This window comes from Streptomyces sp. NPDC001714, from assembly GCF_042892755.1.
Lineage (GTDB): Bacteria > Actinomycetota > Actinomycetes > Streptomycetales > Streptomycetaceae > Streptomyces.
The window spans coordinates 1-57671 of sequence record NZ_JBIAUL010000033.1 but is presented as its reverse complement, the minus strand read 5'-3'; the positions used below and the strand labels follow the sequence as shown (position 1 = coordinate 57671).

General features: G+C 70.8%; 47 protein-coding genes and 7 pseudogenes (1 of these 54 running past the window's edge). 29 read left to right on the top strand and 25 right to left on the bottom strand.

The annotated features are described in order from the left end of the window. On the bottom strand, positions 1-2099 hold the start of the coding sequence (locus ACFY0P_RS47570; RefSeq protein WP_388928744.1) for a polymorphic toxin-type HINT domain-containing protein. The gene continues 4795 nt to the left of window position 1, outside the view; 2099 of the gene's 6894 nt are visible here — the first part of the coding sequence; the start codon lies at positions 2097-2099; its stop codon lies off the left edge, out of view. Positions 2100-2963: 864 nt separating this feature from the next. Here ACFY0P_RS47570 and ACFY0P_RS47565 point away from each other — a divergent pair. Further along, the gene (locus ACFY0P_RS47565; protein ID WP_388928743.1) at positions 2964-8891 is read left to right on the top strand and encodes a LamG-like jellyroll fold domain-containing protein; all 5928 of its coding nucleotides are present in this window, start codon (positions 2964-2966) and stop codon (positions 8889-8891) included. Between the two features lie 470 nt (positions 8892-9361). Here the strand turns inward: ACFY0P_RS47565 and ACFY0P_RS47560 are convergent. From ACFY0P_RS47560 to ACFY0P_RS47540, 5 genes and pseudogenes are all read right to left on the bottom strand, one after another. Then, positions 9362-9499: pseudogene (locus ACFY0P_RS47560) on the bottom strand (3-oxoadipate enol-lactonase); the annotation flags it as partial. Between the two features lie 28 nt (positions 9500-9527). Next, a complete protein-coding gene (locus ACFY0P_RS47555; RefSeq protein ID WP_388928742.1) occupies positions 9528-10067 on the bottom strand; it encodes a transposase in 540 nt (179 codons plus the stop codon). Positions 10068-10095: 28 nt separating this feature from the next. Continuing rightward, positions 10096-10245, bottom strand: a pseudogene (locus tag ACFY0P_RS47550) (transposase); the annotation flags it as partial. 584 nt (positions 10246-10829) lie between these two features. Next, entirely contained in the window at positions 10830-11660 is an 831-nt protein-coding gene (locus ACFY0P_RS47545; protein ID WP_181803710.1) for an alpha/beta fold hydrolase, read from the bottom strand. Positions 11661-11781: 121 nt separating this feature from the next. Next, on the bottom strand, positions 11782-12495 hold the full coding sequence (locus tag ACFY0P_RS47540; protein ID WP_388928741.1) for an alpha/beta hydrolase: 714 nt from the start codon (positions 12493-12495) through the stop codon (positions 11782-11784). A 444-nt stretch (positions 12496-12939) separates the two neighbouring features. Here ACFY0P_RS47540 and ACFY0P_RS47535 point away from each other — a divergent pair, with 444 nt between their 5' ends. Then, positions 12940-13137, top strand: coding sequence for a hypothetical protein (locus ACFY0P_RS47535; protein ID WP_388928740.1), 198 nt, complete (start codon positions 12940-12942; stop codon positions 13135-13137). A gap of 444 nt (positions 13138-13581) precedes the next feature. Here the strand turns inward: ACFY0P_RS47535 and ACFY0P_RS47530 are convergent, their stop codons facing one another. Further along, the gene (locus ACFY0P_RS47530; RefSeq protein WP_388928739.1) at positions 13582-14301 is read right to left on the bottom strand and encodes a S1 family peptidase; all 720 of its coding nucleotides are present in this window, start codon (positions 14299-14301) and stop codon (positions 13582-13584) included. Between the two features lie 1019 nt (positions 14302-15320). Continuing rightward, positions 15321-15524, bottom strand: a pseudogene (locus tag ACFY0P_RS47525) (esterase); the annotation flags it as partial. A gap of 356 nt (positions 15525-15880) precedes the next feature. Here ACFY0P_RS47525 and ACFY0P_RS47520 point away from each other — a divergent pair. From ACFY0P_RS47520 to ACFY0P_RS47500, 5 genes are all read left to right on the top strand, one after another. After that, entirely contained in the window at positions 15881-17752 is a 1872-nt protein-coding gene (locus tag ACFY0P_RS47520; RefSeq protein WP_388928758.1) for an amidohydrolase, read from the top strand. A 141-nt stretch (positions 17753-17893) separates the two neighbouring features. Continuing rightward, a complete protein-coding gene (locus ACFY0P_RS47515) occupies positions 17894-18556 on the top strand; it encodes a hydrolase (protein ID WP_388928738.1) in 663 nt (220 codons plus the stop codon). Between the two features lie 39 nt (positions 18557-18595). Next, positions 18596-19120 carry a DoxX family protein gene (locus tag ACFY0P_RS47510; RefSeq protein ID WP_388928737.1) on the top strand — a complete coding sequence of 175 codons (525 nt, stop codon included), beginning with the start codon at positions 18596-18598 and terminating at the stop codon, positions 19118-19120. Next, the gene (locus ACFY0P_RS47505; protein WP_388928736.1) at positions 19101-19841 is read left to right on the top strand and encodes a YoaK family protein; all 741 of its coding nucleotides are present in this window, start codon (positions 19101-19103) and stop codon (positions 19839-19841) included. The genes ACFY0P_RS47510 and ACFY0P_RS47505 overlap by 20 nt, the downstream gene beginning before the upstream one ends. Beyond that, positions 19838-21442 carry an MFS transporter gene (locus ACFY0P_RS47500; protein ID WP_388928735.1) on the top strand — a complete coding sequence of 535 codons (1605 nt, stop codon included), beginning with the start codon at positions 19838-19840 and terminating at the stop codon, positions 21440-21442. Before ACFY0P_RS47505 ends, ACFY0P_RS47500 begins: the two co-directional genes overlap by 4 nt. 32 nt (positions 21443-21474) lie before the next feature. Here the strand turns inward: ACFY0P_RS47500 and ACFY0P_RS47495 are convergent. The 3 genes and pseudogenes from ACFY0P_RS47495 to ACFY0P_RS47485 all read right to left on the bottom strand — a co-directional run. Continuing rightward, a pseudogene (locus tag ACFY0P_RS47495) lies at positions 21475-22002 on the bottom strand (allantoicase); the annotation flags it as partial. A gap of 384 nt (positions 22003-22386) precedes the next feature. Continuing rightward, positions 22387-24129, bottom strand: a complete 1743-nt coding sequence (locus ACFY0P_RS47490; protein WP_388928734.1) for a pyruvate dehydrogenase — start codon at positions 24127-24129, stop codon at positions 22387-22389. Positions 24130-24251: 122 nt separating this feature from the next. Continuing rightward, entirely contained in the window at positions 24252-24590 is a 339-nt protein-coding gene (locus tag ACFY0P_RS47485) for a GNAT family N-acetyltransferase (protein ID WP_388928733.1), read from the bottom strand. A 234-nt stretch (positions 24591-24824) separates the two neighbouring features. Here ACFY0P_RS47485 and ACFY0P_RS47480 point away from each other — a divergent pair, with 234 nt between their 5' ends. Beyond that, positions 24825-25991 (top strand): MFS transporter, encoded by a 1167-nt coding sequence (locus ACFY0P_RS47480; RefSeq protein ID WP_388928757.1) that lies wholly within the window; start codon positions 24825-24827, stop codon positions 25989-25991. On the opposite strand, the gene ACFY0P_RS47475 is transcribed toward ACFY0P_RS47480, so the two are convergent. Then, positions 25983-27344: a dihydrolipoyl dehydrogenase family protein gene (locus ACFY0P_RS47475; RefSeq protein ID WP_388928732.1), complete on the bottom strand. Its 1362-nt coding sequence runs from the start codon at positions 27342-27344 to the stop codon at positions 25983-25985. The two genes, ACFY0P_RS47480 and ACFY0P_RS47475, sit on opposite strands and share 9 nt — an antisense overlap. A gap of 601 nt (positions 27345-27945) precedes the next feature. Beyond that, complete coding sequence (locus tag ACFY0P_RS47470; protein ID WP_388928731.1) at positions 27946-28839, bottom strand: LysR family transcriptional regulator; 894 nt, start codon at positions 28837-28839, stop codon at positions 27946-27948. 108 nt (positions 28840-28947) lie between these two features. On the opposite strand from ACFY0P_RS47470, the gene ACFY0P_RS47465 reads away from it, so the two are divergent. Further along, positions 28948-29928 (top strand): FAD-dependent oxidoreductase, encoded by a 981-nt coding sequence (locus ACFY0P_RS47465; protein ID WP_388928730.1) that lies wholly within the window; start codon positions 28948-28950, stop codon positions 29926-29928. Between the two features lie 212 nt (positions 29929-30140). Further along, positions 30141-30776, top strand: coding sequence for a hypothetical protein (locus ACFY0P_RS47460; protein WP_388928729.1), 636 nt, complete (start codon positions 30141-30143; stop codon positions 30774-30776). 116 nt (positions 30777-30892) lie between these two features. Here ACFY0P_RS47460 and ACFY0P_RS47455 read toward each other — a convergent pair whose 3' ends face one another. Beyond that, positions 30893-31201 (bottom strand): hypothetical protein, encoded by a 309-nt coding sequence (locus tag ACFY0P_RS47455; RefSeq protein ID WP_388928728.1) that lies wholly within the window; start codon positions 31199-31201, stop codon positions 30893-30895. 7 nt (positions 31202-31208) lie between these two features. On the opposite strand from ACFY0P_RS47455, the gene ACFY0P_RS47450 reads away from it, so the two are divergent. After that, positions 31209-31457 carry a hypothetical protein gene (locus tag ACFY0P_RS47450; RefSeq protein ID WP_388928727.1) on the top strand — a complete coding sequence of 83 codons (249 nt, stop codon included), beginning with the start codon at positions 31209-31211 and terminating at the stop codon, positions 31455-31457. A gap of 478 nt (positions 31458-31935) precedes the next feature. Here the strand turns inward: ACFY0P_RS47450 and sigJ are convergent, their stop codons facing one another. Genes sigJ through ACFY0P_RS47435 form a run of 3 tightly spaced genes read right to left on the bottom strand, consistent with a single transcriptional unit; the run spans position 31936 to position 34279 of the window. Then, a complete protein-coding gene (gene sigJ, locus ACFY0P_RS47445) occupies positions 31936-32814 on the bottom strand; it encodes an RNA polymerase sigma factor SigJ (protein ID WP_388928726.1) in 879 nt (292 codons plus the stop codon). Positions 32815-32870: 56 nt separating this feature from the next. Then, a complete protein-coding gene (locus ACFY0P_RS47440) occupies positions 32871-33545 on the bottom strand; it encodes a hemerythrin domain-containing protein (RefSeq protein ID WP_388928725.1) in 675 nt (224 codons plus the stop codon). Positions 33546-33583: 38 nt separating this feature from the next. Next, on the bottom strand, positions 33584-34279 hold the full coding sequence (locus tag ACFY0P_RS47435; protein WP_388928724.1) for an NAD(P)-dependent oxidoreductase: 696 nt from the start codon (positions 34277-34279) through the stop codon (positions 33584-33586). Positions 34280-34739: 460 nt separating this feature from the next. On the opposite strand from ACFY0P_RS47435, the gene ACFY0P_RS47430 reads away from it, so the two are divergent. Continuing rightward, positions 34740-35612 carry a helix-turn-helix domain-containing protein gene (locus ACFY0P_RS47430; protein ID WP_388928723.1) on the top strand — a complete coding sequence of 291 codons (873 nt, stop codon included), beginning with the start codon at positions 34740-34742 and terminating at the stop codon, positions 35610-35612. A gap of 169 nt (positions 35613-35781) precedes the next feature. On the opposite strand, the gene ACFY0P_RS47425 is transcribed toward ACFY0P_RS47430, so the two are convergent. Together ACFY0P_RS47425 and ACFY0P_RS47420 are read right to left on the bottom strand one after the other, a co-directional pair. Next, positions 35782-36195 carry a cupin domain-containing protein gene (locus ACFY0P_RS47425; protein WP_388928722.1) on the bottom strand — a complete coding sequence of 138 codons (414 nt, stop codon included), beginning with the start codon at positions 36193-36195 and terminating at the stop codon, positions 35782-35784. 65 nt (positions 36196-36260) lie between these two features. After that, on the bottom strand, positions 36261-37142 hold the full coding sequence (locus ACFY0P_RS47420; protein ID WP_388928721.1) for a helix-turn-helix domain-containing protein: 882 nt from the start codon (positions 37140-37142) through the stop codon (positions 36261-36263). Positions 37143-37312: 170 nt separating this feature from the next. On the opposite strand from ACFY0P_RS47420, the gene ACFY0P_RS47415 reads away from it, so the two are divergent. Together ACFY0P_RS47415 and ACFY0P_RS47410 are read left to right on the top strand one after the other, a co-directional pair. Next, complete coding sequence (locus ACFY0P_RS47415; RefSeq protein ID WP_388928720.1) at positions 37313-38329, top strand: zinc-dependent alcohol dehydrogenase family protein; 1017 nt, start codon at positions 37313-37315, stop codon at positions 38327-38329. A 563-nt stretch (positions 38330-38892) separates the two neighbouring features. Then, positions 38893-40161 (top strand): MFS transporter, encoded by a 1269-nt coding sequence (locus ACFY0P_RS47410; protein ID WP_388928719.1) that lies wholly within the window; start codon positions 38893-38895, stop codon positions 40159-40161. 17 nt (positions 40162-40178) lie between these two features. On the opposite strand, the gene ACFY0P_RS47405 is transcribed toward ACFY0P_RS47410, so the two are convergent. Beyond that, the gene (locus ACFY0P_RS47405) at positions 40179-41087 is read right to left on the bottom strand and encodes a LysR family transcriptional regulator (protein ID WP_388928718.1); all 909 of its coding nucleotides are present in this window, start codon (positions 41085-41087) and stop codon (positions 40179-40181) included. A gap of 120 nt (positions 41088-41207) precedes the next feature. Here ACFY0P_RS47405 and ACFY0P_RS47400 point away from each other — a divergent pair, with 120 nt between their 5' ends. From ACFY0P_RS47400 to ACFY0P_RS47365, 8 genes and pseudogenes are all read left to right on the top strand, one after another. Next, positions 41208-42188 (top strand): fumarylacetoacetate hydrolase family protein, encoded by a 981-nt coding sequence (locus tag ACFY0P_RS47400; RefSeq protein WP_388928717.1) that lies wholly within the window; start codon positions 41208-41210, stop codon positions 42186-42188. Next, entirely contained in the window at positions 42185-43141 is a 957-nt protein-coding gene (locus tag ACFY0P_RS47395) for a cyclase family protein (RefSeq protein ID WP_388928716.1), read from the top strand. Before ACFY0P_RS47400 ends, ACFY0P_RS47395 begins: the two co-directional genes overlap by 4 nt. Positions 43142-43512: 371 nt before the next feature. Beyond that, positions 43513-44685: an FAD-dependent oxidoreductase gene (locus ACFY0P_RS47390; protein WP_388928715.1), complete on the top strand. Its 1173-nt coding sequence runs from the start codon at positions 43513-43515 to the stop codon at positions 44683-44685. Continuing rightward, a complete protein-coding gene (locus tag ACFY0P_RS47385; RefSeq protein WP_388928714.1) occupies positions 44682-45689 on the top strand; it encodes an amidohydrolase family protein in 1008 nt (335 codons plus the stop codon). The genes ACFY0P_RS47390 and ACFY0P_RS47385 overlap by 4 nt, the downstream gene beginning before the upstream one ends. Positions 45690-45699: 10 nt before the next feature. Further along, the gene (locus tag ACFY0P_RS47380; protein ID WP_388928712.1) at positions 45700-46638 is read left to right on the top strand and encodes a VOC family protein; all 939 of its coding nucleotides are present in this window, start codon (positions 45700-45702) and stop codon (positions 46636-46638) included. 97 nt (positions 46639-46735) lie between these two features. Then, positions 46736-47707: a fumarylacetoacetate hydrolase family protein gene (locus ACFY0P_RS47375; protein ID WP_388928710.1), complete on the top strand. Its 972-nt coding sequence runs from the start codon at positions 46736-46738 to the stop codon at positions 47705-47707. Then, positions 47704-48456: an SDR family NAD(P)-dependent oxidoreductase gene (locus ACFY0P_RS47370; protein WP_388928708.1), complete on the top strand. Its 753-nt coding sequence runs from the start codon at positions 47704-47706 to the stop codon at positions 48454-48456. Before ACFY0P_RS47375 ends, ACFY0P_RS47370 begins: the two co-directional genes overlap by 4 nt. A 17-nt stretch (positions 48457-48473) precedes the next feature. Continuing rightward, positions 48474-48872: pseudogene (locus tag ACFY0P_RS47365) on the top strand (CoA transferase subunit A); the annotation flags it as partial. A gap of 35 nt (positions 48873-48907) precedes the next feature. Here the strand turns inward: ACFY0P_RS47365 and ACFY0P_RS47360 are convergent. Beyond that, entirely contained in the window at positions 48908-49438 is a 531-nt protein-coding gene (locus ACFY0P_RS47360) for a hypothetical protein (protein ID WP_388928706.1), read from the bottom strand. Between the two features lie 212 nt (positions 49439-49650). Then, positions 49651-50211, bottom strand: coding sequence for a hemerythrin domain-containing protein (locus ACFY0P_RS47355; RefSeq protein ID WP_388928756.1), 561 nt, complete (start codon positions 50209-50211; stop codon positions 49651-49653). A gap of 446 nt (positions 50212-50657) precedes the next feature. On the opposite strand from ACFY0P_RS47355, the gene ACFY0P_RS47350 reads away from it, so the two are divergent. From ACFY0P_RS47350 to ACFY0P_RS47320, 7 genes and pseudogenes are all read left to right on the top strand, one after another. Then, a complete protein-coding gene (locus tag ACFY0P_RS47350; RefSeq protein WP_388928704.1) occupies positions 50658-50789 on the top strand; it encodes a hypothetical protein in 132 nt (43 codons plus the stop codon). A gap of 9 nt (positions 50790-50798) precedes the next feature. Next, positions 50799-51491 carry a HemK2/MTQ2 family protein methyltransferase gene (locus ACFY0P_RS47345; RefSeq protein ID WP_388928702.1) on the top strand — a complete coding sequence of 231 codons (693 nt, stop codon included), beginning with the start codon at positions 50799-50801 and terminating at the stop codon, positions 51489-51491. Continuing rightward, the gene (locus ACFY0P_RS47340) at positions 51475-51699 is read left to right on the top strand and encodes a CDGSH iron-sulfur domain-containing protein (RefSeq protein ID WP_388928700.1); all 225 of its coding nucleotides are present in this window, start codon (positions 51475-51477) and stop codon (positions 51697-51699) included. The genes ACFY0P_RS47345 and ACFY0P_RS47340 overlap by 17 nt, the downstream gene beginning before the upstream one ends. Further along, positions 51696-52697, top strand: coding sequence for an iron-containing redox enzyme family protein (locus tag ACFY0P_RS47335; protein WP_388928698.1), 1002 nt, complete (start codon positions 51696-51698; stop codon positions 52695-52697). The genes ACFY0P_RS47340 and ACFY0P_RS47335 overlap by 4 nt, the downstream gene beginning before the upstream one ends. A gap of 366 nt (positions 52698-53063) precedes the next feature. Beyond that, a pseudogene (locus ACFY0P_RS47330) lies at positions 53064-53384 on the top strand (sigma-70 family RNA polymerase sigma factor); the annotation flags it as partial. A 78-nt stretch (positions 53385-53462) separates the two neighbouring features. Then, complete coding sequence (locus ACFY0P_RS47325; protein ID WP_388928696.1) at positions 53463-54479, top strand: SDR family NAD(P)-dependent oxidoreductase; 1017 nt, start codon at positions 53463-53465, stop codon at positions 54477-54479. Between the two features lie 228 nt (positions 54480-54707). After that, a complete protein-coding gene (locus tag ACFY0P_RS47320; RefSeq protein WP_388928694.1) occupies positions 54708-55028 on the top strand; it encodes a DUF3040 domain-containing protein in 321 nt (106 codons plus the stop codon). 91 nt (positions 55029-55119) lie between these two features. Here the strand turns inward: ACFY0P_RS47320 and ACFY0P_RS47315 are convergent, their stop codons facing one another. The 3 genes and pseudogenes from ACFY0P_RS47315 to ACFY0P_RS47305 form a co-directional block, all read right to left on the bottom strand. Continuing rightward, a complete protein-coding gene (locus ACFY0P_RS47315) occupies positions 55120-55593 on the bottom strand; it encodes an SRPBCC domain-containing protein (protein WP_388928692.1) in 474 nt (157 codons plus the stop codon). A 65-nt stretch (positions 55594-55658) separates the two neighbouring features. Next, complete coding sequence (locus ACFY0P_RS47310; RefSeq protein WP_388928690.1) at positions 55659-56978, bottom strand: RNA polymerase subunit sigma-70; 1320 nt, start codon at positions 56976-56978, stop codon at positions 55659-55661. 259 nt (positions 56979-57237) lie between these two features. After that, positions 57238-57426, bottom strand: a pseudogene (locus tag ACFY0P_RS47305) (alcohol dehydrogenase catalytic domain-containing protein); the annotation flags it as partial. Between the last annotated feature and the right edge of the window lie 245 nt (positions 57427-57671).

Sequence of the window (57671 nt, the reverse complement as noted above, 5' to 3'; positions counted from 1 at the left end):
CAGCCGGGGTTGCCCTTGTAGGCGTAGTCCGTTTCCAGCTTGGGCTGGGTGCCGTCCTGGTAGGAGTTGTGCGGATCGATCGTGACGGCCGAGGTGACCTTGTACTTGTAGAACCAGTCCATCCACGGCGCGGGCTGTCCGTCAGGGGTCCAGTACACCGGGAAACACGACAAGGTATTGGTGGAGGCGAAGGTCTTGGCGGCCGCGTCTGTCGGGTCGTTGGGGTCGCTCGCCGGTGCTTTGGAGCAGTTGGGTCGGTCGTAGGTGACCGTCGTCTGCGCGCCGGCCTCGGTGGTGACCACCTGGATCCGGTCGTGGTACATCAGCGGCATCTGCGGGATCGTCCCGACCCGGTTGGGCAGCTGCAGCGGCGGGTCGAAGCTCACCGCCGGGGTCGAGGAGCTGCTCGTGGCGCCGCCCAGGGTGTCCAGGCCGGTGCGTTTGATGGAATCCAGCCACAGGGTGGGGGCGTGGTCGCCGCCGTCGGGGAAGGACTGCGTGAAGGTGTACTGGTCGACCTGCTGGGTCACCCCGCCCGTCTGGATCCGGGTGGTGATCGAGGTCAGACGCTTGCGGGACCAGAAGCTGGGGCCGTGGTTGGTGCAGTTCGTCGAGCTAGAGGCGCAGTTCAGGTCCACCGGTACGTCCGGCCAGTACGCGGCATTGGCCGTGGTGAACTGACTGTCCGCGCAGGTGTTGCCGGACGGGGTGCCCGGGATGCAGCGTTCGGCGGAGGCATCGAAGACGATCTGCTCCGGCGCGGTCGCCGAGTAGATCGTTGAGGCGGTCATGCCGTAGTCGATGCGGGACAGGGTGCCGCCACGGGTGTAGGCAACGGCGGTGTTCTTCATGTCCGCGCCGTAGTAGCCCGTTTCCGGGGAGTAGTACCAGGCGGTGGCGTTGCTGTGGGTGTCGACCGCGTAGTCGAGGTTGAAGCGGTAGCCGAGTGTGCAGGAGGTGGAGGCGAAGTCGGTGCTGTCCGGGCAGTCGGAGACGCCGCTGTGCGCGTGGTAGACCGGTTCGGTCCATACGGACTTCGTCTCGTCCTTGCCGCTGGTCCAGCCCGGCAGGCGGTTGCGGCCGAAGAAGTACTGCACTCCTCCTTCGGTGACCTTGAAGTACTCCCCGTTCTTTGTGCCGTTCGTGGCGCCGGTCAGGTCCTCGATCTTGATCGTGGAGCTGTCGTCGACGGGGTGGAACGTTTTCGTCGAGTCGTCGTAGACGACCTCGGTGGACTTGCCGTTCAGCGAGAGCGTGAGGATCTGACCCGCCCAGCACTGGTCACCGTCGTTGTCGGGAGCCCCGGACGACGAGTCGTCCTTGCAGGACTTGTACGTGCGCTCCACATAGTTCTCCGCCGAGCTCCAGCCGTCACCCAGCCACGAGGACTGGTTGTTGGTCCCCTCGGTGCGCGCGTCCTGACTGGAAGAGTTGTAGAAGAGATCAACGTTCGGGACCGTGCCGCCGATCGCCGGCGGCACGGAGATCGGGTAACTGTAGGTGAACGCGCCGGTGTTACCGGAGGTCGACCAGGAGCCGCCCGGTGACAGGCTGGTCGCCGAGTAGTCACCCGCCGAACCGGACGTGCCCGCGGCCGCCGCCATGACGACCGTCGTGCCGGAGGATGCCGTCGCCGAGCGGGCCGAGCCGACGGCATTCGATGCCACCGCCTTCGGGCCAGGAACGGTGACCTGGGCGGACAACGGTGTTCCGGGGGCGGTGCGCACCGCTCTCTGGATCTGGCACTTCGCCAGCTTCGGCGTGGTCAGGGCGCAGGCGGGCAGCTGCACGAGGTGCAGGCGCGCGGCGAAGTCACCGCCAAAGGCGTAACGGAACGAGGAGTCATCGACCCGCAGTGCGACCTTCCCGCCCCCAGGGCTGGTGCGCTGGAGAGTGAAGAGCACACCGTGCACGCCGACGGTCTGTGCGGTCTTCTGGTCCAGCACGGTCACCCGCACCCGCTGCGATCCGGTGACGGCGGCCGCCTTGGCCCCCGCTCCTGCCACGTCGCCCAACAGGACAGGCGTGCCCTTGGCCCGGACCTCGGTCGCCTTGGCGGTAAGCCGCGCAGAGACGGCGCGGACCGGCAGAGTGACCACGGAACTGCCCGGCCCGGGTAGCTTCGCATGACCGCTGGGATCGAAGTGCTTGAAACGCTTCGAGGTGGAGCCCCACCCGGGTCTGGAGTGGACCAAGGGCACCCGCTTGTTGCGCGGAGCCGCAGGTGCCGTCACGTGCCGCTGCTCCGAAGTTGCTGCCGCAGCAACACCGGCGGGCAGCAGGCCCACCAGCAGGGCGCCGACCGCCACCGCTGCCGTGTGCCGAACCCGCCGGGCCGTCCAAGCCGCGCGCCCGCGTCGCCACCCCGTAATCCGTGCCATGCTGTGCGTCCCCTCCCCGGCCCCAGACCACCCAACTTTCGTGCAAATTAGGCGACTTGAGTGCACGTCACAGCGGAGGCACACGTCGATCACATCCCCCGCACACGATCACGCTAGGGCTTGACCTCAACCCCAAAGGCAAAGCATTTCCAGAGGGAAAGCAAAGGAACTCCACAGACCAGAACTCAAGTTGGTCTGTATTCGTCAAAAGTGGACTCTGTGCGAGCACTTGTCGATCAATAGACGATGGACCGTCTTCACACCGGCCCCACAGAATGCAGAGCGGCGCGGGGCCCACGGGGGGAACCGCACGACATCTGCGAAGGACTCCGACCTCACATGTCCGCCTCTCGCACACCTCTGCCAGCCAGACACCCCTCGTTCAGACCGATTGCGGCCGCCGTCGTCGCGGCCCTGGCGGCCGGGTCACTGGCCGCCACCACACCCGTCCATGCCGCGCCGCTGGATGCGCCTAGCTCCTCGTCCAAGACCGCCTCGCAGCGCGACGACTCGCCATCCGCCGCCCGCAGCCTCAATGCAACAGAGTGGGCGTCCGCGCAGGCGAAGGCGACTGGCCAGCCGGTGACCATCGACGCGCTCACGGGCACCGGTACGCAGGTGGTGGCCAACCCGGACGGCACCTTCACCCGGACCGACTCATCCATGCCCCAGCGCACCCTGCAGCAGGGGAAATGGGTCCCTATCGACACCACCCTGGTACAGCACGCCAACGGGACCTGGGGCCCCAAAGCCGCCGTCACGGATGTGACGTTTTCCGGTGGCGGCTCGGGTGCACTGGTCACCTTGCGCAGCGGGGCCGACAGGCTGGGCTTCTCCTGGCCGACCGCCCTCCCCAGACCAGTGGTCTCCGGTGACACCGCCACCTACCCGGACGTGCTGCCACAGGTCGACCTCCAACTGACCGCGGACGCCTCCGGATACTCTTCGATCCTGGTGGTCAAGACCCCCAAGGCCGCAGCCGATCCCCGCTTGAAAAGCCTCACACTCAACACGGCCTCGTCCGGCCTCAAGCTCTCCACCACCCCCAACGGTGGTGTGCAGGCCACGGACAAGCACACGAGCGAGACCGTATTCCACAGCGACACCGCGCTGATGTGGGACAGCGCAGGGAAGAAAGCCGCGCACGCCCCCCTGGCACACACCAAGACCGTTTCGTCGGCACGAGCCGAGCACCGGGCGTCGGGCAACGTCGGTGCCCACCGCTCCCAGGTCCGAGTGCACCTGAAACCCGGTCGGCAACTGCTTTCACCGGATGAGAAGTTGCTCTCCTCCAAGAGCACCGTCTACCCCGTCTACGTGGACCCGGAGTGGAGTGGCAGGCCCTCCCAGCTGGACTGGGCCCGGATCTCCGACAACGGGTGGAACGTCTACAACTCGACGTCCACCACAGGCGCCACCAACGCCCGTGAGGGATGGGACAAGTACCCCCCCAGCAACGGTGAACGCGCCCGGACCTACTACCAGATCAACACCAGCGGCATCAAAGGCGCCGTGGTCAGCCACGCCTCCCTGTACGTGAAGCAGCTCTCCGCCGCCTCCTGCTCCGACACCCCCGCCGCCGTCTACGGCACCGACCGCCCCGAAGGATGGAGCTCCTCGTCGCTGTACTGGGGCCACGAACCCACCGTGCGCACCGATGCACTCGGCAAGACCAACCCGGTCAGCCACGAGGCCGGTACCTGCCCGGTCACCGACGGTGCCAACTCCTGGGTCAGCCCGCCCTCACTCGAATTCGACGTGACCTCCCGGGCCCAGAGCGCAGCAGCCGGCAGCTGGAGCAGCATGACGCTGATGGTCCAGTCACCCAACATGAACGACGCCTCCCAGTGGAAGCAACTCGCCTACGGCGGCGGAGCCACCATGTCGGTCACCTACAGCTACCGGCCCAAGCTCAAGAACGGCACTGGCACCCCCGCCATCAAGCCGTCCACGGTGAACCTGGGCAAGACGATGACCACTACCCACACTCCGACACTCTCCGCCCGCGCGGTCGACCCGGACCTGGCCGGGGGCAGCGAGCTGGTGCGCATCGAGTACAACATCTACAACTCCTCCGGCACCCTGATCCACCAGGGCTTCGGCCCCAGCACCGACTCCAAGAAGCGCGCCCGATACAACACCAACGGCAGCGACTGGACCACCCCGAGCCTGCCCGACGGTACCTACACCTGGAAGGCCACCGCTCAGAACGCCGCGGGCTACTGGGCCGGCACCGGATCAGGCATCTGGACCAAGATCCAGACCTTCACCGTGGACACGACCGCGCCGCCCATGCCCACCATCACTTCCAGCCAGTTCCCGGCCGGGCAGATCGGTGCCGCCTTCGGCGACAAGGGCACCTTCACACTCGGCAACAACCACACCAACAACATCACCGGATACCTGTTCGCTCTGGACGCCACACTCGGCAACACTGTCTACAGCAGCAGCAACGTCACGAAGTTGAACTCCACGACCAAGATCACGTCGGGGCAGGCGTACTACGTCACATCGGACAACGGGCCCGGTACCGGAACGTCGGTCGTCAACGGCAGTGCCTCCCCCGCCTTCGCCCCTGGCACCACAGGTCCTCACAAGCTGTACGCCAAGGCGGTGGATCAGGCCGGCTCGACGTCCGTCCAGGCGACCTACAAGTTCTACGCCGGCACAAGCACCCCGACCTACGCCTACGGCGACAAGATGATCACCGGGTGGACCGCGACCAACACCGACGGCACGACGACTGCTGTGCCCAAGGCGACCACGACCACCAAGGGCGGGCAGCTGATCAGCCAGGCCGCCGGCAGCGGCTACGAGTTCGCCGACGGCTACCAAGCCTGGCTCGCTAACAAGTCAACCACCTCGAAGGTCGTCTCCGGTGACAGCGCCACCTTCAGCTTCGACGTCCCCAAGGACGGCCCTTGGAGCTTCGGGGCCAACCTGACCAAGGCCAAGGACTACGGCATCTACCGGCTGGTCCTGGACGCGGGCAAGAGCACCCAGGCAACGCTGCTCAGCGACTACGACGCCTACAGCTCCTACACCACCACCCACTTCGTCGACCTCGACATGCCCAAGGACGCCAACGGACAACTGCTCACTCTCAAACAGGGTGTACACACTCTGACCCTCACCCTGACCGGCAACAACTCCAAGTCGGCCGGGTTCCAGGCGGGCATCGACGTGCTGCGGCTCGCCCCGGCCCTGACCTGCGCGATCAACGACACCAGCAGCTGCCTGAACAACACCGCGACCAGTACCTTCAGCACGACGACCAGCCAGGCCGACGCGGACGGATCCGGCAACAGCATCAACTCCGCCGACCTGACAAGCACCTCGGGCTGGCTGAGTGGCAAGACAGTGACCGTCGACGGCGCCACCATCACCCTGCCGAAGTTCGGCACCGGCACCTACGACAACATGCTGGCCTCCGGCCAGACCGTCACCCTGCCGGACAGCGGTACAGTGAACACCGGTGACGCCCTGGTCTTCCTCGCCTTCGCCACCGGCGGCGCCGCCACGGGCACCAACGGCACCATCACCTACGCCAAGGACAACTGCCGTCCAGGCGGCGACCCCATCCAGCCCTACCAGCTGGACACTGTGCCCGACTGGCTCAGCGGCCCCGCCTCCGCTGCCGCAGTCACGCTGGTCCACGAGAACCACCGCAACAACACCCAGACCAGCCCGGTTCCCGGCCCCAAGATCTACGCCATCAGCGTCCCGCTGCAGTGCCCGGGCTCGGTCATCAGCAGCATCTCCCTGCCGCTGTTCACCAACGGCGTCCAGCAGAACCAGCCGGCCCTGCACATCCTCGGGATGGGCATACGACCGACGGCCTTCACCGGCAGTGGAACCAGCGCCCAGCACTGGGTCGGCACCTGGTCCTCAGTCCAGGACACCGCCAAAGTTCAGCAATCCGGCGGCACTACGGCCATCGCCAACGGGCAGACGCTGCGTATCCCAGCACACGTCAGCATCGGCACCGAGACCGGCAACAAAGTGCGTATCCATTTGTCCAACGCCCTGGGCACCTCACCCGTGACCTTCGACGCAGCCTCCGTCGCCCTGCAGGACACCACCGCCGGCGGCGCCACCACGACGGCCGCGGGGCCCACGGCGCTCGCCTTCGGCGGCCTCACCTCCGTCACCATCCCCGCAGGCGCCGACGCCACCAGCGACCCCGTGACCCTGTCCGTCGCACAGCAGGGAACCGTACTGGTCAGCCTCCAGGTACACGGCTCAGTCATCGCGTTGCCCGGGCACGCCACGGCGCGGACACCCGTGTGGATCAGCAACGACGCGGCCAACCGGACGCTCGACGCCACGGCCGCGAACTACACGCAGACGACCTACACCGGCCTGCCCTACCTGACCGGAATCGACGTCACCACCCCCGCCTCGGCTCCCACCGGCTCGGTGGTTCTCTACGGGGACCAGAACATCAACGGTGACACCGCAGGCACCAGCAACAGCCCGTACCACCTCAGCGACGCCATAACCAACGCTTTGGTCAACGACACTAACGGCGACAATTCCGTCGACTACGGCGTACTCAACGCGGGCACCAACAGCACCAGTCTGAACAACAACCAGTTGCCGCAGATCGCCTACAGCGCCACCCCGAGGAACGCGCTCAATCCCCTGGACCGCAACGTCCTGGCCCAAGGCAACGTGCGCACCGTCCTCGTCTCCACCGGCGCCACCGACCTGCTCAACTGCACCGGTACCGCCGACACCTGCGCCACCAGCGTCGAGAACGGCCTGCAGTCGCTCAACAGCCAGCTCATCTCGTACTACACCGACGACGGGCAGCCCCACGACGGCCAACAACCGGTGACGGAGAACTCCAACATCACCGTCTACATCACCACCATCCCGCCATTCACCGCCGCCCACCCAGGCACAGCGACGCAGGAAGCCGCACGGGAACAGGTCAACACCGATCTACCCGGCCTCTTCTCGTACCAGGTCATCGACTTCGCCGCGGCGGTCTCCACGGACGGCACGGCAACGTCCTCCACCGTCAAAGCCGCCGACTTGTCCAACGGCAGCCCTTCCAGCACCTACTACGACGACTTGGCCGCCCGCTACCTCCGCGACACGAACAACCGTGACACAATCGACATCGCTCCGAACCTGATCGTCCCCGTCGCCACCGGCAGCGACACCCCCGACAACGAGTGGGAGCTGGCCGCCGACGGCACCGACCAGCGCGGCGACAACCCGTTCACCGCGGTCGGCGGCGCGACCTCCAACGCTGCGGGACCCGACGCGGTCAACGCCCCAGCCGCCGCCACCTCCTTCGACGGCAGCACCGGCTTCCTGGAGAGCGATCACACCGCCATCAACACCCTCGCCGACTACACCATCTCCGCGTGGGTGAAGCTCGACTCGGCAACCGGCCCCGCCACCGCCATCTGCGAGGGCACCAGCCAGCACCAGGCGTTCTACCTCGGCTACGACCGCGGCAACCAAGGCTGGATGTTCCAGACCACGACCACCAACGACGACACCTCCGACTTCCCCACCGCGGAAGGAGACGCCGGCACCGGAGCCCTGGGCACCTGGACCCACCTCCTGGTCACCTACACCGCACCCGTCGACGGCGACGACAGCACCGGCGTCATGTCCATCTACCAGAACGGCACCCTCATGGGGACCGCCACCAACCTCACCCCGCAGTACGACTCCTCCATGCCCCTGACCATCGGCGGTTGCATCAACGACCCCGCCGCGACCTCCCCGTACAACGCCTTCCCCGGCTCCGTCTCGGACGTCCAGGTCTACCCCTACGCCATGCCGGCCAGCGACGCCGACGCAAGCAGCGTGATCGTGCCCAGCGGCTGGCAGAACGGCATGCCCGAGGACGACTGGAAACTCGCCGCCAACGGCACCGACACCGCCTCCCTCAACCCCCTCACCCCGACCGGCAGCGCCTCCTTCGGCACCAACGCGCCCAGCGGGATGTCCGGCAGCGTCGCCTTCGACGGCAGCACCGGCTTCCTCAAGAGCAAGCAGAGCGCGGTCAACACTCTCGGCGACTACACCGTCTCGGCCTGGGTGAAGATCAACTCAGCCCTCGGCACCACCGCCGTCTGCCAAGGCACCACCCAGCACCAGTCCTTCTACCTCTCCTACGACAAACCCAGCGCCGCCTGGATGTTCCAGACCACCACCACCAACGACGAGAACTCCGACTTCCCCACCGCAGAAGGAGACCCCAACAGCGGTCCCACCGGCACCTGGACCCACCTCGTCGCCACCTTCCGGGCACCAGTCCCGGGAAGCTCCACCACCGGCAACATGGCCCTCTACCAGAACGGCACCCTCATCGGGACCGCCACCAACCTCAGCCCCCAGTACGACTCCGCCATGCCCCTCACCATCGGCGGCTGCATCAACAGCGCCTCCGCCACCACCCCCTATCTGGCCTTCCCCGGCTCCGTCGCCGACGTCCACGTCTACCCACGCACACTTTCGGCGACCGAAGTCAGCGCACTGCACTGACCCATCGCCGATCCAGGGCCCTCGCCGACTCTGTCCGGAGCGGCGCGGGCCCGCCCACGTCAGCGGCGGCGGCCAGCCACACCCAGTCGGCGAACGGACCGACACCGTCGAACACTCCGCCGAAGACCGGCCTGCGGAGACCACCCAGGAGATCACGCCCGCCAGCGCAACCTCCGAGCAAAGGCGCATTGCCGAAATCGAAGCGGCACACCACAGGCGCGTCCACCGGAAAGCCGCCGCAGAAGAGGCCCGCATCCAGTACGTCGGCTCAGCGCGCGCCACATCCACCATCGCGCCAGCCATGCCGCCGAGCCGGACCAAAACACAACCAGCCGACGGGGGCTTCGTCACACTGCCAGCTGTCACGGGCGAGTCACAAACCCCGTGGACACCCTCTCGGCACAGGATCTCGAACCTAGACATATGTGCCCGCACAGGACTGGATGGGCGCCCCTGGACGCCTTCTACGACATGTGCCAGGTGGTGCCCAGCGACGGGCCCAGGACCAGTACGGGGGCCTCTTCCGGCCCGTCAAAGCGGTATTGCAGGGTGTAGGACGTACTCTCACTCACCCGACTCACGCTCCCACATCTCACGGCCGCCCCCATGACGGGGGGTGTGAAGGGACGGGCCGGATCAGGTGAACGCCCTCTCGGGCGGCATTGCGTTCGAGGCATCGCACGATCTCGCGTCGGGTCTTGCCCTCCTTGATCCGGCGTTCGTAGTAGTCCTGGGTACGTGGGTCGACCCGCAGGTGGGTGACACGATGCGGTGGAGCGCGGCGTTGGCCTGCCGGTCGCCGCCGCGGTTGAGGCGACGGAACCGCCGACGTCCCGAGGAACGCTCGACAGGGCTGACACCGCACAACGCGGCGAACGACGCCCCGCTGTCCAGCCGTTCCGGGTTGTCTCCCATGGTGATCAGGAGCGTGACGACGCTGTCCGGGCCGATGCCCACCGGTACGAGCAGTTGCGGGGCGTGGCGTTCGACGAGCCGGGTCAGGCGCTGATTGAGCTCATCGATCTGTGCGGTGAGCTGCTCGATGCGCTGGGCCGGCAGGCTCAGGGTGACGCGAGTGGCCTGGGCCACGGCGTCCTCATCTCCCCCATCATCTTCGCGGGACTCGCCACCGCGAGGCTCCGCCAGAACCTCGCCCACCGTCTTACGGGCGATCACGAACCGCTCCCAAACGGCCTCGGCCTCCCGGCTCGGCGGGCCGTTCCCAGGGTCGGCGGAGGTCCTCGGCGAGGGGCCGGGCGAGACGGAGCTGGGTGTGGGCAGCGATGATCAGCCACGCCCACAGGTCGGCCGTGTGCGGATCGCGGACCTTGGGGACGGTCCAGCCCAGGGTCTGAACCCGCTCACCCCGACCGGCAGCGCCTCCTTCGGCACCGACGCGCCCAGCGGGATGTCCGGCAGCGTCACCTTCGACGGCAGGGGGCTGGAGCGCCGCTGGAATCAATGCAGTTGTCCTTGGCATAGCCGAGGTGTCCGCCACGACGCCGCGGATGGCGTCGGCGAGGTACTGCGGGGCTTCGAAGGTCTCCCCGTTCTCGATCGGCTCTCAGGCGTCAGGAAGGGAGTTCGAGGTCATAACACGACCGGTTCCATACGCAGTACGGCCGGTTTCCCCGGGGCCGGTTCAAGCTGCCGGGCGAGGCGGTGGAGTTCGTTGCCCGGCACGTACAGGTGCCCGCGTCCGAGCTGGACGCGTATGAGTGGAGCGGTCGGACGGTCGAACACCACCGTGCGCAGATCCGCGGGCACCTGGACTTCCGTTCTGCAGTGTCGCGGATGCGGACAAGCTGGCGGCCTGAGGCGAGCGGCCGCCACCACGAACGCCGCTGTCCCCCGGCAACGGCCCGCACGGGCGTCACCGGGGGACGGCGTGTCGCTGATCAGGTTGTCGCTGTCGCCCGGCAGAGGCGGGCGGTCGCCTTAACCCTCCACGAAGGCGAGGATGTCGGCGTTGAGGACCTCGGGGTGCGTCGACAGCATGCCGTGGGGGTAGCCCTCGTAGCTCTTGAGCGTGCCGTTCTTGAGCAGCTCAACGGACTTCGGGGCCGAGTCGGCGTACGGCACGACCTGGTCGTCGGTCCCGTGCATCACGAGGACGGGGACGTCGATCTTCTTCAGGTCCTCGGTGAAGTCGGTCTCCGAGAAAGCCTTGATGCATTCGTAGTGGGCGTTCGTCGCGCCCATCATGCCCTGCCACCACCACCGGTCGATGAGTCCCTGGGACACCTCGGCGCCGGGCCGGTTGAAGCCGTAGAAAGGTCCGGCCGGGACATCGATGAAGAACTGGGCCCGGTTGGCGGCGACCGCCGCACGGAAGCCGTCGAAGACCTCGATCGGGGTGCCTTCGGGGTTGCTGTCCTTCTTCACCATGACCGGGGGGACGGCCGCGACGAGTACCGCCTTGGCGACCCGGCCGGGCTTGGCCTGCGCCACGTAGCGCGCGACCTCACCACCGCCGGTGGAGTGCCCGACGTGCACCGCACCCTGCAGGTCCAGGGCGTCGGTCAGCACGTTGACGTCGGCGACGTAGGTGTCCATCTCGTGGCCGGTCGCGGGCTGGCTGGAGCGCCCGTGCCCGCGGCGGTCGTGGGCGATGACGCGGTAGCCCTTGGAGAGGAAGAACAGCAACTGGGCGTCCCAGTCGTCCGAGCTGAGCGGCCAGCCGTGGTGGAAGACGATCGGCTGGGCGTCCCGCGGGCCCCAGTCCTTGTAGAAGATGACGGTGCCGTCCGGCGTGGTGACTGTGCTCATTGCTGGTTCCTCTGCTTGTTCGGATGTTCGGTTGTGCTTCGACCCGTTGTCGGGCCTGTGCGAGTACGTTCTCGCCCGTCAGACGGCTCCCGGGTGGCCCCCGCACGAGCCGCCTGGAGCTTTACTTGGTTGCTTCGACGGCCTGCAGGATGATGTCCACGACCTCGTCGGGGTGCGAGAGCATGACCATGTGCGAGGCGTCGATCTCCACGAAGTCGATTCCGGCACGGCGGTAACCGAAGCGTTCCACATCGGGATTGATGGTGGTGTCGGAGCTGGAGACAACCGCCCACGCGGGCTTGGTCCTCCAGGCCGCGGCGGTTGCCTTCTCGGCGAACGCCAGACCCGCCAGCGGGCGCTGTGACGACGCCAGCACGGCGGCGAGATCCGGGTCCACGTCGGCGGCCACGACCTCGGGGAACTTCTCCACGTCGACGGTGACGTCGGGGTTCTTCTCGTCGTAGTCCGCCAGTGGCGACGGCGTGAGGACGAGGGCGGCGCCCAGCTTCGAGTCGGGGAAGCCGCCCTGGAGTTCGCCGAGGCTCTCGCCCTCCTCCAGCGCGTACCCCGCGAGGTACACCAGGGCCTTCACGTTCTCCTCTGTCCCGGCCACCGTGATCACGGCACCGCCGTAGGAGTGACCGACGAGGACCACCGGGCCGCCGACGCCGCGCACGAGGGACGCCACGTAGGCGGCGTCGCCCAGCAGACTGCGGTTGGGCACACCAGGAACGACGACCTTGAACCCCCGCTTCAGCAACCGGCTGGTGACGGGGGCGTACGAGGAGGCGTCCGCGAACGCTCCATGGACGAGAACGACGGTCGGTTGTGTCATGGCGGGGTCCTCGGGTGAGCTGTGGGCGGTGAGCCCCTTTCGTCAATTCGAAAATACGGAGTCATGCCGCGGCGTCTTGCCTCTGAGCGCACGACGACTGGCACGAGAGCGCTCACGCGGCATGCGCGAAAACGTCGCGTCATTGACCGTAGCCGCGATCGCCGCGGTCGGCGCGGTGGGCGTCCGTCCACCCGCGGGCCGCCGTCACCCGGCCACGGAAGGCCGCATGTGGGGCGGGGCCGAGCCGTCCGTGGTCCCGCCGGCTGCCGACCTCGTAGCCCCCTGGCCCGCAGGCGTCACGGAGGCGGGGAGGCGCCCAGGGCCGAGTGCCAGGCGCCGGAGGCGGGTGCGTAGTCGTAGTCGTACTCGTAGTCGTGCAGCAGGACGGTGCCTCCGCCGTCCAGATCGACCGTGCCGATGCGCTGGAGGGACCGCCCGCCGGCGATGACGGCGCAGCAGGTACATCACGCCCGCAGCCTGGTCGTTCGCCCGGAGAACACCGTCACCTCAATCGCGAAGCTTCTGGACGTCAGCAGGAACACGGTCCACAAGTACGTGCCCGAACCGGAGGGCGGCCGGGTCGCCCTCGCGGAGGCGACGGCCGCACCCGAACTGTCCCGGCCCGCGAAGTCGGCCCAGTAGCTCCGCCGTTTGCGGCTGATGACGCCGTTCTTACCGGCACCCCGAGACCGCCGCGAGTTCGCGAGAACTGAAAGCGCTTCGGGGGAACCCGAGGGTGCGGTGGCCTGATGCTGGGGGGGAGCCGTGGGCTCGCGGTGAAGTCGCGGGGGCCGCTCCAGAGCCGACGACGTCCAGGCGAACTTGGTCGTCGTGCCTCGCTGGTCGTCCGCGCGGTGCGCTGAGCGCACCGGGGTGGGCCGGCTACTCGGGCAAGGTCTGGATCGACAACGAGGGATATCGGGAAGGCTCTCGGAAATCCACGGCCTCCTCATGGCCTGCGCGAGCGCGACCGGGGTGCGCGCAGACCACTACAGGCCCGAAGCCGCGAACCACGACGCACCCGAAGCCGCGGACGGCCGGGGCCTGTTGGGGACCCCGGCCTCGGTGGACGGCTGCGGGTGCCGGTCAGGAGCGGGTGACCGAGACGATCCACGAACGCAGGCGGGTGACATCCGCGAAGGACGCGACACTCGTCCGGTCGGATCCGGAGAGGACCCCAACGAGCACCTCATGACCGGCGCGGTTCTTCACCGTTGCCGGGCCGCCCGAGTCGCCTCCGGCGGGGAGACCGTCTCCTCGCTGTGAGCAGAAGTCGTCCACTCCCACCATGAGCTCGCAGCGCCGGTCCGCATGCGCCACGACCTTGAGGTCCGCTTGCTTCAGCAGGTTGGACTGGCACGAGGACTCGGACTTCGGCGGGGCGCAGGTGGCTCCCCACCCGTAGGCCCGCACCCTGTGACCCACCGTCACATCTCCGCTGCGTCCCAGCTCGATCGGCTGAACTCTGAGACGGGGAACCTTCACCAGTGCCACGTCGGCCCTGGGGGTGAACACGGTGGCGTTCTTGATCCGCTTCACGACGGTGCCACGCCGCTGGTCGAGGCTGCCGACACGGAAGGTGATGCGCCAGTTGTCGTACCGGACGCAGTGGGCAGCAGTGATCACCCACTCAGGTGCGACGACCGTCCCCGTGCACGACGGTTCACCGTCCGCGTACACGCGTACGGCCCAGGGGCCGTGCTTGCTCACCGAGCCGCCCTGGATCGCCCACGCCGATGACGGCGTTGCCAGGGCTAAGACGAGCAGGGTGAGTATCACGCCAAGCCGGCGCTGTCTGACCTGCATGTGGGTCCCTTTTTCGTTGCTTCGATCGGTCTCACGGCCGCCGGGGGGCGACCGCTGGTGGAAATGAAGAGGGGCGCTCGCGCAGCCATGCCGTGAGGCCGTGAAGTCGTGTGCGCCCAACCCCGGAAGGCTAGAAGCGTGTGGTGCGATCGGTTGGCCCCAAGACGCACGGGTACGTGCCTGTCAGCGCACTCGATGTCCTTCGGCGACAGCCCTCGGTCCCGGCAGGGTGGGCGGCCGCCCTCCACGAGGCGGGTCGGCCTTACCGCAAACCGGGCAGACGACGGAGTTCGAAGCAGCGGGGCGAGCGGGCCGTCGTTGAGAGCGCCTGATGGTGTGCGCCGCGGACCTGAGTGCCTGTCTGTCCCTGATCACCGCACGATGTTGTGCCGGGCGGCCTGGGCTGCTGATACTCGGACGTGGATCCGCGAGATCGGGGCCGTGCACCTGCTGCGGCAGGTCCTCGTGCGGACCTACTCCGGCGGACCGATTCCCGTGGACGGCAGGTGATTGAGAAGCGGGACGCCGACGACGGTGTCCCGCCCGGTCGACTCCGTCTGACCTCCCCCTACGGCAGTGACGCACGCCGGGCGGCCAAGGGCGACGATCTGTTCCACACGAGAGGGTCAAGCAGCCCATGGGCCTTGACCCCGGGTTCGGTACAGGGCGCTGATCCTCGGAAGAATGCGCCCTGTGCCCGCCCAGCGGAAGTACCCACCGGAGCGGATCGAGCCAGCGGCGCGGATGGTCGCAGACAAGCAACGCAAGACCGGGACGGCCGGGGATCATCCATGGGGTCGGTGACCTGTTTCGGCATTCATCCCGAAGCCCTGCGGCACTGGGTGAAGAAGCACGATGCCCAGGCTGCTGCCCCCCATGACGAGTCCGCGCGGATCCGGCAGCCGAAAGGGAGAACTCCGAGCTGCGGCGGGCGAACGAGATCCTCAGGGCCGCGGCTGCTTCTTTCGCAGCGGAACTCGACCCCCGACCGCCGCGCTGATCCGTTTCATCGACGCTCACCGTGACCGGCCGGTGGGGCCGCCCTGGACGGTGATCCACTCCTCGTCGACGGCCGGCTTGGCGATCTCGCCGGACTGGACCTCGTCGACGGCCTTGCGCGCGGGGGCCAGGTCGAAGAGGTAGGGCGGGTTGGCCGTGGCCTCGACGAAAGCCTGCGCGGCGGGCTCGAGCACCGGCGTGACGGGCATGACGGCTTCGGACATGCCAGTCTCCTGGGATTGCGCGCGGCACACCGGGCCATCCGGCGCCGCTGCGGCCCACCGTAGGGGCGCTGTACGCCGCGCAGTTGCCCCCGAGCGCACTTCTGGCGTCCCCGCAGCGCACAACGCGGACGGAGTGCGGGGCGGGCACGGCGGTGCACCGCGGAGTCGGTGCACTACGAGACCGGCGCAGCGGTGCACTGCGGGGCAGGTGCGAGTGCGCGCACGAGACACACCGCGGCTGGGACCAGACCTAGCGTGACGGCTCGGCGGTCGCGGTTCGCCTCTGATGCGACAGCGAACACGGACCCCGGCAGCGCAATTCCCATCCCGGAAGGGGTCCCGCAAGCGTGTCCTCAATGCCGGTCGGCGGTCTGGTTCCTCAGGCCGTCGACGATCCCGCAGAACTCGTCGTCCGCAACGCGAAAATCCACACCGGAGACCCGAACCGCCCACATGCGGGGGCGATAGCCGTCCGGGACGGCGTGGTCACGGTCGTCGGCGACGACAAGGACGTCGCCCCGCAGATCGGTTCGGCCACCAAGGTCGTGGACGCGCTCGGGCGGCGGGTGATCCCGGGGCTCAACGACGCCCATCTGCACGTGATTCGCGGCGGGCTCAACTACGTGCTGGAGCTGCGCTGGGATGGCGTGCCCACGCTGCGGCAGGGCCTCGCGATGCTGCGCGAGCAGGCCGCGCGTACCCCGAAGGGCCAGTGGGTGCGGGTGGTGGGCGGCTGGTCGGCCGAGCAGTTCGCCGAGCGGCGATCGCCGACCGTCGCCGAGCTGAACGCGGCCGCTCCGGACACGCCGGTGTTCGTCCTGCACCTGTACCGGTCGGCCGTCCTCAACCGGGCGGCGGTGCGGGCCGCCGGACTCGACAAGGACACCCCCGACCCCAGGGGCGGCCAGATCGTGCGCGGCCGGGACGGGGAACCGACGGGCATGCTGCTGGCCGCGCCCAGCGCCCTCATCCTCTACTCGACGCTGGCCAAGGCACCGGTGCTGGACGAGGAGCACCGGAAGTCCTCGACCCGGCATTTCCTGCGCGAGCTGAACCGGTTCGGGCTGACGTCGGCGATCGACGCGGCCGGCGGCTTCCAGAACTTCCCCGAGAACTACAGCACGGTCATCGAGCTGGCCGAGGCCGGTGAGCTGTCGCTGCGCATCGCCTATCACCTCTTCCCGCAGACCGCAGGCCAGGAGGTGGCCGACCTCACCCGCTGGATCGAGATGGCGGACTACGGCGACGGCGACGAGTGGCTGCGCCTCAACGGTGCAGGCGAGAACCTCACCTGGGCTGCGGCCGACTTCGAGAACTTCAGCCAGCCGCGTCCCGAACACGAGGGCTACGAGCGAGAGTTCGAGAAGGCGGTGCGTCTTCTCATGGAGAACGGCTGGGGATTCCGGCTGCACGCCACGTACGACGAGACGATCCGCCGGGATCTCGCGGTCTTCGAGAAGCTGGCCGCCGAGGGCCTCTTCCCGGCCGGGAACCGGTGGCTGTTCGACCACGCGGAGACCGTGTCGGCGGAGAGCCTCGACCGCGTGTCCGCGCTCGGCGGTGCGATGTCCGTGCAGAACCGGCTGTCCTTCCAGGGCGAGGCCTTCCTGCGCCGCTACGGCCCCGGCGCCGCCGCCGACGCCCCGCCGATCCGGGAGATGCTGGACCGTGGGCTGACCGTGGCCGCCGGCACCGACGCCACCCGGGTGTCCACCTACAACCCGTGGGTCGCCCTGCACTGGCTGATCAGCGGCCGCACCGTCGGCGACCTGGTGCTCCGGTCGCCGTCCAACCGTGTCGACCGGCAGACGGCCCTGCGCATGTTCACCCGGGCCGGCGCCGAGTTGACGGGTGAGCAGGGAGTCAAGGGCATTCTGCGCCCGGGCTTCTTCGCGGACCTCGCAATCCTCTCCGACGACTACTTCACCGTGCCCGAACCGGAGATCGCCCACATCGAGTCGCTGCTGACGGTCACCGGCGGCCGGATCGTCTACGCCGCAGGCGAGTACGAGGGCCTCGACGAAGAGCTGCCGACCATCACCCCTGGCTGGAGCCCGGTGGCGCACTTCGGCGGCTACCAGGCGGCCCCGCGCGGCCTGGCGGGCGTACGCCAGGCGGAGGCGCTGGGCGAGGCCGCCGCCGAGTCCGAACTGCACCGGGCGTGGCGGGTCCGGCGCGGACTGATCCCGGACGGCGCCGCCACGCCGTCCGACCCGTGCTTCCTCTGAGACTCCCGAACTCCCGAACGGACGCCCGAACTCCGGACTCCCGGACTCCGGACTCCCGGACTCCCGAAAGGAGAAGGGCACTTGAACCTCCTCCTGCCGGGTCACCATCCCACCCTTGTGCACTGAGAAAGGTTCTTCGTCATGGTCGACATCGCCCAGGTGACCGCCGCCCCCAGCCCCGATCTCCTCACCCCCGACAACTGTGCCGTGCTGTTCGTGGACCACCAGCCACAGATGTTCTTCGGCACCGGCAGCGGCGACCGCACCGCGATCATCAACTCCACCCTGGGTCTGGCCAAGGCCGCCAAGGCGTTCGACGTGCCGGTCGTGCTCAGCACGGTCGCCGCCGAGTCCTTCTCCGGCCCGATCATGCCGCAGCTCGCGGACGTCTTCCCCGGCCAGAAGATCATCGACCGCACCACGATGAACGCCTGGGAGGACGGGGCGTTCGTCGAGGCCGTCAAGGCGACCGGCCGCGAGAAGCTCGTCATAGCCGGTCTGTGGACCGAGGTGTGCGTGGTCCTGCCGGTGCTCTCCGCCATCGCTCAGGGCTACGAGGTCTACGTCGTCGCCGACGCGTCCGGCGGTGTCACCCCGCAGGCCCACGAGCACGCCGTGCAGCGCATGGTCCAGGGCGGCGCCGTGCCGGTGACCTGGGTCCAGGTGCTCCTGGAGCTCCAGCGCGACTGGGCCCGCACGAAGACGTACGAGGCGGTCACCAACGTGGTCAAGGAGAACGGCGGCACCTACGGCCTCGGCCTGGTCTACGCCCAGACCATGATCGGCGCCCACGCAGCCGGCTGAGCAGGCGTCAGGTAGCGACCCAGGAACAGGCAGGAAGAAATGGATGCTGGACTGCTGGTCCTCCGGCTGCTGGCGGGACTCCTCATCGCCGGCCACGGAGTGCAGAAGGTGAGCTTCCGCCTAGGGGGCAAGGGCTTGTCGGGTGGAACGGAGGAGTTCCGGCACGACGGTTTCCGCGGGGGCCCGCTGACCGCGGTCGTCGCGGGCGGCAGCCAGATCGGCGCCGGCCTGTTCCTGGCCGCCGGGCTGCTCACGCCGCTGGCGGCGATGGCCGCGATGGGCGTGATGACGGTCGCCGGGACGGTCAAGTGGCACAAGGGCCTGTGGGTGCAGAACGACGGATACGAGTATCCACTGGTCCTCGTGGTCATCTCGGTGGCCCTGGCCCTCACCGGGCCCGGCCGGTGGTCCGTCGACCACGCGCTGGGCCTCACCCCGTGGCCGCTGTGGCTCGTCCTCACGGCGATCGTGATCGGCCCCACGAGCGGCCTGCTCACCCGCGCGGTGCTGCACCGCACCCCCACCGCACCGGAAGGAGCGCCCCGTGCGCAGGCTGTTGACTGACGCCCTCCACACGCTGGTACCGCCCAGGGACGACCGGCACGGCCCGCTGCCGCCCCTGCTGCTTTCGCTGACGGTGGTCACCGGGCTGGTGGACGCGGTGAGTTATCTGTCCCTCGGGCATGTCTTCGTCGCCAATATGACCGGCAACGTGGTGTTCCTCGGCTTCGCGCTGGCGGGCGCCCCGAACCTGTCCGCGCTCGCCTCCGTCGTCGCCCTGTCTGCGTTCCTCGTCGGGGCGCTGGCCGGTGGACGGCTGGGCACCCGGTTCGCCGCCCATCGCGGGAATCTGCTGAAGATGGCGACGGCAGTGCAGACCGTGCTGGTCGCCGTCACGGTGGTGGCCGCCGCGGTCGGCGGCGGCCGGGTCGGCACGGGGGTGCAGTACACGCTGATCGTGTTCCTCGGGCTCGCCATGGGCCTGCAGAACGCGGTCGCCCGGCGCCTCGGCGTCCCGGACATGACCACGACCGTGCTCACGCTGACGCTGACGGGCCTGGCCGCGGACTCCGGTCCGGCGGGCGGCGCCGCGCCCCGGCCCGGCCGCCGGATCCTGTCCATCCTGGCCATGCTGCTCGGCGCGTTCGCCGGGACCGAACTCATGCTCCACGGCCATCTGGTGCTCACCCTGGGCCTGGCCCTGCTGCTTCTGCTCGTCACCTCCCTGACGACGCACCGCCTGGCAGGCGGCGACCCCGCCTGGACCCGGTCGGGAGCCGCATGAGCAGCGCCGCCGACTCCCCGTGGGCGCCGCTCGCGGAACGTGTCTTCCGGGCGCTGTGGATCGCGCAGCTGGTCTCCAACATCGGCAGCTGGATGCAGACGGTCGGCGCCCAGTGGCTGCTGGTCGGGGACAGCGCGGCGCTGGTGACCCTCGTACAAACCGCGTCCAGCCTGCCCGTCGTCCTGCTCGCGCTGCCCTCCGGGGTGGTCGCCGACCGGTTCGACCGGCGGGCGGTGCTGGTGACCGCGCAGTTCGCGATGCTCGCGGTCTCCGGGGCGCTGGCGGTGCTCGCGTTCCTGGACGCGCTGTCGCCGACTGCCCTGCTGCTCCTGACCTTCCTGCTGGGCTGCGGCACCGCGCTGATGGGCCCGGCCTGGCAGGCGATCCAGCCGGAGCTGGTGGAGCGGGAGCGGCTCGGCCAGGCGGCGGCGCTGGGCGCGGTGAACATGAACCTGGCCCGTGCCGTCGGACCGGCACTGGGCGGCGCGGTGGTCGCGGCGGCCGGTGTGGGCTGGGTCTTCGCCTTCAACGCGGCGTCCTACCTGGGCATCGCGGCCGTCCTGCTGCTGTGGCGGCGCCCCGCCGCGGCCGCCGTCCCGCCCGCCGGGAACGAGGGGTTGCTGGCCGCCCTGTACGCCGGCCGCCGCTACGTCTGGAACGCGCCCGGTGTCCGCCGGATCCTGTTGCGCACGCTCCTGTTCATCCCCGGGGGCGCCGCCCTGTGGGCCCTGCTACCGCTGACCGCGAGCCGTTCCCTAGGGCTCGGCTCGGGCGGCTACGGACTGCTCCTCGGCGCGGTCGGGACCGGTGCGGTGGGCGGGGCGTTCCTGCTCCCCCGCGCCCGTCGGCTGCTCGGCGCGAACGGCACCCTCGCGGTCGGCGCCCTGGTGTTCGCCGCGGTGCTCGCGGTGCTGGCCACGGTGCATGTGCCGTGGCTGGTGGCGCTCGCCCTGCTGCCCGCGGGCGTGGCCTGGATCGCCGTACTGTCCACGCTCAACGCGGCCGTGCAGACCCGGTTGCCCGGCTGGGTCAGGGCCCGTGGACTCGCCGTGTACCTGCTGGTCTTCCAGGGCGGACAGGCACTGGCGGCGCCCCTGTGGGGTGCGGTGGCCGACTGGCTCGGGCTGAGCGCCTGCCTGCTGCTCGCGGGCGGCGCGATGCTGCTGAGCGCGGCCAGCGTCCAGCGGTGGCCGCTGCGGGACGCCGCGGGCATCAACCCCGCGCCGTCCGACCACTGGCCGGCGCCGCCCCTGGTGTTCGAGCCCGGGGAGGCCGACGGCCCGGTCCTGGTCTCCGTCGTCTACCGGGTCCCGGCGCAGCGGCAGGCCGAGTTCACGGACCGGATGCATCGGGTGGCCCGTTCCCGGCGCCGTACCGGGGCCCTGTCCTGGGGCCTCTACCAGGACGGCCACGACCCCGAGCGCTTCGTCGAGAACTACCTGGTCTCCTCCTGGGCTGAGCACCAGGCCCAGCACCACGTGCGGCTCACGGCGACCGACCGCCGGTTCGAGGAGGAGGCTCGCGCGCTGCTCACCCCGGGCACCGCGCCCGAGGTGACCCATGCATTCGACACCTCGGGCGGACCGGCGGTACGGCCCTGAGCCTCAAGGTCTGACTCTCAAGGGCGGGGAACGTCGGTGTCGGGCTGAAGGCAGGTGCGCGGCAGGATCTCGCGCCACTCGGCGTCCCCGGCGGTCCCGGCGTCCCCGCTGACCGACCCCGACGCCCAGCCCGCCGCGTTCCCCTTCAGATACGCGGTGCCGATCTCGATCGCCCGGATCCACGCCTCCGCCGCAAGCCGGTAGCAGATCCAGTCATGGTCCCGGTCGTGGCGGCGCCGGGTCTCCCGACCGTCGTCCATATTGCGGTACCGGCCCGGCCGGATGGTGTCGGCGGCCGGCGAGTCAAGGAGGCCGGAGGCGTCCTCGACCCGGCCGCCGTTCTCCAGAGCGACGACGTCGAAGGTGCCCAGCGCCTGGTGCCATTCGGGGTCGGGCACCACATCGCCGTACACCCGCAGAGGGGCGATGCCGCCGTCGGGGCGCTGGTTGAGACGCAGATACGTGACGCGCTGCTCCGCCGCCACGACGAAGCCGTTGGCCGCGTGGCCGCCGACCGGCGTGCGCGGGACGAGTGTCGTCCAATTCACGTCGCGTAGCAGCCAGCGGCCCGTCGCGCGCGGGCAGGCCCGGTTCGAGCAGTCGGCGCAGCGCCCCGGCATGGCGGCGGATCACATTGTCCGCGCTGCGCGGCGGGTTCGGCCGCACAAGGCGTCAACGATCTCGCTCACGGGGACCGGATGGCCCGCCCTCGGCAACAGCAGGGCCAGGAAGGCCCTTTCCTGAGGGCCTCCCAGATCCAGCTCGTGGTTCTCCTCGCCAGGCCTGCATCGTTCCCAGAACCTCGAACCGCACCCTCGGTTCCTGCAGCACACCACGCCCCGCCCCGCTGGAGTTCCTTCCCCCTCCCGACCGTACGCCCCCCGGATAGTTACTCAGAGTTACGGGTGTCCGGACCGTACCCCTCGCGCGCCGAGGCGTGCCCCTCAAGGGCGGGGAACGTTGCGCAGGTTGGCCCTGGCCAGATGAACCATGCGTCCGACGCCGCCGCTCAGCACCGTCCGGCTCGCGGAGAGCGCGAAGCCGCTGATCTGCTCGGCGGTGATCTTCGGCGGGACGGCCAGGGCGGCGGGGTCGGTGACGACGTCGACCAGCGCGGGTCCGTCATGGGCGAAGGCCTCGCGCAGCGCGCCGCGCACGTCGGCGGGCTTCTCGACCCGGATGCCCCGTGCTCCGGCCGCGGTGGCGATGGCCGCGTAGTCGGTGTGCGGGTAGGAGGTGGCGTGCGGGGGCAGGCCGTCGACCATCATCTCCAGGTCGACCATGCCGAGCGAGGAGTTGTTGAAGACGACGACCTTCACCGGCAGGCCGTACTGGACGAGGGTGAGGAAGTCGCCCATGAGCATGGAGAATCCGCCGTCGCCGGAGAGCGAGACGACCTGCCGGCCGCGGTCCAGGAACTGGGCGCCGATCGCCTGCGGCAGCGCGTTGGCCATCGAGCCGTGCACGAACGAGCCGAGGATGCGCCGGCGGCCGTTCGGCGTCAGATAACGCGCCGCCCACACACAGCACATGCCGGTGTCCACGGTGAACACGGCGTCGTCTGCGGCCTCTTCGTCCAGTACCGCGGCCACGTACTCGGGGTGGATCGGGGTCTGCTTCTCGACGTTGCGCGTGTAGGCGTTCACGGCGCCCTCGAGTGCGTGCGCGTGCCGCTCCAGCATGCGGTCGAGGAACCGGCGCGACTGCTTCTCCCGCACGGCGGGCGTCAGGCATCGCAGGGTCTCGCCCACGTCACCCCACACGGCGAGGTCGAGCTGGGTGCGGCGGCCGAGCCGCTCGGGCTGGACGTCGACCTGGACCGTGCGCACATGGCGGGGCAGGAACTCGGTGTACGGGAAGTCCGTGCCGAGGAGCAGCAGCAGGTCGGACTCGTGCATGGCCTCGTACGCGGCGCCGTAGCCGAGCAGTCCGCTCATGCCGACGTCGTACGGGTTGTCGTACTGGATGTGCTCCTTGCCGCGCAGCGCGTGCCCGACCGGCGCCTTGACCTTCTCGGCGAAGGCCATCACCTCGGCGTGGGCGCCGGCGACGCCCCGGCCGCAGAACACCATCACGCGCTCGGCGGCGTCCACGAGTTCGGTGAGGCGGGCGAGTTCCCGGTCGCCCGGGCGGATGGCGGGCAGGTCCAGCGGCAGGGTGAGTTCGGGGGCCGCGTCCGGGGTGTCCTCGGCGGCGGTGTCACCGGAGAGGGCGACGACCGAGACACCGCGGCGGCCGACGGCGTGCTGGATCGCCGTCTGCACCACGCGCGGCATCTGGTGCGGCGAGGAGATCAGCTCCGAGTAGTGGCTGCACTCGGCGAACAGGCGGTCGGGGTGGGTCTCCTGGAAGTAGCCGGTGCCGATCTGCCCGCTGGGTATCTGAGCGGCCAGCGCCAGCACCGGCGCCATTGAGCGGTGGGCGTCGTACAGGCCGTTGATCAAGTGCAGGTTTCCCGGGCCGCAGGAGCCGGCGCAGGCGGCGAGGCGGCCGGTGAGCTGGGCCTCCGCGCCGGCCGCGAACGCCGCGACCTCCTCGTGGCGGACCTGGACCCAGTCCACCGCGTCATGCCGTCTGACCGCGTCGACGACCGGGTTCAGGCTGTCCCCGACCACTCCGTAAATACGGCGCACGCCGGCGCGCGCCATCAGGTCGACGTACTGTTCCGCGATGGTCTGCCTGGCCATGCCACTCCTTCGCCTCCGGCGGCACGGCGGGGGCCGCCGTGCCGCCGGTCACGGTAACGGCCCGGGGCGAACCGGACTTGACCATCAGCGCACCGGATCGCTTCCGGCAGCGCATTCCGGGCTCAGTCCAGTTCGGTGCGGAGCCACTGCAGGACGTCGGGGGTCACCGGGTCGGCCAGGTCGGCGAACCCCTCGTGTCTCTGCAGGAACTTGGCCACGTACCGGCACACGGGTACGACGCGCTTGCCTGCGGCGCGGGCGTGGGTGAGCGCCTCCCGGACCAGCTGGCCGGCCAGGCCCTGGCCGGCGAAGGCCTCGTCGACCTCGGTGTGGTAGAAGACCCGCTGGTCACCGCGGTCGCGGTAGGCGGTCAGGCCGGCGCGTTCGCCGCCGACCAGGATCTCGTAGCGGCTGCGGGCCTCGTTGTGCACGACGACAGGGGTGGTGGTGAGCCGGTTCATCGGATTCCTTTTCATGGGAGGGGTGGGGTAGGCGATGGCCATCTCCTGCCGAGATGACTGACATCCCGAACCATCGCCGTGGAGAGGGAAGCATGGCGGGCGGCGAAGCGCTGATGCGTGACGAGAGCAACGCCTCCTGTGAGGAAGGTCCCCGTGTCCGTGTCCGTGTCCCCGTCGTCGTCGTCCGAAGTCCGCGCCCCGCGCCGGAAGGCAGCCGCCGAGGCTGCCCCCGGGGTGCCGGGCTGGCTGATCGCGCTGTTCGCCGTCGCCTCAGGCATGACGGTCGCGAACCTGTACTACGCCCAGCCCCTGCTGTCCGAGCTGCGCGGTGTCTTCCACATCAGCGAGGCCACCGCAGGTCTGCTGATCACGCTCACCCAGGTCGGCTACGTGATCGGCATGGTCTTCCTGGTCCCGCTCGGCGACCGGCTGGAGAAACGGAGCCTGATCACCGCCCTGCTGACCATCACCACGCTCGCCCTGGTCGCGGCCGGCCTGGCCACCGGATTCCCGATGCTGCTGATCGCCTCGCTGATCAGCGGGGCCACCTCCGTGGTCGCACAGATCCTCGTCCCCTTCGCCGCGAGCCTGGCCCCCGACCACGCCCGCGGCCGGGTGGTGGGCCGGGTCATGAGCGGTCTGCTCACCGGCATCCTGCTGTCCCGCACACTCAGCAGCCTGGTCTCCAGCCTCGCCGGCTGGCGGATCGTCTACCTCGGCTCAGCCGTCCTGATGGCCCTGCTGGGCCTGGCCCTGCGACTGGCCCTCCCCAAGCACCCACCGACCACCTCCGTGCCGTACCACCACGTGCTGCGCTCCACCGCGGCGCTGGTGCGCACGCACCCCGCGCTGGTGCGCCGCGGCCTCTACCAGGCGGCGATGTTCGGTGCCTTCAGCGCCTTCTGGACCACCGTCTCATACGTCCTGACCGGCCCCCGCTTCCACTACTCCGCCATCGGCGTCGGGGTGTTCGCACTGGTCGGCGCCGCCGGTGCGGCCGTGGCACCGCTGGCCGGGCACTGGGCCGACCGCGGGCTGACCCGGCGGATGACCGGTGCCGCGTTCGCCGTCGCCGCACTGGCCTTCGCCATCGCCGGCTTCGGTCAGCACAGCGTCGTCCTGATCGGACTCGCGGCCGTCGCCCTCGACATGGCCGTCCAGACCAGCCTGATCCTCGGCCAGCACACCGTCTACCAACTCGATCCCCTCGCCCGGGCCCGCCTCAACAGCGCCTTCATCGCGATCTTCTTCATCGGCGGCGCCCTCGGCTCCCAGCTCGCCTCGATCGCCTACCGGTCCGGCGGCTGGAGCGCCGTCAGCCTGTTCGGGGCCGCCCTGCCGGTGCTGGGCCTGCTGTACTGGCTCACCGAACACAGGAACAACACGAAGCGCTCAGCGTAGAGCCGCCAGGGCCGCCTCCATCGCGCGGTGAAAGGTCGGGTACGTGTAGATCATGTGCCGCAGCCGCTCGACCGGGACCTCGGCGTGGACGGCGACGTTCAGCCCGTAGAGCAGCTCGCCGCCCGCCGGTCCCGCCGAGGTCGCCCCGACCAGGACACCCCGGTCGGCGTCCTCGACCAGCTTGAGGAAACCCTCGCCTCCCGGCCCGTGGATCCAGCCACGGGTCGAGGAGGCGTTCGGCAGTACGGCGGTCCGCACCCGCAGCCCCCGGTCGCGGGCCTGCCGCTCGGTCAGCCCCACGGCCGCGATCTCGGGGTCTGTGAAGGTGACCCGGGGCAGCGCCCGGTAGTCGGCTTCGGGGCCGGGGTGGCCGAGGATGTCGCGGACGGCGATCTGCGCCTGGTACATGGACACATGGGTGAAGGCCCCTCGGCCGGTGACGTCGCCGACCGCCCACAGCCCGTCCGCCGCCCGCATCTGCCCGTCGGTGGGGACGGCCCGCGCGGTCGGGTCGAGCCCGGCCGCCTCGACGCCCAGCTCGGCGAGGTCACTGTACCGTCCGGTGGCCACGAGCAACCGCTCGGCACGGAGGGGCTCGGCCTCGCCCTCGAGCCACACGGTGAACTCGGCACCGTCGTGGGCGACTTGGCTGACCCGAGCCCCGGTCAGGACGGTCACTCCGTCGGCGCGCAGGGCCTCGGTGGCGAGTTGACCCGCCTCCGGTTCCTCCTGGGCCAGCAGTCGCGCCTGCCCCTCGACCACGGTGACCCGGCAGGTGAACCGGGCGAAGACCTGGGCGACTTCGACCCCGATGGCACCGCCGCCGAGCACCAGCATCGACGCCGGGAGCTCCTTCGCGGACATGGCGTCGCGGTTGGTCCAGTAGGGCGCGGCTGCGAGACCGGGCACCGGGGGTATGCGGGGGCGGCTGCCGGTCGCCAGGACGACACCCCGGCGGGCCTCCAACACCCGTCCGTCGACCGTCACCTGGCGCGGGCCGGTGAGACGGCCCCGGCCGCGGACCAGGCGGCCGCCCTTGGCGGCCAGCCGGTCGGCCGCGGCGGTGTCGTTCCAGTCGTCGGTGGCCTCGTCCCGGATACGCCCGGCGACCCGGCCCCAGTCCGGGGCCACCTCGGCCTGCCCGGCCAGGGCGGGTACACGCCGGGCCTCGGCGAGGGTATTCCCGGCCCGGATCATCATCTTGCTGGGCACACACCCCCAGTACGGGCACTCGCCCCCGACCAGCTCCGCCTCGACGCCGACCACGTCGAGCCCCGCCTCGGCGAGGGTGCCCGCCAGGTACTCCCCACCCGGCCCCAGGCCGACGACGACCACGTCCACCTGCTCGTTCATGTCCGCCTCACTCCGTACGGCTACCGGCCACCGACGGTAGAGCGGTACGGCGGACGGCCCGTGTCCGTGCGTGCACGGCGGTCGGTCCCAGAGTGAACCGGGTGCGCTCGGGATGCCGGACCGGGCACTCCCGGGCAACGCCTCCCCCGCCGCCGCGCTTAGCCGGGCTTGGTCAGGTCAGTATCGGTTCCGGCATGTCGCGGTGACAGGTGGGACAGGCGCCGGTCCAGACCGCGAGAAGTAACTGCAGTTCGCGGGCGACTCGGTAGAGGCTCAGGCTCACGCCGTGACTCTGTTGGAGATGTTGTCCGGGGCGCTGACGGTGGGTCCGTCGGACGGTTCGCTGGAGGAGTGCGGCATGGCCTCGGGTTTTGGGGTGCGGGGGCAGTGTCGTTACGGCCGAGGAGTTTCCAGCGGATTCCGGTGAGGACGGTGCGGACAGCGCGGGCGGCGTGCCCGAAGGGCACCCCGGCGATGTTCATCCGGGACCGGCTCGATGTCCTGTTCGAGGACGACGGGTTCAGTTGTTCGTAGGTCCGCTCCCGCGAGAGACGTTTGTCCGCGCCGGGTCATGAACCTGCCGATCGGACTGTACCCGGCATCAGTCGGCCGACGGCGGGGGCAGGGTGCCGACGAGGCTGAGGAGCCCCCGCAGTGCCGGCGCGGCGCTTGCCGACCGGTGGGCCAGGGCGAGGTCCACGGTGGGCATGGGCGCGGCCACGCGCTTGAGTCGCACCCCTGGTATGCGCAGCGCACGGGCACGCCCCTCGGGCACCGGGGCGATGCCGGTGCCCGAGGCGACGCTGAGGAGGAGTTGCTCGTCGTCGGGTTCTTCCCGCACGATGCGCGGCCCCCCGTCGGGCCACAGCTGTCGGGTGATCAGGTCGTGCATTCCGGGGGCGTTCTCGCGCGGCCAGAGGATCACCGGTTCGGCGGCGATGTGCCCGCGGGTGACCCTTCGTTCGCGGGCGAGGGGATGCTCTGCGGGGACGGCCACGAGGAGTTCCTCGCGGGCGATGTGCCGGCACTCCAGGCCCTTGCCGTCCAGCGGTGGCCGTACGAAGGCGGCATCCAGCCTGCCGGCCAGCAGTTCGGTGATGTTGTGCGCGGTCCACCCCGTCCGCACGACGAGATCCACGTCCGGATGGAGGGTGCGGAACGCGGCGAGGAGGGCGTCGACGGGGCCGCCGCGGGCGGAGCGGGTCAGGGCCAGGCGCAACTGCCCCTGCCGTCCGCCGACGGCCGCACGGATTCGTTCCTGCGCCGCGGCCGCGTGGGCGAGCAGTTCGTCGGCCTCGCGGGCCACGACCTCGCCGACCGCGGTCAACCTGCAGCCCCGGCTGCCCCGTTCGAGCAACGCGGCGCCGATGTCCCGTTCCAGCGCCCTGATCTGCTGGCTCAGGGCGGGCTGGGCGATGTGCAGCCGGTGCGCGGCCCGCGTGAAGTTCAACTCCTCGGCCAGCACGAGGAAGTAGCGCAGCCGCCGCAAGTCCATCCGCCAACTATAAGCGCGGCTTATTGCATTGAACGTGACTGGTCTTGGACAGGCCGTCAGCTCCCCGCCGACAGTGGCACCACACGGTTCGGCGATCGAGGGGGAGACATGGGCGACAGGTTCGACGCGGTCGTCGTCGGCGCCGGGGTCATCGGGCTCACCACCGCACTGCGCCTGCAGCAGGCCGGTTCCCGCGTCGCCGTCGTCACGGCCGAGCGGCCCGCCGAGACGACGTCCTCCGTCGCCGCGGCCGTGTGGTACCCGACCCGCACCCGGTTCGAACCGCGCGTGCTGGAGTGGGCCACCCACACCCACGACGAGTTCGCCCGCCAGGCGGCGGACGGGGTGCCCGGCGTGGTGATGCGCCCCACCCGGATGCTGCTGCGCCGCCCGATCCACGACATCCCTTGGTGGGCCTCCGCCCTTCCCGACCTCCGCACCCTGCGCAGCGACGAGGTACGGGCGCCGTTCACCGGCGGCTGGGCGTTCACCGTCCCGGCCGTGGAGATGTCCCACTACCTGCCCTGGCTCCAGCAGACCTTCTCCGCGGCGGGCGGCGCGCTGATCCACCGCCGTATCGACGCCCTGGAACAGGCAGGCGTATGGGCGCCCGTGGTGGTGAACGCATCCGGCCTGGCCACCCGAGCCCTCTGCGACGACACCGAAGTACGGCCGGCGCGAGGACAGTTGGTCCTCGTCGCCAACCCCGGGCTGCACACATCCGTGCGCGACGAGGACAACGCCGACGGCTACACCTACGTCCACCCCCGCAGCACGGACGTCGTCCTCGGCGGCACCTTCGAGCTCGGCGAGTGGGACACCACCCCGTCACCAGCCACCGCCGCCGCGATCCTGCGCCGCTGCACCGAACTGCTGCCGGAACTGGCAGGCGCCCCGGTCCTGGGCCACCAGGTGGGCCTACGCCCCTTTCGCGACAGCGGAGTTCGCCTGGAGGCCGACCCGCGCCCGCCCGGCCGGATACGCCGGCTGGTGCACAACTACGGCCACGGGGGCGCCGGCGTCACCCTCGCCTGGGGCTGCGCGGACGCCGCAACCGCCCTTGTCGTCGGGGCCGTTCGGCCGGGATGAGCCCCTGCCGCTCGCGACTCCCCTCCGTACGGCCCCACACGTACCCCCGCACCGCCGTCATCACTACTGCCTCCTCAAAGGACTGGGTGTGCGCCGATGGATTCCGTCGACCCCGCAGAGATCGACACTCCCGCCGCTACGGCCGGTGGGAAGCAGCCGAAACCCGGCGGGCCGCAACGGTCTGCGCGATCAGCTCCCGCAGCATCGAAGACGTGGAAGCCTTCGCCAACGCCGTCAACGCCGCCATCCCGCAACGGGACGAGGCCGAAAGACGCATCGACGGCGCGGCCCTGGTGAAGGCGCAGGAACGCCCCTCCATGCCCAGAACACCCCGCAGACCATTCCTGTCCACGGACGAGTGGTGGGCCTGCTCCGCGCTCACCTCTCTCTTCGCCCTCGGCCTGCTGCTCCCCGCGCAGGCGGGAGACGGGCACCTCGCCACGTTGTGGGCCGCCACCTTCGCGGGAGTTGTGTTCGGCTGTGCGGTAGCCCGCAGCACGTGGCGCGCCACGGTGACCTGGTGGCTGCTGCACCGGTACGGCGTGACAACCATCGCCACATACGCGGACTACGTGCCCGGGGATGACGACAACACCCCCGGGATCGTGGTGTACGAGTTCACCGACACCGCCGGCACCACTCACGAAGTCCGTCGCAGCGGCGCACGCTCGGCGCCCGACAACATAGCGATCTCCTACGACCCAGCCAGACCCGACTTCGCCATGGGACCGGGACAACCGTGGGTCAGGACCCTGATCCTGCTGATCCGCCTGTTCGTCGGCGTGCCGATCACGCTCGCCATGGCCGCCTGCCTGCTGTGGTACTTCACCACCGCGATGCACGCGTAGAGCAGGGACAAGCCCCTCCGTCCGACCGCCGAACGATCGGCCCGCGTGGCATTGAGCAAGGGTTTCCATCTCCGAGGCGTGGTTCCAGTGAGCCTGCGTCATCTTGAAGTTGCAGGTCACGGGACTGGCGTGGGTTGAGGCTGGGATGCTTGCGCTGGTCGTGGGCGTGATCGGTAGCGGGTGATCGTCTGGCGGCGGTGGGCCTCGGCGTTCGCCAGTACGAGGAGAGCCCGCAGCAGCGTGGTCGCGTGCCGCGCGTTCATGCGGACTTCGGTGAGCAATCGCCAGTTCTCCGGGCCGGCGAAGCCGTGCTCGTTCGCCGCTCGCGCGCGGCTGTCCAGCCGGTTCGCTTCCTTCTGGGCGGCGGTGAGCGGATGGCCGCGGGTCGCCCGTCGGCCGGTGATGAACCGGTCGAATCCGTACACGACTTCCTTGGACGCAACCATGTATCAGCTGTTCACAGCAGGTCTCGTCATAGCCGCCGTGAGCCTCTCGTTGCTGGTCGTCGGCGTGCTGGCGGTGACTGTCAGATTGTGGGACGCCTGGTGGGCCAGAGCGGCCCATGTCCTGGTCTTCCTGGCGGCCGCGGCGGCCGTGGCGTTCGGGATCCACTGGGTGATCCATGCCCTGCCGCCGGGCGGATGCGTGCACGATCCATGCGTCACCGTCCCCGGCGACTAGTCGGCACGGGCCTCGATCAGGGTGCGGACCTCCTGTCGACAGAACTCCTCGCCACATCACAGGTCACCTCAACCCACCACCTTCCCCAGCTCCCGTCCCGTCTGCCGTCGGCCCACACACCGTGGAGCGGGCGTGGTCCATGGCGTCCAGGTGGAGCGCGCCACTGTACGAACGACCTGGACGCCATGAGCCGCGTCTGCTCGGCTCTGCCCGGGGCGACGGCAGACGGGATGGAAGCACCCCGCGCACGCCACTGTCCGCCGGCACCCCCGCACGACGTGTGCGGCCCGTACTACGGTCCCGGCGAGGCGGTGATCACGTCGCTGGTGGAGATCGCCGCCGACCTGGACGGCGTCGGCCTGGACGCGGCCGACGTACGGGAGGTCGCCGCAGCGGCAGCGCACGACCGCGCTGTGCTGGACGAAGTCGCCGAACCGAGGCTGCTGACCGGAGACCTGTGGACCGTTCACTGGGCAAGTCAGTTGTCGATGGTGAGCCCGGAGAGCTTGTCGGGGTCGAGGACGATGTCGATCTCGGCGATGTGCTCGTCGATGACAGTGATGCCGACTACGGCGAGGACGCCGGCGCGGCCGGTGGCGATGATGCCGGCGGCGCCGTTGACCAGCGCCGGCTGGCACAGGGTCGCGAACCGCGGTCCGAACGTGGTGGCGTGCTCGGCAACGTCACGGGCGCCGACGAGGAGGGCGGGGCCGAGCCAGGGGCGGGGGCCGGTGTCGACGCGGAAGACGACGTCGGGGTCGAGGAGGGTGATCAGGGCTTCGAAGTCGCCGGCTCGGGACGCGGCGAGGAACGCGTCGACGACCCGCCGTTGGGTGGGCAGGTCGGCGTCGGGCATCGTCACCGTTCCGCGTAGCCGGCGGCGGGCCCGGCTGGCGAGCTGGCGGGCGGCGACGGGAGTTCTGTCCACGATCGGGGCGATCTCGTCGAAGGGGACGCGGAACATGTCGTGCAGGACGAATGCGAGTCGTTCGGCCGGTTCCAGGCTCTCGAGCACGACGAGTAGCGCAAGGCCGACGGAGTCGGCGAGCAGGCTGGCTTGTTCGGGATCGTGGGTCTCCTCGGTGCTGACAACCGGCTCGGGCAGCCAAGTGCCGACCAGGTCCTCGCGCCGGGACTGATGGCTGCGCAGCATGTCGATGCACACCCGGCCGACAAGGGTCACCAGCCACGCGCTGATGTTGTCGATGCTGCTGCTCTGCGAGCGGGTGGTACGGATCCACGCCTCCTGGAGGGCGTCGTCGGCCTCGGTGAGCGAGCCCAGCATCCGGTAGGCCACCGCCTGCAGTCGCGGGCGGTGGGCCGCGAACTGCTCTGCGAACCAATCCAGATCATTCATGCCCGTCTGCTCCTGGCTGCCCTGTGGCCCCGTCGCATCGCGGTCGGTATCGTCCCTCACAGCCGCGCGGCCTTGCGGTACTTGGGCACCCAAACCCTGCGGTAGACGACGCGTGCGGGCGCAGGCAGGAGCCTGAGGACCTGGGTCTTCAGCTGCTCGGTGGCGCCGTCGAGCACCCACGGAAGGTACTCCGCGGCGCCCTTGATCCCGCCCTGCTGGTCACGGATCTCCTTGCTGAAGGCATCCCAGCCGGCCTGGCCCAGCCGGCGCTCGAGCAGCGGCAGCGCCTGGGACTCCTCGTGGATCATGTGCGCCGACAGGCCCTTGGCCAGGACCGACAGTTCTCGTTCGAGCGCCTTGGTGTTCTGATCGGCGATGGCGGCGTTGATCTGCTCGACGCGTGGGTCGAGCGAGGCGTGCTCGGCTTCCATGTCGTCCAGGATGCGCTGCTCGTCAGGATCGGCGACCGCCGCCCGCAGTCGCGGCCACAGCACGGTGTCCTCGGCAGCGTGGTGGGTGTGTAGCTGCTTGCTGAACAGCTGCCAGGTCGCGACGACCGCAGGGGAGTGGCCGCGTCCGTCCGCGACGGCGTCCAGCAGCCGGTCCAGGTCGCGGTTGAAGGCGTCGTGCGCGACGTACATCATCGTGAAGTCGACCGGGCCGGCCAGGGCTGCGCGACGTTCCCACGCCGCGGTGCTGGTTTCGGTGACTCCGGGGTGGTGGTTCCTCATCAGTGTCTCCTGCCGATGGTTGTCTGTGCCGGTCGTGGTCAGTGGCTGCCGAACGCTTCGCGGCGGATCATCTGCAGCACGGTGGGAGCACCCTTGGTGGTGTTGACCGCGACGAACTTGCCGATCCACACCCGGCTGGTGACCTGGGCCAGCATCGACGCGGCCAGGTCGGCACGGCTGGTGAACACTCGCTCGGAGCGGTTCTCCGCCAGCTCGTAGTCACTGGACTGCTCCGCGTCGAACAGGCCGCCAGGACGCATGACCGTCCAGTCCAGGCTGGACCGGCGCAAGAAGGCCTCCATGCGGCGCATGTCGGCGTACGTCGTCTTGCCGATCGTCCGGGTGACCATGGGCTGCATCACCCGGTTCAACAGGAACCCGCCGTCGGCGTGCCGAGTCGGCTCAGTGCCCGCCGAGCTCACCACCACCAACCGCTTGAGCCCGTGGGTCGTCATGGCATCGGCGATGGACGCGATCCCGTCGCTGTAGATCGTGACCGGCTTCCGGCTGAATTGCACCCCCAAGGTGGAGAGCACCACCTCGCTGCCCTCGACAACCCGCGCAGTCGCTGCCCGGTCGTGCACGTCCGCTCGGGCAACCGTCAAGCGCGTGGCCGCGATGGGAAAGCTGCCGGGGTTGCGCGTCACCGCAACGACCTCGTGGCCGACCTCGAGTGCCTGCTGGGCGAGTTGGCGGCCGGTGCCGCCGTTCGCACCGAAGATGACGATCCGCATGTCCGCTTCCTCGTCCTGTCCTGTTCCGGCACGGCCGTTCCGCGCCCTCTCGTACAAGAAGTCGGATCGCACGGCACAAACGTGACAGCCAGACTTCAGCGCAGCCTCGATCGAGCGGGCGGTGCTGGTGGTCGATTGGTTTCCTCGGGCCGCGTCTCGGACCGCCGCATGCCACAGGCGAGCGTCCACGGTGCAGACACCGATCGAATCCGTTCGGCGGCGTTGTAGCCGTTCCGGGAGACCACACAAACCCTGTCATCACCAGGCATCGCCTCAGACGCCTCCAGAGGCGTCCAGCTTTGCAGAAGCGACGCTTACGATCTGTTGCTCGCCACGGGCCCTGGGCCGCATCCACCGCAAGCGTGGGTGTCCCCGGACCACCGGAGGGCGTTCCCGGGATTTGTCCAGGGAGAAAACTCTCCCCCCTCACGGCCCGCGATTCCGTGCCACGCTGTCAGGCATGAGCAGGGACCCGCATCTGAACCAGCTCGGGGAATTCCTCAAGGCTCGCCGTGCCGAGCTCAACCCCGCCGAGCTGGGCTTTCCCGAGACCGGTCAGCAGCGGCGGGTACCGGGCCTGCGCCGCGAGGAGGTCGCCGTGCTGGCCGTCGTCAGCACCGACTACTACACGCGCGTCGAGCAGGGCCGCCTCCAGCCGTCGGCCCCGCTGCTGGCCGAACTCGCGCGGGTACTCCGTCTGAACGAGGACCAGCGCGCCTATCTCTTCGACCTCGCGGGAAGGAGCCTGCCGCCCCGCGGCAGCGAGCGGCAGCAGGTGAGTCCTCAACTGCAGCGCATGCTCGACGATCTCACCACCACGCCCGCGTTCGTGATCGGCCGCCGTACCGAGGTGGTGGGCTGGAACCGGCTGGCAGCCGCTCTGTTCGCCGACTTCGGACAGATCCCGGAGCCGGAGCGGCTCTACGTCCGGCTGCTGATCACCGACCCCGCCATGCACCGCCTGTACGCGGACTGGGACGAGGTCACCCGGCTGGCCGTCGCACAGCTGCGCATGGAGAACGCCCGTTACCCGGACGACCCGCGGCTCACCGCCCTGGTCGACGGACTCTCGGCGCGTGACACCCGGTTCCGGCAGTGGTGGGCAGCCCACGACGTCGCCCTGCGGACGGCGGGCACCAAGCGGCTGCGCCATCCCGTCGTCGGTGACCTCACCCTCGACTGGCACACCCTGGCCTGCACCACCGACCCCGACCAGCACATCATCGTCTGGACCGCCCCGCCGGACTCCCCGTCCCACGACGGACTGCGGCTCCTGGCCTCCTGGGCCGCCGACCAGAACCTGGCGGCGTCCGGCAGCGCCACCACGCCGTAGGGCGTTCTGCCTGGGAGTCCTCCTTACGACGGCGGCCGACGGAAGCGGGGCGCATCCCCAAGTGGCACTGGTGGCCGGCACGGCCGCGTCGTCGGATACGTCCGCGCGATGAGGTCGAGGCGCACTTCGGCTGGCCTCCGGCGGTGCCCCGCCCGGGTGCGGGGGCAGGTCAGGCGCCGCGAGTGATGCGGCTGCCGCGGCGGGGGCCGGCGTACTCGGCCTCGGTGACGTGGTCGAGCCAGTCGACCTCGTCGGTCTCCCACAGCGCGATGTGGACCATGAAGTGGTCGGGGTCGGCGCCGTGCCAGTGCTCCTCACCCGGCGGGGTCCAGACCACGTCGCCGGGGTGTGCTTCGAGGATGTCGCCGCCGCGGGACTGGATCAGGGCGATGCCCTCGACGATGTACAGGGTCTGGCCCAGACCGTGGGAGTGCCAGGCGGTGCGGGCACCGGGCGCGAAGCGCACCGCGTTGGCACGGACCCGGGACGGCTCCGTACCGCGGTAGATCACGTCCGCCCAGGCGTCCCCGGTGAACCACGTCCCGGGCAGCTTCATCGTGGGTGGCTTCGGCAGCAGTTCCATAGTCGATTCCTTGTTCTCTGTGCAGGTCGGAGCATCGGGCCGCGCCCTTGGTGCCCCCGGCGCCGTCAGCTCAGCGGCTGTGACGCCGGCAGGTGCTGTTCGGCGGCCCAGGAGGCGAGGATGCGCAGGCGGTCGTGAGTCGCGGAGCCGGGGGCCGCGGTCCAGACCGTGAGGTGCTGGTCCGGGTCGGTGTTCGCGGTCAACGTGTCCCAGTCCAGGACGAGCTCGCCGACGACCGGGTGGTTGATGATCTTGGTGCCCACCGTGCGGCCCGCGACCCGGTGGTCGCCCCACCACTGGGCGAACTGCTTGTCCCGCAGGGACAGTTCACCGACCAGCTCGATCAGGCGGGGATCCTCGGGGTACTTGGCGGCCTCCATGCGCAGCTGCGCCACGGAGATCTTCGCGGAGTTCTCCCAGTCGGCGTAGAGGGTGCGCATGGCCGGGTCGGTGAACTGGATCCGGGGGTAGTTGCGGTGCTTCTCCGGGAGCTGGGAGAAGTCGGTGACCAGCGCGGCGGCCAGGGCGTTCCACGCCAGGATGTCCCCGCGGCGGCCCTGCACGATGGCCGGGGTCGCGGTCAGGTCGTCCAGCACCCGCTGCAGCTGCGGCTGGACCTTCTGCCGGCCGCGCCGCCGGGTGCGGGTGCTGGTCTTGCCGGCGAGCTGGAAGAGGTAGCCGCGTTCGTCGTCGTCCAGGTGGAGCACCCGGGCGAGGATGTCGAGCACGGGTGCGGACGCCTGCATGCGGCCCTGTTCGAGGCGGGTGTAGTAGTCGGTGCTGATGGCGGCCAGCTGGGCGACCTCCTCGCGGCGCAGCCCGGCCACCCGGCGGGGCTTGCCGGTCTCGGGCAGTCCGACCGCGCGGGGGCTCAGCTCCGAGCGACGCTTCCTGAGGAATTCTCCCAGCTCGTTGAGGGGGACATTGCTGGTCATGCCGCCCAGCATGGCACCGATCGCAGGAGCGGAAGGGGGGAGGATTTCTTCCCAGGATGTTCCTCTCCCCGGATGGATTTCTCCGCTTTTCGCGCCTGCCCACCCGTGTGAGCCTCGATCGTGAGCAGCCGTGCCGAGATCGGCCGCGGCATCCCCACCCCCGCAGTGAAGGAAACACGATCATGCGCGGAGCAGTCATCCACGCCCCCGGCGACGTGCGCTTCGAGACCCTGGACGACCCGAGGATCAGCCGTCCCACCGACGCGGTCATCCGCACGGTGGCCACCTGCGTGTGCGGCTCGGACCTGTGGCCGTACCGCGGTCTGGAGCCCATCGGCGACCCGCACCCGATGGGACACGAGTACGTCGGCATCGTCGAGGAGGTCGGCGCCGAGGTCACCCACGTCAAGCCGGGGCAGTTCGTGGTCGGCTCCTTCGCCACCTCGGACAACACCTGCGCGAACTGCCGTAACGGCTGGCAGTCCAGCTGTCTGCACCGGGAGTTCATGAGCACCTGCCAGGCCGACTACGTCCGCATCCCCAACGCCCACGGCACCCTGGTCGCCACCGACGAGCACCCCTCGGGCGACCTCGTGCCCAGCCTGCTCGCCGTCTCCGATGTGATGGGCACCGGCTGGTACGCCGCCCTCGCCGCCGAGGTCAGGCCCGGCTCGACGGCCGTCGTGGTCGGGGACGGCGCGGTCGGCCTGTGCGGGGTCATCGCCGCCAGGGAGCTCGGTGCCGAGCGGATCATCGCGATGAGCCGCCACGAGTCCCGGCAGAAGCTGGCCGCCGAGTTCGGCGCGACCGACATCGTCAGCGAGCGCGGCGAGGACGGCGTCGCCCGGATCAAGGAACTGACCGGCGGCATCGGCGCCGACAGCGTCCTGGAGTGCGTCGGCACCGCCGAGTCCATGCGGCAGGCGCTGCACTCGGCCCGTCCCGGCGGCAACGTCGGCTTCGTCGGCGTCCCGCACGAGGTCGCCGTCGACGGCCAGGAACTGTTCTTCTCCCAGGTCGGCCTGCGCGGCGGCCCCGCCCCCGTCCGCCGCTATCTCCCCGACCTCATCGACCGCGTCCTGTCCGGCCGCATCAGCCCCGGCAAGGTCTTCGACCTCACCCTCCCCCTGGACCAGGTAGCCGAGGGCTACAAGGCGATGGACGAGCGCCGCGCGATCAAGGCCCTCCTCAAGCCCTGACCGCCGCCACACCGGCCCCCCGTCCCGCCCCCGGCCGCACACCGCGCACGGAAGGCCATCGGCGTGATCGTCGGCTCCCCGGTCATGGCCCTGGCCACCACCCTGCACCCGCCCCGACGCCGCATCCCGACGGCGGCGGCGACAGTATCCGGGAGCCTCGGCGGCCGCCGCCGAGGACGGTTGCCTTCCTGAGAGGCAGAAGCCTGTCTCCCGTGGCGGCCGCGTTCGGCGTGCTGACGACTTCGGCCGACGTCGGCTGAGACGGCCCCCGGCGCCGGGCGACCGGTGCCGCCGGTGCGGTCGAGCGGGCCTGGCGGACGGCGCAGGTCGAGCCGCGGTGGCTGCGGTGCCCTCTGGCACGCGATGCCATCCATTGCGTGGATGCCCGGCTATACGGGATTCGGATCGCGCGGAGGATGGCGGGCGGTCGGCGGACCGCCCATAGTCATGCGTACCCGCACGCCGCTGTCCGGACAGCCGCTGTCGTGCGGCCGTCCCCAGCATGCCGTGCGCCCGTCGCGCCCCCAGGCATGCCCGCTCCGCTCACCGTTCCTGGAGTCGTGATGCCCGGTTCCGTTCCACCGCCGTCCGCCGCCGCGGCCGACGAGACCGCCCCGCCGCCCCTGGCCGTCTCCGGCCCCGCCCATCTGCTGCGGGTGACCCTGCTGATGGCGGGCAGCTGTCTGCCGATCCTCGGGGCGGTCCTGATCGCCCCCGTCCTGCCGAAGATGCAGGACCACTTCGCCTCCGTGCCGGGGGCCAAGGCGCTGGTGCCGCTCGCGCTGACCGTGCCGGCCCTGGCACTCGCCGTGCTGGCCCCCTTCGCCGGGGTGATCGTGGACCGGCTCGGCCGCAAGCGGCTGCTGGTCGCGGCGACCCTGCTGTACGCCGTGTTCGGCACGGCCCCGCTCTGGCTGGACTCGCTCGGCGCGATCATCGCCAGCCGCGCCCTGGTCGGGGTGGCCGAGGCCGCGATCATGACGTGCTGCACCACGCTGATCGGTGACTACTACTCGGGGCAGCGGCGGGTGAAGTACCTCGCCCTGCAGACCATGTGCGCGTCCGCGTCGGCCACGGCCTTCTTCGTGCTCGGCGGCGCGGCCGGATCGGCCGGCTGGCGCGTGCCGTTCTTCGTGTACGCCGTGAGTCTGGTGCTGGCCCCGCTGATGGCGACGGCGCTGCCGAGCCCGGCACCCCGCGCGGCGGCGGTCGGGACGCCGACCGGCGGGGCCCGACGCACGTTCCCCTGGCGGCAGTTGGGCGGGATCTGCGCCCTGACCTTCTTCGGGGCCATGGTCTTCTACACGGTCCCGGTCGAGATGTCGTACCTGCTCGACGACCTGGGGGTGAAGAACTCCGGGGTGATCGGACTGGCCACGGCCGTCGCCAGCGCGGCGACGGTGGGCGGTGCGGTCGCCTTCGCCCGCCTGAAGCGCTCGCCGGAGCCGATGCTGCCCGCGGTCCTGGCGGTGTGCGCGCTGGGCTTCGCGCTGATGTTCCTGGCGGGCGACGCACCGCTGCTGGTCGCCGGGGCCGTCGTCAACTGCGTCGGCACGGGGATGCTGCTGCCCGCTCTGCTGACCAGCGCCATGTCCCGACTCGCCTTCGAGGACCGCGGCCGCGGCACCGGACTGTGGACGGCGGCCTTCTTCGGCGGCGAGTTCGTGTGCCCGCTGGTGCTGCTCGCGGGAGAGGCCGCGGTGGGGAGTCTCGCGGGGGCGGTGGGAGTGCTGGGGCTGGCCGCCGCCCTGGTCGCCGGCGGGTTGTGGGCGGTCGCCCGGCGGCGGGGAGAGGCGGTCGGCCCACGGCCGTTGCCGGAACAACTGGCGTGACGCGGGTCGGTGGGGTGTCACTTCGCCGTGAGCGACGCCCCCACCTCCGCCGCCTTCTGCCGCAACCAGATGTGAGCCGCGTCCTGGGTGTGCACCGGATGCCACCACATGGCCTCCTGCACCGGTACGGCCTCGAAGGGACACGGCAGGACCCGCACCGCCGCCGAGCGCACCGCCCTCCGTGCCAGCCGTTCCTGGATCATCGCCACCCGCCGCGTGCCCTCGACCATGTGGGGCAGCAGCTGGAAGGTCGGTACGGAGACCTCCACCCGGGGGCTGATGCCGAGCATGCTCAGCTGGCGGGCCGCGGGGGCGTCGTAGGGGCGCTGGTAGACCGCCCAGGGCAGATGCGAGAGGTGGTCGAGGGTGAGATCGCCGCCCACCTCCGGGTTGTCGTCGGCGACCATGCACAGCCAGCGGTCCTGGTGCAGGTCCACCGCGGGGAAGCCGTCGATGATGCCGTGCGGCAGGAGCAGTCCGTCGATGGTGCTCAGCACGGTCGCGGTGTTCTCCTCGACCGCCGGCAACGTGTGCCGGAACGTGAGGCGGATGCCGGGGGCCTCGCGGTGGAGGGCGCGGGACAGCGGGGCGCCGAAGACGGCCGCGCCGTAGTCGGAGGCGAGCAGCGTGAACTCGCGGGTCTCGGCGGCCGGGTCGAAGTCGGCCTGGCTGGAGAAGACCCGTTCCAGCAGGTCGCACGCGGTCGCGCTGCGGTCGCGCAGGGCAACGCCGAGCGGGGTCAGTTCGTAGGCGTTGCCGGTGCGGGCGAGCAGTTCGTCGTCGAAGTGGCGGCGCAGCCGTGCCAGGGCGGCGCTCATCGCGGGCTGGCTCAGCCCCACGCGTTCCCCCGCCCGCGTGACGTTGCGCTCCTCCAGCAGCGCGCGCAGGGCGAGGACCAGATTGAGGTCGAGTCGGGACAGGTTCACCGGGTACCGCCTGGCAGGTCAGAGATATCCATCGGATGGATTCGCCGTATCCACAGGATCTATTTCCGTGATCGGTCGACGAGGGCCACAGTAGACCGCAACTCACCGGGAGGAAATCTCATGGCAACAGTCGGGCAACCTGCCGGCCCGTTCGCGCTCGGCACGTTCTCCACTCCGAAGGGGCCCCTCTTCCCCGGCCTCGTGGCCGCGGACCGGGTGCTCGACCTGAGCGGAGTACTGGACGGGGCCCCGGCCGACGTACGGGCCGTACTGGACCGGTGGGAGGAGTTCCGGCCCGTCCTGCACGCTCTGGCGGACGCCCCCGGCCCCGACCGGCACCCCCTGGACAGCCTGCGGGTGCACGCGCCGGTCGAGCCGCGGCAGATCTTCCAGTCCGGCGCCAACTACCGGCAGCACGTGATCGATCTGGAGGTCGCCCACCGCTCCCCCGACGACCCGCGCACGGTCGAGGAGGCGCGGGCGGAGATCGCCGCCGTCATGGACCGCCGGGCGGCCGAGGACCTGCCGTACGTGTTCATCGGGCTGCCGACCACGATCGCCGGGCCCTACGACGATGTCGTCCTCCCCGCCTGGGCCGAACAGCCGGACTGGGAGCTGGAGTTGGCGGCGGTCATCGGCAGGCGGGCGCATCGGGTGTCCGTCGAGGAGGCCCTGGAGTACGTCGCCGGGTACACGATCGCCAATGACCTCACCGACCGGGCCACCGTGTTCCGCCGGGACATGAAGGCCATCGGCACCGACTGGCTGCGCTGCAAGAACGCGCCCGGGTTCACGCCGCTCGGGCCGTGGATCGTACCGGCCGAGTCGATCGCCGACCCGGGCGATCTGCGGGTCACGCTGAAGCTCAATGGCGACACCATGCAGGACGAGTCGACCAAGGACATGCTCTTCGGCGTCGCCCGGCTGGTGTCGTACATCTCGCAGACCGCACAACTCCTGCCCGGCGACCTGGTGCTGACCGGCAGCCCGGCCGGCAACGGCATCCACTGGGGGCGGCTGCTACGGGACGGCGACGTCATGGAGGGTTCCATCACCGGCCTGGGTGTGCAGCGCACCCGATGCGTCCAGGAGTCCGTGTGAACCGCGACGACCCCGAGGGCGCGATCGCCGAGGCCGCCAAGGCGTACTCCAACTGGGGGCGTTGGGGCGCGGACGACGTGCTCGGCACCCTGAACTTCCTCGACCCGGCCAAGCGGCGCGAGGGCGCCGCGCTGGTCCGGCGGGGTGTGAGCTTCTCGCTCTCCCAGCGGTTCGACATGGACGGACCGCAGAAGGGCTGGCGGCGACGCACCAACCCGGTGCACACCATGCTGGACACCGGCACCGACGCCGCCCTCGGCAACCAGGGCTTCCCGCACGGCATCGGCGGCGCCGACGACGTGATCGCGATGCCGCTGCAGTGCTCGACCCAGTGGGACGGGCTCGGCCACATCTTCGACCACGGCAAGGCGTGGAACGGCCGTGACGCGGCGACCACGGTCACCTCCGACGGCGACCTCGTCACCGGCATCGAGCACATGGCACCGTATGTCGCCGGCCGCGGGGTCCTGCTGGATGTCGCCCAAGTCATGGGCGGCGACGGCGAGTTGCCGGACGGCTTCGCCGTCACCGAGGCGCACCTGACCGCGACCGCAGAGGCCCACGGCGTGCGCGTCGGCCGCGGTGACATCGTCCTTGTCCGCACCGGACACCTCGCGCGCGCCAAGCGGGACGGCTGGGGCGACTACGCCGGCGGGCCCGCGCCCGGACTGTCCTTCAGCACGGCCGGCTGGCTGCACCGCACCGAGATCGCCGCGATCGCCACCGACACCTGGGGCTTCGAGGTACGGCCCAACGAGTTCGAGCACGCCTTCCAGCCGCTGCACCAGGTGGCCATCCCCAACATCGGCCTGCTGATCGGCGAGATGTGGGACCTCGACACGCTCGCCGCGGACTGCGCGGCCGACGGTGTGTACGAGTTCTGGCTCACCGCCGCGCCCCTCCCCATCACCGGAGCCGTCGGCTCCCCCGTCAGCCCCGTCGCCGTCAAGTAGTCCCGCACCGGCCCCGCACAGCCGCCGGATGCGCCGTTCTCCCCGGACAGCGGCGGCGCATCCGGCCCGCACTCCCCTGGCCCGCCCCCTCGGCGGGCGAGAGCCGCATCCCCTGGCCCGCCCCCCCGGCGGGCAAGAGCCGCACCCCCTGGCCCGCCCCCCCGGCGGGCAAGAGCCGCACCCCCTGGCCCGCCCCCCCGGCGGGCAAGAGCCGCACCCCCTGGCCCGCCCCCTCGGCAGGCGAGAGCCGCACCCCCTGGCCCGCCCCCTCGGCAGGCGAGAGCCGCACCCCCTGGCCCGCCCCCTCGGCGGGCGAGAGCCGCATCCCCGCCGCCCGAAGCCGCGCGGCCCGATCCCGGGAGGTACCCGAGATGACAGCCACCCCCGCCCTTCCCCGCTCTCGACGTGGCTCGACCGGCGGGACCCCCATCGTCCTCGTGATAGGCGGCGGTACCTCCGGAAACGCTCTGACCGTGCTGCTGCGCCGGGCCGGGATCGCCGTCGACCTGGTCGAGGCCAGCCCGGACTGGAAAGCCTCACTCGGCTCCGGCATCACCCTCCAGGGCAACGCCCTGCGCGTCCTGCGCGAGGTCGGCGTCCTCGACGCCGTCGAGAAGGACGGGTACACCGCCGACGGCGTAGCCATCCTCACCCCCGACGGCACCGTCCTGGCCGCCCACGAGGAGCTGCGCACCGGCGGCGACGACCTGCCCGCCCACATCGGCATGCAGCGCCCCCGCCTCCAGCAGCTCCTCATCGAGCAGGTCCGGGCCTCGGGCGCCGGCATCCGCCTCGGCACCACGGCCACCGCTTTCGACCAGCGAGAAGACCGGGTGGACGTCACCTTCTCGGACGGGACGAGCCGCCGCTACGACCTGGTGGTCGGCGCCGACGGCCTGCACTCCACCACCCGCCGGATGATCGGCATCACGGACGAGCCCACCCCCACCGGGATGGGCATCTGGCGTGCCCCCGCGCCCCGTCCGGCCGGGATCACCCGCACCGAGATGATCTACGGGGGCCCGTGCTTCATCGCCGGGTACTGCCCGACCAGCGAGGACACGGTCTACACGTATCTCGTCGAACCCGCCCGCGACCGGGCCTCGCTCGACCCCGGCTCGTATGCCGACGAGATGCGCAGGCTCAGCGAAGCCTACGGCGGCGCATGGCCGCAGCTGCGGGCCGCGTTCACCGACCCGAAGGCCGTCAACTACGCCTGCTTCGACCGGCACCTGGTGGAGGGCCCCTGGCACCGCGGCCGCGTCGTGCTGGTCGGCGACGCCGCCCACTGCTGCCCGCCCACCTTCGCCCAGGGCGCCGCGATGTCCCTGGAGGACGCCCTGGTCCTCGCCGAACTGCTGGCCGGCCCCGGCGACTGGGACGACCTCCTCCTCACGGCCTACCACGCCCGTCGGCTGCCCCGTGTGCGCATGGTCGTCGACGCCTCGGTGCAGCTCGCCCAGTGGCTGCTCGACGGGGTGCGCGACGCGGACGTACCCGGCCTGATGCACCGCACCCTGACCGCGCTGAAGGAACGCCCGTGACCGAGTACAAGTCGACCCCCACGATCGACGTCCACGCTCATGTCCTGGTCCCGGAGGTCGAGGAGGCCGTGGCCGGCCGGCCCGGTCTCGCCGAGGCCCGCGCCCTGGACGCCCGCCGCAACGGACCGGCCGCCCTCGAGGTGAACGGCCCGATGGTCGGCGCGCGCGTGCCGAGGCTGACGGACACGGCCGCGCGTCTGGCGGCCATGGACGAGCAGGGCGTGGACGTCCAGCTGGTCAGCCCCTCCCCCTCGCACTACCACTACTGGGCGGATCCCGAACTGGCCGCGCGCATCTGCCGGTTGGCCGACGAGGTCACGGCCGCCCACTGCGCCAAGGCCCCCGAGCGCCTGTACGGCCTGGGCCTGGTGCCCCTCCAGCACCCCGCCCTCGCGGCGGACTTGCTCGACCACGCGCTGGAGCAGGGTCTGCGGGGCGTGGAGATCTCCTCGCACGCGCCCGGCCGCGAGCTGTCGGACCCCGCGTACGAGCCGCTGTGGGTGCGGGCCGAGGAGACGGGCGCGCTCCTCTTCCTGCACCCCTTCGGCTGCACGCTCGACGAGCGGCTGGACCGCTGGTACCTCTCCAACACCGTCGGCCAGCCGACGGAGAACGCGATCGCGCTCTCTCATCTGATCTTCTCGGGTGTCCTGGACCGGCACCCCGGGCTGAGGCTGATAGCCGCGCACGGGGGCGGCTATCTCCCCACCCACCTCGGCCGCTCCGACCACGCCTGGCGGGTGCGCCCCGACGCCCGGGCGTGCGCGCGCGAACCCAGCAGCTATCTGCGGCAGCTCCACTTCGACTCCCTCGTCCACGACCCGGCCGTCCTGCGGGAGTTGATCAGGGTCGTGGGCGCCGACCGGGTGCTGCTCGGCTCCGACTTCCCCTTCGACATGGGCACCGACGATCCGCTCGGCGCCCTGCGTGCCGCGGGCCTGTCCGACCCCGACTTCCACGCCGTACGCGGGGCGAACGCCGCCGCGCTGCTCGGCCTCTTCTAGGAGGACCCCCATGGGCAACCGTCTGCTCACCCACCTCAGGCACGTCGACCTCGCCGTGCCCGACTACGACAAGCAACTCGACTTCTACGCCGGGGTCTGGGGCCTGACCAAGGTCGCCGAGGACTCCGGGATCTCCTTCCTGGCCGCCGAGGGCTCGCCCGAGAACTACGTCATCCGGCTGCGCAAGGCCGACGAGAAGCGGCTCGACCTGGTCTCCTACGGCGCCGCTTCGGCACCGGACGTGGACACGCTCGCCGAGCAACTTCTCTCCGGCGGCGTCCGGTTGATCTCACAGCCGGGCAAGGTGGACACGCCCGGCGGTGGTTACGGCTTCCGCTTCTTCGACGTGGACGGCCGCACCATCGAGGTCTCCGCGGACGTGGACGTACGCCGCCACCGCAGGATCGAGGAGAAGGAGTCGATCCCGGTCAAGCTCTCCCACGTCGTCCTCAACTCCCCCGACCTGGACGCGACCCGCGCCTGGTACGAGACCCACCTCGGCTTCCGCCACTCGGACACGCTCAGCTCGCCGCACGTCGGTGACGTCATGCACTTCATGCGGATCAGCAACCAGCACCACTCCATGGCCCTCGCCAAGGGCCCGCACACCTCGCTGCACCACGTCTCCTTCGAGATGCGCGGCATCGACGAGTACATGCGCGGCTCCGGCCGGGTGATCCGGGCCGGCTTCAAGAAGGTCTGGGGCCCGGGACGCCACATGGCGGGCGACAACACCTTCACCTACTTCCTCGACCCGCACGGCAACACGGTCGAGTACACGACCGAGTTGGAGCTTCTCGACGAGGACACCTGGCACCCGCACGTCTACGACTTCTCCCGGCCGGAGGTCACCGACCAGTGGGGCACGGCCAATCCGATGAACGAACTGGTCGCCAAGGAGTCCTTCAACGACGTCGACCGCGGGGTGTTCGTCGCCCCGCCGGTCTGACCGGCCCGCACCCCTGAAGCACCGGGGGCGCGGCAGCCCTGTCATGCCCTGACTCCCCGCCGCGTCCCCGGTCCCGCTCTCCCGACAGGACCCCTTCATGCGTTTCGCCACGTACGAACACCGCGACCGACGCCGGGTGGCCGTCGTCGCAGAGGACGGCACCCTCTACCCCCTGCCCGGCGTCTCCTCACTGACCGGCCTGCTCGCCGGGGGCGGCGGCCTGCCGGAGCTGCTCGACGCCGGATCCGCGATGCTCGACGTGCCGGCCGGTCCCCATGTCTCCGAGGTACGGCTGCTGCCGCCTCTCCAGCCGCCCACCGTGCGGGACTTCGTGACCTTCGAGGAACACGTCGAGGGCGTACGGCGGTCCGTGGACGGAGCCGCCGGGGTGCCGGAGCAGTGGTATGCGGCACCGACCTTCTACTTCACCAACCCCTACGCGGTGTTCGGCCCTCATGACGACATCCCCGCGCCGCCGGGTTCGTCCGTGCTCGACTTCGAGCTGGAGGTCGCCGCCGTGATCGGCAAGGAGGGCCGCGACCTCACCCCCGAGCAGGCCCGGGAGCACATCGCCGGGTACACCGTCCTCAACGACTGGTCCGCCCGCGACCTCCAGTCCGCCGAGATGCGCGTGGGTCTGGGCCCGTGCAAGGGCAAGGACACGGCCACCACCCTCGGCCCGTACCTCGTCACCGCCGACGAGCTGGAGAAGTACCGCGACGAGGACGGCTTCCTGCGCCTGGGGCTCACGGCCGCCGTGAACGGCGAGGTGGTCGGCGAGGACCTGCTGTCCAACATGAGCTGGACCTTCGAGGAGATGGTCGCCTACGCCTCCCGCGGCACCTGGGTCCGCCCCGGGGACGTCCTCGGCTCGGGCACCTGCGGCAACGGCGGCTGTCTCGCCGAGCTGTGGGGCGTCCGGGGCAGGCAGGACCCTCCGCCGCTCGGGCCCGGCGACACGGTCACGCTCACGGTGGAGGGCCTCGGCAGCGTGTCCAACACCGTGGTGGCCGGTCCCGATCCGGTGCCGGTTCCGTCCGCGCGACGCCGCACCCGGGAACGGCCGTGAGCGACCCGCGCCCGAAGCGCCTGCTCGGCAAGGTGGTCGTCGTGACGGGTGCGGCCGGCGGGCAGGGCGCCGCGGAGGCCGAGGCGTTGACCCGTGAGGGCGCGCGCGTGATCGCCACCGACGTGACGGAGGCAGCGGGGTGCCGTCGCCTCGACGTCACCCGCGCGGAGGACTGGGCCGAACTCGCCCGTGAACTGGGCGAGTCGTACGGCCAGGTGCACGGCCTGGTCAACAACGCCGGCGTCACCTGGCGGGCCCGCGTCGACGACGTGCGGCCCGAGGACCTGGCCCGTGTCCACGCCGTGAACGTCACCGGACCGCTCCTCGGCATCCAGCATCTGCTTCCGCTGATGCGCCCGGGCGCGTCGATCGTGAACGTCGGCTCCACCGCGGCCCTGACGGCCCACTACCCCGTGGCGTACACGACGAGCAAGTGGGCCCTGCGCGGCCTGTCGAGGACGGCGGCCATGGAACTCGGCCCGCGCGGCATCCGCGTGAACACCATCCACCCCGGCTTCATCGAGACGGACATGACCGCCTCCGCGGCCCCCGCGTTCCGCGAGGCGAACCTCCTCGCGACCCCGCTCGGCCGCACCGGAACCGTCGGCGACGTCACCCCGCTCGTGGTGTTCCTGCTCTCCGCCGACTCCTCCTTCATCACCGGAGCCGATATTCCGGTCGACGGCGGCCTCACCGCGCACGGCGGCGCCAAGCCCATCTCGGACGCCGTACGCGACTCGCACCAGTAGAAAGGCCCTCTCCTCCCATCGACAAGGCCGGCGCGAACGCCGCCGCGGCCGTCGCCGACATCCCCGACGGCGCGTCGCCGGCCGTCGGCGGCTTCGGCCTCAGCGGTGTCCCCGACGTGCTCATCCAGGCTCTGCACGCCCAGGGGGCGACCGGCCCGGAGGTCGTGTCCAACAACTGCGGGGTGGACGGGCGGGGCCTGGGCGTCCTGCCGGCGGCGGGCCGGATCGCCCGCGTCACGGGCTCCTACGTCGGTGAGAACAAGGGGTTCGCCCGCCAGTACCTCTCCCGCGAACTGCAGGTCGAGCTGGTGCCGCAGGGCACGCTCGCCGAACGGCTGCGCGCCGGTGGAGCGGGCATCCCCGCCTCCCACACCCCGGCAGGCGTCCGCACCCAGGTGGCGGCCGGCGGTCTGCCCTGAGGCCGGGCACAGGGCGCCGGGCAAGGAATCGATCAGGGCAGTCCCGCGGTGTCGACGCTGAGCAGTTCCAGGAGCTGGGGCCGGTGGAGGCCGGCGATGTGCTCCAGCAGGTCGGGGTGGCGCAGCAGAGGCGCGGCCTCGGTGTCCCGGTTCCCGGGATCGGTCAGCCGGCGAAGACCGCCGGCGGCGGGGTGCCCGCTCACGGCGCTCGTGGCGGCGGCCCGGCGGGCGGCGTCGGCGGCCAGGGCGGGGTCGGCCAGGAGGCACGCCGCCCAGCTGACGACGGTTTCGTCGACCCAGGTCCGCCAGGCGGTGTCGCCGGTGCCGTCGGGCTGTGGCTCGCCTCCGGTGAGCCAGTCCAATCGGTGGGATCCGCTGGGGGCGAGCAGGTGGAGCAGTTGCACGTCGAGGGTGGTGGGGTAGCGCAAAGTGGCGGCGAGCGTGACCGCCTGCCGGGCCTGTGCCTCGGCCAGCGCCCGGCTGAGCGCGCCGCCGGGGGCGGGGTAGGCGGCCAGGAGCCAGCGGGTGGAGGCGGCTATGACTGGTGTCAGGTCGTCGGTCACGGCGGTCGGTCCCTCGGGGAGCGTGCTCGCCTGTGTCCGGCAGATCGGTCCCGCGAGCTGTGGTGCGGAGCCGCGCTGCCCCGCTCGTGACCTATCAGCGTAGGCAGCCGGACCGGAAGAGGGAATGAGCCGTGTCACACCAGGCCGGCCGCCCGGGTTCCCGACCCGGCCGGGGCGGGCACCGCCCGGCCGGGTGCCGGTCCCTGCTGGGGTCAGGACTTGCCGCGGCCGGTGATGAGGTCGCGGGCCCGGTCCACCAGCCCGGCGCCCGGCGCCAGCAGCTTGTTGGCGGGCGGTGTGCTCGGGGCGGAAGGGTGCGGGCGGGTCGGGGCCATGGACTTGGCCCGGCGGATCTTGTCCCCGAGCTTGTTCAGAGCGTCGGCGGAGCTCGCCTGGCGCAGCATCGGGAAGAGGCTCTCCTCCTCGTCCTGGACATGGGCGGAGACCTCGTCCATGAGCTGCTGCAGCAGCGGGCTCATCTTCGGGTCGCCGGTGTCCGTCTTCTCCAGTTGCTTGAGGAGCTTCTCCACCCGGCCGTGGTCCGCGATCTCCTTGTCCGCGATCCGGTCGCCGCCCTCGATGTGCTCGCGCACCGCCGGATACAGGTACTCCTCCTCTGCGATCGAGTGCCGTACGAGTTCGATGGTGACCTCGTCCACGGCGTCACGGAGTTCCTGCCCGCCCAGCGGCATCCCCTGGATCCGGGCGAACATCTCCTCGACCTCCCGGTGGTCGGTCATCAGTTCCGCGATCGCGTCTCCGCCGTGCCCCATGGTCTCTCCGCCTTTCGTCTCGCTGGTCATGCCTGGGCCCGGGACCGTCCCGCCCAGCTGTCACTGGTTCCGGGTGCGGCCGGACCCGGCGCGCAGCGGCCGAGTACCCGGGACCCGGCGGCGAATGCCACGGCGAGGAGGCGAGGGCTGGGCTGACGTGGCATGCCGGTGAGCCTCCCCGGCCGTGCTCCGCTGGGCGCAGGCTGCCGGAGCGGGCCGTCGACACCGGCCGCGAGGTGATCGTCCGGCTGTACCCGGTGAGGCGTTCCGGTGCCCGCGTCCTGGCCGGTCGGTCCCGGAGTCCCGCGGTCCGGTCGCTGCCCTTGTCCCGTTATGAGGCGCTCTGGGGTTTCCGGGCCACGACGGCGGAAACCCGGCGGCGGACGCATCACTGACACCTGCGGCACCCCCTGTGCCCGGCGGTCTCCTCGGCATCGGAGTCTCTTGTGCAAGCCCTCGTCATCCACCACACCACGCTCACGAAGTCCCTTGGCCCCTCCGACACGGACGCGCCGGCCGCCGTGGTCGCCGACGCCGGTGAGGGCGAGGACCGGCCCTGGGCACGGCTGCCCGGTTGAGGAGGACACATGGTTGCCGGCTCCCTCACCGACGCCCGCGCCGTCACCCGGCCGCTGCGCTGCTGGGCCCCCCGGGGCGTGTACACCCCGCAGACCGACACCGGGCTCCTGCGGCGGGCGCTGTGCCGCGAGCGGATCACCCGGGACACGGACGTCCTGGACCTGGGCACCGGAAGCGGCATGCTCGCGGTGGAGGCGGCCCGGCTCGGCGGCCGGGTCACCGCGGTCGACATCTCCTGGTGGGCCGTCGCCGTCACCTGGATCAACGCGCTGCTGAACGGGCAGCGCCTGCGGGTGCGCCACGGCGACCTGACGACGGCGGTGCCCGGCGGCCGCCGCTTCGACCTGGTGATCGCCAATCCGCCCTACGTGCCCGCTCCGGGCGGCGCGGCGCCCCGGGGTGCCGCCCGGGCCTGGGACGCCGGCACGGACGGCCGCCTGCTGCTCGACCGTATCTGCGACGCCGCGCCGAGGGTCCTGCGGCCCACCGGAACGCTGCTGATCGTCCACTCGCACCTGTGCGGCACCGGGGCCACGCTCACCCGCCTGACCGCGGCCGGGCTGCGCGCGCGGGTCGTCGACCGGACCTGGCTGCCCTTCGGGCAGGTCCTGCGCTCCCGCCTCGACTGGCTGCGCGAACGCGGGCTGACAGCCGACGGCACGACCGAGGAACTGGTGGTGATCCGTGCCGAACCCATCTGACCGCCCGCGCCGCATCCGCGTCCAGCGCGACGGGCCCCTCCTCGTCGAAGGCCCGGTCGAGGTGGTGGGCGAGGACGGCGAGGTGACGGAGTCGAAGCGCTTCATGGTGGCCGTCTGCACCTGCCGCCGCAGCCGGACCTTCCCCTGGTGCGACACCAGTCACCGCTGCCGCGGCAAGCGGGCCGGCGAAGGCGGCGGGGCCCCATGACAGGCCGCAGCGTCTCCCCGCCACTGCCAGAGCCGCGCGGCCCGCTCTCGGCCGCCGTGACGGCCGCCCTGCGCGGCGCGGATCCCGCGAGCACACCGTCCCCTGCGCACTGCTCCCCGTACGGCGACGATCTCCAACTCGCCCTCTACGTCCTCTACGAACTGCACTACCAGGGCTTCGAGGGCGTCCCCGACGACCTGGAGTGGGACAGCGGACTGCTGGCCGTCCGCGCCGCGCTGGAGGACCGCTTCCTGTCCACGCTCCGCACCGACGTGCCCGTGGACGGCGCCGGCACCGCCGTACGGGTCCTCGACGAACTCCAGGTCGAGCCGGCCGCGGACCCCGGGGACAGCGTGTCGCACTTCCTCCAGGCCGAGGGCACCCTGCGGCACGTGCGGGAGTACGCCGCGCTGCGCTCGCTCTACCACCTCAAGGAGGCCGACCCGCACGCCTGGGTCATCCCCCGGCTGCGCGGGCGCGCCAAGGCGGCCATGGTCGCCGTCGAGTACGACGAGTTCGGCGCCGGCCGTGCCGACGAGATCCACGCGGAGCTCTTCGCCGCCCTCATGGCGGACCTCGGACTGGACACGAGGTACGGCAGGTACGTGGACGCCGCACCGGCCGAGGCGCTCGCCACCGTCAACCTGATGTCCCTGCTCGGTCTGCACCGGTCGCTGCGGGCCGCGCTCGTCGGGCACTTCGCCGCCGTCGAGGTGACCTCGTCCCCGGCCTCGCGCCGCCTGGCCGAGGCGATGCGCCGGACCGGCGCGGGCCCCGCGGCCGTGCGGTTCTACACCGAGCACGTCGAGGCGGACGCCGTACACGAACAGGTCGTACGCCACGACGTGGTCGGCGGACTCCTGGACAGCGAGCCGGACCTGGACACCGACGTGGTCTTCGGGATCCGCGCCACCGGGTTTCTGGAGGACCGCCTGGCGGCCAGGGTCCTCTCCGCCTGGCACGAGGGAGCCACGGCGCTGCGCGGGCAAGCGCCGTGACGCGTCAGGATCCTCGTCTCACCGCCCGAGAGCGCGTTCTGCGAATGTCCGGGACGCCTCCTGGATCACCTCCGCGGACTCGCCGTGCTGCACCCGCTGCTCGGCGTCCACCGGGCCACGCCACTTCGACCTGCGTCATCGTTCAGCGCGGACGGCTTGTGCACTGCGGACCGGCCGGACTTGCCGTTTGCGACCCACGATCACGGGCAGGCGGAGTCCAGTGCTTCGGACTGGAGGCGCCTGCCCAGCGGGAATTCACCCCGGCTGCCGGCACCCTCCAGTGCCGGCGCCGCTCTGCGCTGCGGCAACCCCTGACAAGACCGTTCAGACATGTCCGGACCCGAATTCCGGACTCTCTGAAAAACCGTCCGCGCCCGCCTGGAGGCCCTGGAGAGCTTCAGCACCCTGTCCCTGGACGCCGAACTCTCCATGGGCGAGGACGGCTACAGCCTCGCCGACACCCTCGGCGACCCCGACGGCTCCTACGACGTCGTCGTCGACCGGGAGGCCGCCAAGGAAGGGCTGCGCCGGCTGCCCGAACGGGAGCGGGCCATCCTCTACATGCGGTTCTTCGAGGACATGACCCAGAGCCGGATCGCCGACAAGCTCGGCATCTCCCAGATGCACGTCTCCCGCCTCATCAGCCGCAGCTGCGCCCGCGTCCGCGCCGAAGCCCTCCGTCGGTGACAGGGGAGATGTCGGCGGGTACCGGGCTGTCCGTCCGGAGGACGGGTACCCGGGCTCGGAGGACAGGGAGGTACGTCCATGCCGACACCACCGCCGTTCCGGTCGTCCGAATCCCTGCACGGCCTGTCCGCCGTGGTCACCGGTGGCTCCCGCGGTCTCGGTCTCCTGATCGCCGACGAGTTGATGGGCCGCGGCTGCCATGTCACGCTCGCAGCGCGAGACGCCGCCGAACTGGAGCGGGCCGGCGGGCTGCTGCGGCAGCGGCATCCCGGGGGCTCCGTGCGCACCGCCGTGACCGACGTGCGGGACAAGCGGGCCGTCGCCGATCTCCTCCACCGGACAGCTGAGGCCTGTGGGAGCGTGGACGTGGTCATCGCCAACGCGGGCATCATCCAGGTCGCACCGGCGGAGACCGTCGGCGCGGCCGGATTCGACGACGCGATGGGCACGGTCTTCCACGGCGCCCTGAACACCAGTCTCGAAGCACTCCCCTACCTGCGCGAGAGCCGGGCCGGCGGAAGGCTGGCACTGATCGGCTCGGTGGGCGGTCTGCTCGCCGTGCCGCATCTGCTGCCCTACTCGTGCGCCAAAGCCGCCGTAGGGGCCCTGGCCGAAGGGCTGTACGCGGAGTCGGCCCGCGACGGCGTGTCCGTGACCGCGGTACATCCGGGCCTGATGCGCACCGGCTCACATCTGCACGCCGTGTTCGGCGGTGACCGGCGACGCGAGTTCGCCTGGTTCTCCGCTCTCGCGGGCACTCCGCTGATGTCGATGGACGCGCGCCGCGCAGCCGACCGTATCGTCACGGCCGTCCAGCGCCGCCGCCTCCGCCTCGTCCTCACCCCCGCCGCCCGCGCCGCCGACAAGGCCCACGGCCTCGCCCCGGCGCTCACCGCGCGGCTCAGCCACGCGGCGACCGCGCTGCTGCCGACCGCGGAAGGCGAGCCGGAACTGCGTCCGGGCATCGACATCGAACCGGCGGCCCCACGCACGCTCGGGGAACGCCTGCGCTCCGTGGGCAGCGCGCTGAACGACCGGGCCGCGCGTGCCTACAACGAACGCCACCGCACCGCCGTGGAGCGGCACCTGCCCTGACCCCCACCCCCGGCCCGGCCGGTCGATGATGCCCAGCGTGTCCGCGTCCTTCTCCGCGAAGCCGGCGGGTTCGAACCCGGGAAAGCCGTACCAGGACGCCGAGTCGGCCACCGGAGGGCGTCGGTCAGCCGTTGCGGGGAACCCGTCCGGCCATCAGCACTCAGGACTCCCGCATCGGCCGGAGCGGAGCGGTCCCGTGCCCGGCACCGGACGAATGAGGTACTCACCGTGGAAAGCCGAAACGACCCCGACGGCGTCGTGCTGTCGCCGCACGAGCGCCTCGCCCTGTGGGGTATCGAGGCGGGACTTCTCCAGGACCGGCGTCTCGTCCGGCGGATGCGCCACCGGGACCCACGGCCCGCGTGGTTGCCCATGTCCGTCGCCGTACTGACCTGTGCCTCACTGCTTCTGCTCGTGATAGCGATCCTCACCTCCGACGTGGCCGCCCTGTGGTGCCTTGCCGCACTGTGGCCCGTCACCGTCCTGCTGGCTTTCCGGATGCTGCGCTGTGCGGCCGACTCCGATGACCGCTCCAGGACATGGCGGTGAACTCCGGCGCGTCGGGCACAGGGCGCCTGCTCGGACTCGTCGGCGGCACCCTCGCCCCCGACGAGTCCGAACGGCCTTCGGAAACTGTCGGTTACGACCCGGTCACCTTGGCGAGGTTGTCCATCTCGTTCGCCCGCCCGGCGGCCAGCCGCCCGGTCCATTCCTCGTCGTGCATGGTGTCCGCCGTCATGGTCACGTGCGTACCACCGTCGACGCTCGGACGCAGCTCGACTTCGGTGAGGAACTCGTACGGCTCGACGCCGGGGATGAAGTCGGCGAGTGTGGTGTAGGCCAGACGCCGGGTGGGCTCGACTTCGGTGAAGGTCTTGTGCGAGGTCGAGCTCAGCGGCAGGCCCGCGCTCTCCATGAACGCGACCTGCTCGGGGCCGGTCGCGGTCATCGTGTAGGTCAAGGTGCCGCCGACGCGCAGGTCCAGGGTGTCGACGTGCACGGTGAACCCCTCCGGCGCCCACCAGGCCTCGATGCCGGCCGCGGTGGTCCACAGCTCCCAGATCTTCTCCGGTGCGGCGGCGTAGGTGCGCTCGACCTGGATCTTCTGCGTCATGATCTCTCCTGGTTTCCCGAATCGGTGACGTCTGCAGAGAGTTGGACGTCGGCCGGGGCGATCTGTCATCGGTGCCCGTCGGCGGCGTGTTCGACCGGCAGCCTGAGCGGCAGCCCGAACGCGGTGACCAGCTGGGCCTCGAACGTGGTGATCTCCGCGATGCGTCCGGCCTCGATGCGCAGCACGTCGACCATCTGCGCCCGGTACACGGAGGTCCCCGGCCGTTGCACGTACCCGGCGACGGCCGGCTGCCGGTTCGCCCGGACCAGCAGGTGCCGCCAGCGGCCGAAGTACCCCGGCGAGGCCGGGTCGAATACCCGTCCGAGCTGCTGGAGCAGCGCGTCCCGGCCGGCGAACCACACCGGATTGGGCGGCATGGTCACCACCACGTCGACGCTGAGCAGGTCGGCCATCATCGACACGTCCGCGCGTTCGGCCGCGACCATGTAGCGGCGCACGATGTCGTGCTCCTGCTGAGCGTGTCGCCCGGCCGCCCAGTCCGTCCGCCGTCGAGGCAACCGCTCGCGAAGCGTCTGCCGGGCGCGCTGCAGGGCGCTGTTGGACGCCGCGACGCTCATGTCCATCAGCGTCGCCGTCTCCTCCACGGGGCGGCCCAGCACGTCACGGAAGATCAACACCGCGCGCTGCCGGGGCGGGAGGTGCTGGAGCGCGGCGAGGAAGACCAGTTCCATGGTCTCCCGCGCCTCAGCGGCGGTCTCTGGCTGCTCGTCGTCGCCCGGCAGCTCGTCGAGCAGCCGGTCCGGATAGGGCTGCAACCAGGGCAGACGGTCAGGGGGCTCGCCGCTGCCGGACTCGATGCCGGGGACCGGCTCGTACCGCCGGGGACGGCGGCCGGTGCGGCGCAGGTGGTCGATGCAGGCGTTGGTGGCGATCCGGTACAACCATGTCCGGGGCGCCGCACGGCCCTCGAAACCGGATCGGTCGCGCCAGGCTTTGAGCAGGGTTTCCTGCACCAGGTCCTCGGCGTCGTCGTAGGAGCCGACCATGCGGTAGCAGTGCAGGTGCAGCCATGCGCGGTGGGGTTCGACGAGTGCGGCGAAGTCGACCTCACCGTCGGGGTCCGGCGGCCGTTCCGCGGTTTTCGTCACGGCGACCTGCGTGACGTCATGGGCCAGCCGCCGCAGCTTGCGTACCGCCGCGGCGAGGGCCTCGGCGTCCGAGCGGAAAGCATGGGGAGGCTCCAGGGCCAGGGTCTTCACCCGCCGCTCGATGTCCGCGAGGACGTCGGCCGCCGGCCGGTCGCTCTCGGTGCGTCGGCGGCGGTAGGCGCGTTGGCGGCAGGCCGCCGAGCAGTAGACGGAAGTCCGGCCACGGCCGCGATCCGGCAGCGGGGCGGCGCAGACCTGACAGTTCCGTCCGCTCATGGGCGGCTCCAGTCATTCGTCACGGGGATGCGGCGTTACGAAAGAGCTTAGGGCGCCGCGAGACGGCCCGACCAGCAAGATCCGTGCGCATCCCTGCTGATGTGGTCGTGCCGTTCGACGACAGCCGCTAGCGGGCCTGGTCGAGCCTCTTGCGGGGATCGCGGCGCGAAGCGTCGGCCCACACCGTCGGCAGCTCCCGTTCGCGCCTGTCGGCCTCGGCTTGCTCCTGTCCGTACAACAGGCCCCAGACGAAGGAGGGTTCGCCGGCCGCATGTGCCGCCAAGAGCCTGGTGCAGCCGAACAGGGCGGCGCCGGAGCCGTACGCGTGCACCTGTGTGGTCTCGCACTGCGACTGAAGGCCCTGGGAGCACATGAAACAGGTACCGCAGGAGATGTTGAACGGGACGACGACCCGGTCCCCGCGGGCGAGGCCACGCACCTCGGGGCCGGCCCGCGGTGAGCACCCTCAGTCGCCGACGGCACCCCGCACCGGCATGCGCAGGAGAAAAGGCTGGTCCGGTCCGCGGGTGAAGGTGTGCGCGTGGTGGAGTGGGGGACTTGGTGAGCAAGACGGGTCAGCAGCGTTCCCCTGGGGACTGGCCCGGCCCAGGCTTCTCTGGTTCAGCCGAAGTGCCGGAGGAGCCGCTCGCCCGGGGTCACGACGGTGTGCCCTCTTCACAGACCAGGCGGGCG

Excerpts from the sequence above, each read along its gene's own strand:
- ACFY0P_RS47325 (WP_388928696.1), top strand. The coding sequence starts at position 53,463 with ATGCCGACACCACCGCCGTTCCGGTCGTCCGAATCCCTGCACGGCCTG.
- ACFY0P_RS47400 (WP_388928717.1), top strand. The coding sequence starts at position 41,208 with ATGGCAACAGTCGGGCAACCTGCCGGCCCGTTCGCGCTCGGCACGTTC.
- ACFY0P_RS47435 (WP_388928724.1), bottom strand. The coding sequence starts at position 34,279 with ATGCGGATCGTCATCTTCGGTGCGAACGGCGGCACCGGCCGCCAACTC.
- ACFY0P_RS47530 (WP_388928739.1), bottom strand. The coding sequence starts at position 14,301 with ATGCAGGTCAGACAGCGCCGGCTTGGCGTGATACTCACCCTGCTCGTC.
- ACFY0P_RS47510 (WP_388928737.1), top strand. The coding sequence starts at position 18,596 with ATGGATGCTGGACTGCTGGTCCTCCGGCTGCTGGCGGGACTCCTCATC.
- ACFY0P_RS47515 (WP_388928738.1), top strand. The coding sequence starts at position 17,894 with ATGGTCGACATCGCCCAGGTGACCGCCGCCCCCAGCCCCGATCTCCTC.
- ACFY0P_RS47425 (WP_388928722.1), bottom strand. The coding sequence starts at position 36,195 with ATGGAACTGCTGCCGAAGCCACCCACGATGAAGCTGCCCGGGACGTGG.
- ACFY0P_RS47500 (WP_388928735.1), top strand. The coding sequence starts at position 19,838 with ATGAGCAGCGCCGCCGACTCCCCGTGGGCGCCGCTCGCGGAACGTGTC.
- ACFY0P_RS47375 (WP_388928710.1), top strand. The coding sequence starts at position 46,736 with ATGCGTTTCGCCACGTACGAACACCGCGACCGACGCCGGGTGGCCGTC.
- ACFY0P_RS47420 (WP_388928721.1), bottom strand. The coding sequence starts at position 37,142 with ATGCTGGGCGGCATGACCAGCAATGTCCCCCTCAACGAGCTGGGAGAA.
- ACFY0P_RS47345 (WP_388928702.1), top strand. The coding sequence starts at position 50,799 with ATGGTTGCCGGCTCCCTCACCGACGCCCGCGCCGTCACCCGGCCGCTG.
- ACFY0P_RS47465 (WP_388928730.1), top strand. The coding sequence starts at position 28,948 with ATGGGCGACAGGTTCGACGCGGTCGTCGTCGGCGCCGGGGTCATCGGG.
- ACFY0P_RS47390 (WP_388928715.1), top strand. The coding sequence starts at position 43,513 with ATGACAGCCACCCCCGCCCTTCCCCGCTCTCGACGTGGCTCGACCGGC.
- ACFY0P_RS47380 (WP_388928712.1), top strand. The coding sequence starts at position 45,700 with ATGGGCAACCGTCTGCTCACCCACCTCAGGCACGTCGACCTCGCCGTG.
- ACFY0P_RS47410 (WP_388928719.1), top strand. The coding sequence starts at position 38,893 with ATGCCCGGTTCCGTTCCACCGCCGTCCGCCGCCGCGGCCGACGAGACC.
- ACFY0P_RS47545 (WP_181803710.1), bottom strand. The coding sequence starts at position 11,660 with ATGAGCACAGTCACCACGCCGGACGGCACCGTCATCTTCTACAAGGAC.
- ACFY0P_RS47310 (WP_388928690.1), bottom strand. The coding sequence starts at position 56,978 with ATGAGCGGACGGAACTGTCAGGTCTGCGCCGCCCCGCTGCCGGATCGC.
- ACFY0P_RS47355 (WP_388928756.1), bottom strand. The coding sequence starts at position 50,211 with ATGGGGCACGGCGGAGACGCGATCGCGGAACTGATGACCGACCACCGG.
- ACFY0P_RS47520 (WP_388928758.1), top strand. The coding sequence starts at position 15,881 with ATGCCGGTCGGCGGTCTGGTTCCTCAGGCCGTCGACGATCCCGCAGAA.
- ACFY0P_RS47335 (WP_388928698.1), top strand. The coding sequence starts at position 51,696 with ATGACAGGCCGCAGCGTCTCCCCGCCACTGCCAGAGCCGCGCGGCCCG.
- ACFY0P_RS47475 (WP_388928732.1), bottom strand. The coding sequence starts at position 27,344 with ATGAACGAGCAGGTGGACGTGGTCGTCGTCGGCCTGGGGCCGGGTGGG.
- ACFY0P_RS47540 (WP_388928741.1), bottom strand. The coding sequence starts at position 12,495 with ATGACACAACCGACCGTCGTTCTCGTCCATGGAGCGTTCGCGGACGCC.
- ACFY0P_RS47535 (WP_388928740.1), top strand. The coding sequence starts at position 12,940 with ATGACGGCGCAGCAGGTACATCACGCCCGCAGCCTGGTCGTTCGCCCG.
- ACFY0P_RS47490 (WP_388928734.1), bottom strand. The coding sequence starts at position 24,129 with ATGGCCAGGCAGACCATCGCGGAACAGTACGTCGACCTGATGGCGCGC.
- ACFY0P_RS47470 (WP_388928731.1), bottom strand. The coding sequence starts at position 28,839 with ATGGACTTGCGGCGGCTGCGCTACTTCCTCGTGCTGGCCGAGGAGTTG.
- ACFY0P_RS47415 (WP_388928720.1), top strand. The coding sequence starts at position 37,313 with ATGCGCGGAGCAGTCATCCACGCCCCCGGCGACGTGCGCTTCGAGACC.
- ACFY0P_RS47485 (WP_388928733.1), bottom strand. The coding sequence starts at position 24,590 with ATGAACCGGCTCACCACCACCCCTGTCGTCGTGCACAACGAGGCCCGC.
- ACFY0P_RS47440 (WP_388928725.1), bottom strand. The coding sequence starts at position 33,545 with ATGAGGAACCACCACCCCGGAGTCACCGAAACCAGCACCGCGGCGTGG.
- sigJ (WP_388928726.1), bottom strand. The coding sequence starts at position 32,814 with ATGAATGATCTGGATTGGTTCGCAGAGCAGTTCGCGGCCCACCGCCCG.
- ACFY0P_RS47315 (WP_388928692.1), bottom strand. The coding sequence starts at position 55,593 with ATGACGCAGAAGATCCAGGTCGAGCGCACCTACGCCGCCGCACCGGAG.
- ACFY0P_RS47430 (WP_388928723.1), top strand. The coding sequence starts at position 34,740 with ATGAGCAGGGACCCGCATCTGAACCAGCTCGGGGAATTCCTCAAGGCT.